Origin of the sequence: Paraburkholderia sp. RAU6.4a (assembly GCF_050435625.1) — a bacterium.
Classification (GTDB): Bacteria; Pseudomonadota; Gammaproteobacteria; order Burkholderiales; family Burkholderiaceae; genus Paraburkholderia; species Paraburkholderia tuberum.
The window spans coordinates 1-57,671 of sequence record NZ_JBNDKQ010000002.1 but is presented as its reverse complement, the minus strand read 5'-3'; the positions used below and the strand labels follow the sequence as shown (position 1 = coordinate 57,671).

Genomic DNA, 57,671 nt, shown 5'->3' with positions numbered 1-57,671 from the left:
CTTGTAAACGTGGGGAAAACCCGATTTTGACTTCCGACCCTAAGAAAAATGAGTCCCTATTGCACATTACTTTGCATCGCTAAGTAACCAAGTCATGCCAAATGGATCACGCGACTGTCATCTAGTGGATACCCTTAAGCAACATTTTGGTGCTTTTTCCACACAACTTATGCAACAAAGAATATCATTTTGAATTCGTACACCCCATATCTCGGCGTGTCACGGTGGGTCGGCAGCCCGCCCTACGACCAATATCAATTTTTGGAGGCTTCCAGTGCGTAAACTTATTACCTGCGGCGCAATTACCGCAGCAGCATTCGCGCCGATGATGGCTCAAGCGCAGCAGAGCAGTGTCACACTGTATGGCGTGGCCGATGTGTTCATGGGTTATTTTGCCAACTCCAATGGGCAGCACGTCATCAGCATGAACAGCGGTGGTGCAGGTGGTTCGCGCTGGGGCTTGAGGGGCCAGGAAGATCTCGGTAACGGTCTATCGGCAATCTTCACCCTCGAAAGTGGCTTCAATATCAACAACGGCACCTCAGGCCAAAGCGGCCGTCTGTTTGGTCGTCGTGCGTTTGTCGGCCTGCATAGCGCACAGTACGGCGAGTTGATCGCCGGTCGCCTCCAGACGATGGGTTACGATTGGGGTGGCACGTTCGACCCGATACTGCTCGCACCGGGATCCCCGCTGGGTTCGATCGGCGGTGAGAATCCGCGTCCGTGGCTGTTCAACATGCTGCAAGACCCGGCACGGTCGGACAATTCGATTCAGTACACGAGCCCGACATTTCGCGGCTTGACCGGCACGCTAACCTATTCTTGGGGTGATCCCTCCGATCCGCTGACGGCTCAAGCCTACCAGCGGCACTTCGAACTCGCGACGCTGCGGTATGAAAACGGCCCCCTGATCACGGAATACGGTTTCGGCCATAGCCTTCAGAACCAAGCTGCCGTGGCTCGCAATACGTACGAAAATGTCCTTGGCATCCGCTACAACCTGAATTTCATGGAATTGTATGCCTCGGGCCAAATCCGTACCAACGATCCAGGCTTCGTTGACAAGGGGTGGCAGGTTGGCTTCACGGTCCCGACCAGCCCTTTCGGCACGGTCCGCGTCTCGTATGGCGAGCTGAGCGACCAGAATCTCACTGCGAGCGGCACACAAATCACGACGCCGGTTAAAGTCGGAGACTGGTTCATCCGTTCCGCTGCTATCGGCTACACCTACTCGGTTTCGAAATCCACTATGCTCTATGGCTTCGTCAAGAAGCTCTGGAATAGCGGTATCGCAAGTCAGTCGATTTACCCCCCGGGGGGCTTGGCTACTACCGGTCAGCACTCGAATGTGACGGCTATCGGTCTGGGCATGTCGACGCGCTTCTGAGCGTAGTTGCTGTTGCAATTGAAAACCCGCCGAACGAACTGACCCCGCGAAGTCGGACAGTTAAAATCTGGCGGGCCATCAAGGCCTGAGTCCTTTTCTGAATAGGACTTAGGCCATTAATTTTTCCTGACGCGTTCGTGGTTGTTGTAGTGGATGTATCTATCCAGCGCGCGTGCAATTGACCGGCGCACGCAAAACGTTCGAGCCCGGCGGATTCAGACTGAGCGCGCCGAAGAGGCTTTCCATGGCCGCCTTGGAGTTCGCAGACAACTGCGCCCGTGAGTGACGTTGAAAGCCGACGTTTTCAGGTAACTCATCCGTACCATCCCCTTCATTTGCAAGAATTCGAACTGGTCCTTCACGCCCGGAACTGGCATGAGGACAGGGTTTGGTTTCACGACGCGAATGGCCGACTGCGGGCGCTGCCCGCCAGCTGGACGAGCGTCGTCGGCGAGGACCCATTCAACGTGGTCGCTGCCGGACGCGCCTTGTTTCGTGTGGAAGAACTGCTTGAACTGGGGCGTTTGATCGCGACGCTGGAGCCATGACAACGCAAGCACTGTAAAGCCAAATACGCCGCATGTGTAAATGCAATTACGCCTGACGTCGCCTTGTATTACGATCCGCTGTGCCAGAGATAATGCTTTGGTTTACGGATGAAATCGATGATATTTCATAAATCGGCCTTGTATATCCTGACGTTTTGTACATAATTGTATTTACACTGACTTGCCCGCCTTCCTTGGAGTTCGTGCATGGCGACAGACCGACGCAAAGAGGACAAGCACCGCGCGCTGCGGGAACAGGCGAGCCTCAATCCGCGCTCCGATGCCGTGACTCATCCGCTGTTTCGCGACGGCGACTTCTTCGACCCGCACGATCTGCTGCAGGTCAAGTACGAGATGCTGCGCGCGGTGCACATCGACAAGTGGTCCATCAGCGAAGCCGCCAAGGCGTTCGGCTTCTCGCGGCCATCGGTCTATCAGGCCCAGGCGGCCTTCGAGGACGCGGGTCTGGCCGGTTTGATCCCCCACAAGACGGGCCCGCACAGCGGCCACAAACTGACACCGGCGGTGATGGAGTTTTTGAACCGGGCGCGGGTTGCCGAGCCGGCTGTGCGAGCGGAGCGACTGGCCAGCCTGGTGCACCAGAACTTCGGCGTACAGGTTCATCCGCGCAGTATCGAACGGCAGTTCCTGCGCCAAAAAAAACCGTAACGAAACCGTCTGTGTCATTGCCGGAGCGTGCGCTGTGCAATGACGGACTGGTCTCGCGTTATGAAGATCTGAGACAACAGGCACTTGGACTGCCGTGCGAGATTCCTCGCGGTCAGGGCCTCGTGCTGTTGATGCGCAGCGGCATGAGAGCGTGGATGCAGGCATGGGCGCAGTGCGCGACCACGGTTGTACGGCGGCAGCCGCCGCCGCCGGGTGAGGCAGAGATCGTCCCCTTCAAGCTGCATCAGGAGGCGACGATGATTCTGGCTTCAATGCTTCTATATGGGCGTCAGGAGGCAACAGCATGAAGAGCGATCCTCACCAGAAGGTCCAGGCGAGTCATCTGAAGCGCAACGCCTATCTGTATATCCGGCAATCCACATTGCGCCAGGTGTTCGAGAACACCGAGAGCACCAAGCGCCAATAGGCTCTGCGCCAACGGGCCGTCGCCCTGGGGTGGTCCGAGGACCGCATTATTGTGATCGATAGCGACCTCGGCCAGTCGGGCGCTTCGTCGGCGGACCGGGAAGGCTTCCAGCGCCTGGTCGCCGAAGTCGGCGTGGGGCATGCCGGCATCGTGCTTGGACTGGAAGTATCGCGCCTGGCGCGCAACTCCACCGACTGGCACCGGTTACTCGAGATCTGCGCAATCACCGACACTTTGATCCTTGATGAGGATGGCGTATACGATCCTGCCCATTTCAACGACCGGCTGTTACTGGGGCTGAAGGGCACCATGAGCGAGGCCGAATTGCATGTGCTGCGCGCACGACTGAAAGGAGGAATCCTAAGCAAGGCGAGGCGCGGTGAGTTGCAGATGCGCCTGCCCGTCGGCTTCGTGTATAACGCCACGGGCACGGTCGTTCTCGATCCGGACCAGCAGGTCCAGCACTGTCTGAGGTGGCTGTTCGACACCTTCCGCGGTACGGGATCGGCGATGGCCACCGCACGCGCTGCGCATCACCTCGAGCTGGCGTTTCCGCGACGGTGCTGCAAAGGTCCACACAAAGGCGAACTGCTGTGGGGCAGTCTCGGTCACAGCCAGGTGGTGCGCATTCTGCACAACCCGAGGTATGCCGGCGCGTTCGTCTACGGTCGCACGCATACGCGCAGGACAGTCGATGGACGCACGCGTGTGATTCGCGCCCCGCGAGACCAGTGGGATACGCTGATTCCGGGTGCCCATGCCGGTTATCTGTCCTGGGAAGAGTACGAGCAGAACCAGAAGCGTTTGCATGAGAGCGCACAGGTGATCGGAGCCGACCGGCGCCGTGGCGCGCCGCGTGAGGGTCCAGCACTTCTTCAGGGACTCGTGGTCTGTGGTCGATGCGGGAACCGCATGACGGTCCGTTATCACAGCCGCCAGGGCGGCTTGTGTCCCGAGTACATCTGCCAGCGCGAAGGCATCGAACAGGCCGAACCGGTCTGCCAGCGCATCCACGGCGCGGCCATCGATGAGGCCATTGGCGAACTGCTCGTCGAAGCGCTCAATCCGCTTGCCATTGAGGTGAGCCTGGCGGTTCAGCACGAACTCCAGTCCCGCATCGAAGAAGCCGACCGTCTGCGTCACAAGCAGGTGGAGCGTGCCCAGTATGAAGCCGATCTGGCGCAGCGTCGCTACATGCGCGTCGACCCCGAGAACCGGCTGGTTGCTGACTCACTCGAAGCGGACTGGAACCATAAGCTTCGAGCGCTGACTGAGGCTAACGAGGACTATCGGCGTCGCCGCGAACAGGACGCGCGCATTCTGACGGACGAGCAGCGCGCCGTCATCGTCTCGCTGGCGTCCAACTTCCCCCGGCTATGGCGCGATCCCGCCACGCCCGACCGGGAACGCAAACGCATGATGAGGCTGCTTCTGGAAGACGTCACCCTGAACCGCGACCAGCAGGTTACCGCACACATCCGCTTCAAGGGCGGCGCTCACCGGACCCTCAGGCTGCCGTTGCCGCTGAAATCGTGGCAACGATGGATCACCCCCGCCGCGGTGATCGAGGAGATTGACGCATTGCTCAATCACCATACTGTCCTGCAGATCGCGAATATACTGAACGAACGTGGTGCGCCGTCGGGCACGGGTAGGCCCTTCAATGCAAAAATGGTCGCGCGCCTGCAGCGTAACTACTGTCTGAAGCCACGCTATGACCGGTTGCGCGAAGCGGGTCTCCTGACGCTGCAGGAGATGGCCGACGCGCTGCACGTCACGCCGACGAGCGTAAAGATATGGAACCGTCGCGGACTCATCCGCGGTCACGCCTACAGCGACAAGAACGAGTGCCTGTACGACCCACCGGGCAATAACGCGCCCAGAAAGGCGATGGGCGTCAAGCTGTCCTGCCGGCGTCGCCACCCCGACGTCGTTTCTGATCGCCGCGAGGAGGTGTAGTGTGAAGCGCAAGCCTTATCGAGGCAATCGCCCTTGCGGGACATGCTTTGCACGTGGCTGCGGCGGTCCTGCAGTTGACGATAGGCTGACGTGCAGCGGTGTCAGCACTGGTCTGAACGCTGCAGTGGCCACTCCTTGCGTGGAAGTGCGGTCTGTGCGTTCTTCAACCTCCGCTGGCCAGTTCGTAGCTGAGTCGCTGATCCATCCGGAAGCAACGATTTCTCCGTTGTATGAATCCATCACCGGCGACACATAGAAGCTTCGGCCCGTCGACGTTAAAGCCGGCTACATCGGAACCCACTTCTGGACGGGCCACCGGCGCGGTACTTGATCAACTGTCCAGCCTGCCGGATCGCCTCCATGACATGCACATCGCCGTAACGCGCCCGTGATGATCATAGTCGCTCCGGAGCTCGACTGTGAGGTCCGCGTACCGGACGCTCGTCCCCAGAGTAGCGTCCCTGAAAAGGCTCGATGCGCTGCTGCAGGCAAAGCACCGACGGCCTAAACCGGGCATCGTGGCCAATGACCTTAGTGCACTGGCCGGCCAGGCGATGTTCCCGGTAGCTCGCCCCCGGGTCGGATCGCCCTGCCACCCATGCCATAACGCGCGGCCGACGTTCGTGTGCTCGCGCCCGGCTCCAGATACCACTGAACTATCTGCCGCCGAAACTGCTCGTTGTACTTTGCATCCAAAGGCCGGATCAATATCCAACTACAGGGGCGCGGTTCACGCGAGCGGTCTTTCCAGTCGAGGATCGCCGCGGTCAATGGCGCGCGCCACCCGCAGGAGTGGCAGTCTCTGCACGCCGTTGTGCGACGATCGCGCCTGCGCGTAACGCGCTTTCAGGGTAGTGAGACCAATCGTCGGACTGATCGTAGCCCGCCCGCTGCCATTCGATCACCTCGGCGCGCACCTGGGCGCGCGTCAGCGGCGCTGTGGAATCGTACGGTTGGGCGAGCGCCGCAACGGACGCAAAGCAGCACGCTGCGGCAAGGGCGCCGAGCGCAATACGCGGAAGAGAGGTCATGGCAAGGCCTTTTTTATCGGGGATATCCCTGAGAGTATAGGCGCTGTCTTGACAAAAAAAAGGCAGATCGAAACAACATTCATTCTGCCTGATGTGTACCGGCGAGACCCTCGAAATGTGGCTCCAGCAAGCGGCGCGCCGACTTGGTGCCCTACTTCCTGCGCCGCCGAGGCAAGCTTCGACAGACCGCCGGCTTCGCCGCAGTCCTTCGTCCAGGCGCGAATTTGGACCTTGCGGCCATGGCCGGCCCGAGGTGTTTGATGGATCGCCTAGCATCGAGCCACGCCGCAATTGTCAAAGGAATACGCGGCGCAATCTTCTGGCTGCCGTCCATCACAATGGGACGTGAAGGGCGGGAAGCCCGCGTCGCGTCTTCAATGCGGCGGAGTGGATGTCGGGCACCGTCGTCGCTTCTTCACGACATGCGACGCTATGGAAAACGTCGGGACGCTTGAAATCTGCTTCGCCAGTTTCGCATTCCGGCAATACTGCTTCTCGATGACCGTCAGCGAGATGATCCGCACCGTTCATCCCCCTGCAATTCGGAAAGGCGAACGAGGTCAAACTGAATCCGTGAAAACAGATCTTCTGCTTTCGCGTTTGTAATGTCTCTTGCAAATTGCTTCCAGAGTCGCCGCTCGATCTCACGCCGACGCGACGGTGCACCTGACGAGCGCATCGCCCCTCGCCGCGTCAGCTTATGCATCCATCCCGCTGGTCGCCCCATAAACACCAACATGATCAAAGATTGCGACGACCGGATGAATCCGCCTTTCCTTTCCTGCTCTACCGCTCTCAGGGCGCGTTCAGCGGCATGGTTGTCGATCTCGACTATCCCCTCGTCGACGTACATTGTAAGCGCGGGCCACTGGTTGAGCGCGTAGTTGATGGCTTTGGCGGAATCGCCTTTCTGCGAAATATGACTCAATGTCGAGCGCAGCCAGGTCTCGAGGGCGTCGAGTAGCGGACCCCGCCTGCTCCTGACAGACACGTCTTCGCACGTCCGTGGCTTGCCGCGGATCGCGGGCTCAATTGCATACAGTTCGCCTCCGGTGTAGCGCCCAGCCCTTCGGTATTCCGCCTCCTTGCACCATCCGGTTCTCCGGGCTCAGTTCAGTGCCTGGGCTTTTTCTCTTAACGGTTAGGCCCGACGGTATCGTCCGCAAAGTCTAGTCGACAAGCAGATCGGGCCGAATGTGAAGCATGCGAAGCGCACATCGCGATCGTGGCCATCATAATGGCTAGCCTAAACTCCGCCCGAAATTGTCGCTGACTGCGGGTGCGCATCCGGCGCTCATCGTTTTAACCGAGATCACTTACCGCAGCTCGGCACCTTCATCGTTCGGAAGACGGAGGAACGCAGGCATTGACAGACAACTCAACGCCCCGACGATAAAGAACATCATCGGAAAATCGCTCATCGTCAAATGCTCCGGACTATGCCCGTGAGCCCGCGCACTAAACGTCAAGCAGGAAGCGCATAGTGCGACACCAATACTCATCGACGTCTGCTGCATCATAGTTGAAAGTGCTGTTGCCTTGCTCATGATGGCCTTCGGGACGCCGGAATATCCGACCGTATTCATCGTGACCATTCCAAGCGAATTGAAGATGCCAGCCGCGAAGAGCACGGCGCACATGAAATAAATCGACATTCCGGGCGAGAACAAACCATAAGCAGCAAATGCGGCACCTGACAGTACCGTCGCTGCAATCATAAGAGGTTTGAATCCGAATCTATTAATCGCCCGTCGCATAATTGGCCGAATCCCAAAGGCTCCAACCGAAAGCCAGGCACTCGTCAATCCGGCCTGAATAGGCGTGAATTCCAAACCGACCTGCAAAAGCAGCGGAACGACAATCGGAGACGATCCGACCGCTATTCTTAATGGCATACCGCCGATATTTGTGATGCTGAATGCTTTATATCGGAATAGGCTGGGCGGAATGATCACGTCAGCACGATCTCGACTATAGATCCAATAGGCGATTGATGCCACGATACCAATGCTTGTAACAAAAATTGTAGCGCTCAGAGAAACAAAATTGTGCCCGATAGTTTCCAGGCCGCAGACCACTCCAGAAAGTCCGATCGCCATCAAAACAAAGCCGGTGACATCAAACGGTTCCCTTTTTTCTGATCGCGAATCCGGCACAAACTTTAGTGACAACAAGATCCCCAGCACGCCGAAAGGGATGTTGAGCAGGAATATCCAGCGCCATGACGCCAGCGTGACGATGAAGCCTCCGAGGAGCGGTCCCAAGACACGACCGATGGTCCCAGGCACAGTAAACCAGACCATCGCCATTACCAAATGTGCAGGCGGAATGCTGCGCAAGAGAATCAACCGGCCGACTGGCACCATCATTGCGCCGCCAAGGCCCTGCAATACCCGGAACAGAACTATTTGAGTGATAGAAGTTGCGGCTCCGCACAGTGCCGACGCCACCGAGAATATCGCAACTGCCGAACAGAAAACACGGCGGGTACCGAAGCGATCCGTGAGCCAACCGCTCGCGGGCAGAAACAGCGCTAAACTTAAAAGATACGCGGTGATGGCGAAGTTGAGGTGAAGTATCTCGACGTTCAACGACGTAGCAATCGATTGAAGTGCCGTGCCCAATATCGACGTATCGATTGCCTGCAAAAACATCGGCACAGCGACGATCATAGGAATCAGTCGCGTCTGCCGAGAGGGCGACGCCGTTTTGGCGTCCTGCTTTGCCCCGAGGATTATATTTTCGTCACTCACCGAATTATCTAACGCTTTGCTATCTGACGCCGATAGGTATCGAGAATTATGGGATCGTAGTTCCGGAAGAATTGCTCTCTGACGGGCTCCGTCATAGATTCCATCCTTGCAATTTCCTTTGGCGAGAGGCTCTGAACGATCATTCCATGATGTGCAAGTGTGGCTCTATCTGCCTCGGCCTGTTCTCGAACCAGGTCGCGTTCATAGCGCCCTGCTTCCACCGCTGCGTGTTGCAGAACATTCCGGTCCCCAACCGACAACCTTTGCCATATTGCGGAGTTAGCAACGACTGCAATCGCGCTATAGGAATGATTCGTCACCGTCACGCTCGACTGAACATCATACAGATGGCCAACCAGGATTTGGGAGTAAAAGTTGTCTTCGGCCTCCACTCGTCCCGACTTCAGAGCCGGATATAGATCGGGATACGGAAGACCAACGACCTTGGCACCTAAGGCCTTAAACGTCTCCACAAACGCCGGTTCCGGAATCACACGAACCGGACGGTCAGTCAGATCATTAGCGTGTTTGAACGGCTGCCCCGACGTCGTGATCTGCCGGAATCCGTTTTCCCACCAAGCGAGACCCGTCAGTCCATGGCCTTGGAGACGCGACAGCAATTCCCGGCCAAAGGGACCGTCCAGCAGTTCATGCGCCTGGCGATCGCTGTTGACCACGAACGGAAGGTCCATGATTTCGAATTCGCGTTCGAGATGACGCAGCGCCGGCGTAACCAGCAGCATCATATCGGGAGCACCAGGCCCCCCCTTTTGCAATGCCTTGATCTGGTCTTCGGGCGATCCAGGAACCGTCGCTCGACTTACTGTCACTGCCAGGCGTCCGTTGGACTCCTCGTTGACGAGTTCCGCGAACCGGATCATGCCGCGCACTGTCGGTTGATCCGAATTCAGGGGCGACCGATATTCCATGATCGTAAGCGTTTGCAGCGGCTGTGCATGTACCCATATCGGCTGTGCAATCAAAAGCGTTCCGAGCAGCGCCCCGGTAATGTGATTGCAAATATGCTTTAGCGACCATATCGACTTGGAACGTGTAAATCGCTTCGTCATGTTTCCAGCGTCCTTCGAGACGGTGAAGTGAAGGTACGGGTGCGCTGTGGACGGCGCGTCAATCTTTATATCGCCTTGATACCGCGGCCCGGATCATCATCGCCAAAACAATGATCCCGGCGCCCAGGGGCGGACCATAATCATAAAGACGTAGATGACGCACGAAGAAAATTGTCGAAGTGGAAATTACAATCAACGTGACCGCCACTACAACCATAAAAACAACAACGAAATCCCTCTTCACGACTCACCCCTCGGCTCAAGTCCTTCGCGTTTCATCCCGTCCCAAAACCAAAACGGCTGCGCCTTTATACGGCAAAAATTTGCATAGTATCCACCGTATGCCAGCAAGAGTGCGCCGTTCAGGAACAACTCCTGAAGGCCAGTGAACAATTCACGCGGATCAGGCGAGACGAAGAGATTCAGAAAGACGATCGTCGTACTGATACCCGCCATGACGATCAGCGCAAGCGGCACCCCTATATCGAGTAGCAGCGACGTACCGAGTATGACCTCAACATACTTGATCATTTGATAGAACCCGACGTCCGCCATCGCACCGATATACGCACCAACTTTGCCTGCGTGGCTGAAATCCGGCACGTATCTAAAAATTACGTAATAAAGTCCTGACTCAAGATAGTGGAACGCGAAATACAACCTCCCCCACATGACTAGGTACTTCCACGGTGATTCGTGTGCCATCTTCATCGTACTTTCCTTTGATACAGATAAAAAGACTACGTCACCTATGCGAGGCAGCGAACCCTCACTTGGGGTAATCAGTTGCAATTTCGTATATCCGATTTACAGACTTACGCGACGTCCGGCCAGCAAATGCTCGACAACGCCTTCCAGTCGACGATACGGCCGATCACCGGCTTGAACATCACCATCAGGAGCAGTACCTGGTGTGCCACACCATCATGTACTGGCACCTTTGCGGAAGCCTCGTCCATGAACTCCGGTAAAGATTTCATGCCGGAGCTTGCCTGTGTCCGCGTACCAGTGCCAATGCGGGCCGAAGTGGAACTCGTGAGCGATCTGCACGATGAACAAGACCCCCAGAAGTGCGACGCCCCACATCCATGCAAACTGTCGAACCAGGCGCTTACTCGGGTCGCAGTGTGCTGCTCGAGCAGAGTTCCCGGTGGCGAACCAAACATACTCCCCGCGGGCTCAACGACGAAAGAACCGCCCCGCAGATTTTGTATTCAATTTAGCCTATCCAAAGTATAGTATATCGTCGCGTCGCGCGGACGCAGGGAAAACCCGCATTCTGATTCCGACAGCTCATTCCGGGAGGCAGGCGCAGGTCTAGCGAAAAAATTCGCTCAAATTCCAATACTCATCGGGAATGTTAACCAGGTTAAACCTTGAGGGCCGGGCCGTGCGTGTATGGTATATCTTCTCGCCTACGATATTGCCGGCATAAAGAGCTAGCTATCGCGTGTGTCTGCAGTGATCAGAAGCAGGCTACTTGCGGATTCGATGTGTTTTTAGATTTGGTAGCGAACATATTCGATTCCGCAAGCCGCGAAGTGTCGTTCGGCAGTCCTGCCCTTCGGACAAGCGTCAAAATTAAAACGATCAGGAGACTATCTCTCGTGAAAAGGACCAGGTACAGCGCGCTATGCGCAGTCGCTTTACTCGCGGGCACCAACTGGGTTTATGCCCAATCCAGCGCAACCTTGTACGGCATCGTCGATGACAGCCTGAGCTACAACTCCAACTCCAATGGGCACTCGCTCTGGTCACTAGCCAGCCAAAAGCGTTGGCCGAACATGTGGGGGATGACCGGAACAGAAGATCTGGGCGGCGGTCTGTCGGCAGTCTTCCGATATGAAACCGGTATCCAGTTGAATACTGGCGGTTCGTACACGCGTCAAACCTGGGTTGGCCTGTCGGACAAGAAGTACGGTGTGCTCACGTTGGGCAAGCAGTATGACGCCGCTTACGGTATCGTGCCGTTCACCACGGCGATCGACAACTCGACGACGGCGGCGCACGCCGGCAATTACGACCGCGGTACCGGTCTGACGCTGAACAATACGATCAAGTACCAAAGTGAGCCGATTGCCAACACGCGCGCGATGCTGTTCTACAGTTTCGGCTCGCCCGACTCCGGGACGACGAACACGGGCCGGGGTGTCGGCGGCAACCTCGTCTACTCCAACGGTCCGTATAACCTGTACCTCAGTTATCAGAGCATCAACGGCACGACGATTAACCCGGCGACTGACATTGGGGTTCATCGCATGTTCGGCCAGAATTTTTCGGCGCGAAGTTTCCTCCTCGATCACAGCAATGTATTGGGTGTCGGCGCGATGTATCGGACCCAAGACCTCAAGGTTACGGCGACGTTCACGCAGACGAAAATGGCGTTCCACAACATCACGGAAACGATGTCGAGTTACGAAGTCGGCGGTCGCTATAACGTCATGCCCGACGTCATCGTCCAAGGCGCCTATTCCTACTCGACCATGGACCAATACAAGTGGGACGTCTTTGCTGTGTCATCGGCGTATCTTCTGTCAAAACGCTCGCAACTCTTCACCACGCTTGTGTACCAACAAACGGGCGGCGATGGTCAGGTCGCTGTCCTAAATGGAGAATCGCCGTCCACGACGAACAAGCAGCTCGTGTTGCGTGTCGGTATCTTGCATAAGTTCTGATTTGCTGAAGCCCCGGGGCGGCCGTGGAGGCCCCGTCGTAATACGTTCTAAATAGAGTGAGAAAGCGTCATGGCGCCAAACGAAAATGCAGAGGCTTTCAAGCCACCGATCGACAATCCCACACTCGAAATCGTGAAGATGGCGCGAGGCGTTGGGATCGAAAATCTGCCACAGCAAACACAACGTCGCGTCAGATCGATTCTGCTGGATACGATCGGCTGTGCGGTTGCCGGCTCAACAACAGAAGTTGGACGGATCGTCGCCGACTATTGTGCTGGAGAGCACGGACCTCTGGAAGCCACTATGTTGGGCCATAAGCCCGTCAGCCTACTGAGCGCCGTTTTCGCAAACACGATCTTCGGAAACGCCCTTGATTACGATGCATTCGGTCCTGAAGGACATATGGCAGTCGTCGTTGTACCTGCCGCCCTTGCAGTAGCGGAAGCCATCGACTCTTCCAGCGACGACTTGATCACCGCTATTGCGCTTGGAATGGAAATGGGGGGCCGTCTCGGTGCCGCCCTTCGCAGGCCGACTAAATCGAAGGCTCCGCTGACGGGACATACCTTTGCAACGATTGGTGCTATGGTCGCCGCCGGTCGCCTTTTGAACCTTTCTGAAAACGAATTTCTGAACGCGTTCGGTATCGCAGCCTACTCCGCACAGATACCGACCCTCCGGCGGTTCTTCAGCAAGTCCCAGGATGCGATGACCAAATATGATCATATCGGTTTGGCGGCGCGCAATGGAGTCGAGGCTGCACTGCTGGCCCGCCGCGGCTTTACCGGCGATCAATCTGTCCTTGAGGGCGACTATCCGTTTTGGCGATTATCCGGCGCCGAGGGCTGTGACTGGGACCATCTTCTCACGGGGCTCGGTGAAGTCTGGAAACTCGATACTGTCGAATTCAAGCCCTACCCTGTCGGCACCGGGTCTGTACCGATCATCGAGCTGTTGCTCGGTCTCATTTCCAATAATGATCTGACCATAGGCGATCTCGATCATGTCGAGGTCCTGACAAGAACACACTATCTTCATCACGAGAAAGATGTCAGCACCCCCATCGAAGCGTGGACCGACTTGCGATACGGCCTGGCACTCGCGATTCTTCGCGTTCGTCCCTATCGCGATTGGTATGAGGCTGAAAACATCTCAAACCCCGTCGTCCAGTCGATGATGAAAAGGATTAGCATCTTGCCGCTAAATACGGGCCTCGGACGATGGTCTACAGAGATTACTCTGCAGACCCAGGACGGGCGTTCATTTACCGGTAGCCAGCACGGAGCTTCTCCCGTAACAAGGGCGCAGATCGTCGAGAAGTTTCGAGACAATCTCGACGGATTCGGATTTGACACGGCCAAGGCTGTACGCTTCTGTCAAGACGCAGATCGATTCTCAGTACGTTCTCTCGCGTCCCTCTTCTCTGTCGTGTGAGCAACAAATGGTAGAAAATCTCGACGTTGCAAGTCTTCTCGGAACGAAGATCGCGATCTCCATTGGGGCCGCTGAAATTCCGATTACGCCTTTTCGCGCGCTATCCGGTTTCCGCAATCATGTAACCGTGTTCTATGCATTGATCCGCGATGGAAATGACCGGTGCGGATTCGGCCATGTGCAGCACATGACGCGCGAGGCTTCGTTGGATGCGGCGCATGCCGCTCAAGAGCTATTGAGAGCACAGAGCATTAAACTCTCCACCCTGATCGCTATCGAAAGAAGCGAAGAACGGCATTTCGGTCGGGATTCGGATAACGCGACTCGCGCGGCAGCATGCGCTATTAGTCTTGCAGCGTGGGACCTCTTAGGTAAGATCCTCGATGTTCCGGTTGCGCATCTTTGGGGCGGTTTCGCTCGTCCGGTGCCCTGTTATAGCAGTTACCACCTCGCATTTGCAGCCGACGACGATCTTGAAGCGGCGGCCACTCACTGCTTTGAAGAAAACTTCACTCGCGCGAAAATGATCGTCGGAGCCCAGCCCTTCGAGGTAGATATCAAGCGCGTCGAGCGCATGCTCATGATGTTCGGTGCGGACAACCTGGCGATCGACGCGCTTCGTCGCTGGACGCCGCAACAGGCGAACGATTTCGTCAAGCGACTTTCGGCCCCGCTGTTTTGGGTAGAAGATCCTGTTGCCTATCCAGAACTTAACCGTGTATCGGTCGCCTCGCCCGTTGCCGTTGGTGAGATTAGCACGAGCGTCTCCGAGCTGCTGCTCCTCGCCGAGTCAGGCGCTACCCATATGCTGCTCGATATGGGACTCTTGGGCGGTCCATTGCGTCAACTCGAAGCCGCCCGCATTCTAAACCGCATCGGAACTCGCGTCGGCTCCCATGCCTATCCGTACTACTCCGCGCATATCGCCTGCGGCGTGGACGATCATCTGCCCGTAGAAGTATTGGACTGGGGCGACTGCCTGTTCCACAAGGTGCCGCGTCCCGACGGAGTTGGCAGCCTGGCCGTTAGCGGACCTGGCTTCGGCCTGGACGTGGATCGTTCCTTCTTGGAAAACCGCTGCCACTGGTCCGTTGAGTTTTAATCCATTTAGCATTTTGGACTATTTGCTAACAGAGGATACCCGTGATTGAAAATATATTAGGGCGAGTAGACGTCGATAAGATGATCGAAGGCGCGAAGTTTCAAGGCCTTTTGATCGCGGTGTCGATCTGTCTGTTCTTTACGCTATTGATTGACGGCATGGACTTCACGACACTCGGCTACCTGATGCCGGTCGTGGCCAAGCATTTCGGCGCGAGTCGTAGTCTCGTGACGCTGGCGCTGTCTGTCAGTCCGATCGGTGGCGCTTGCGGTGGATTTATCGGTGGCTCGCTTGGTGACCGGTGGGGCCGTCGCCGTGCATTGATCGCAAGTGTGATTCTTTTTGGTAGTGCAACGGTTGCGATTTCGGCGGCACCCAGCATGCAGGCTATCATCGCATTTCGCCTGATTGCTTCCGTCGGACTTGGTGCCGCAACTCCGAATATCGCATCACTCCTGTCCGAACTGTTGCCACAGCGCATTCGCAGTCAGGTCATGGCCACGGCATTTATCGGATTCCCGCTCGGTGCATCGCTGAATGGTCTGCTGATTCCATTGGTCTTGCCGCATTTCGGTTGGCGCGGTGTCGTCATGTTTGGCGGTGTAGTGCCGCTACTTCTCGTTTTCGTACTTTTCGGACTCGTGCCGGAATCTCCCGGCTTTCTTACGCTGAGAAAATCAAGAAATAAGGAACTCGCGACCACGCTACAAAAGTTGCGCCCGGACCTTACGGTATCAAGCGAAAGCCAATTCTTCGTTGAACGTCCCAAGTTCGGTCGCGTTGGTGTTCGCATGCTATTTTCGCCGCAATATCTCCGGGATACGCTTTGTCTTTGGGTCAGCGGGGCGTCCAATCAGTTTGCGGCCGTCTCTTTCTCCAGTTGGGCTTCCTCGGCACTGACGGGCATGGGCTTCAGTTTCTATGTCGCAGTTCACGGCCTGATGGTTTCGAATTTTGCCGGCGCAATCGGCGCATTGATCGGCGGCTGGCTGCTTGGCCGGTTAGGTTCCAGAAAATCGCTGCAGTATACTGCTCTGCTCGGCGTATTCGTTGCCCTCGGATTGTTCGCGCTCACAATCAACCACGTGAACGGCCCCTCAACACCGCTTGAGGACCTGGCGTTGATTGTCGGCATGGGCTTGACCGGCATTTCGATCGCAGGCATTCAACTCGGCGAATATCCTCTTTCTACCAATATCTACCCCCTCGAATTTCGTGCGTCCGGAGTGGGGTGGGTGGTCGCCGTCTCGCGCGCGGGCGCCATTTGCTCCGTTTCGATTACTGGGTGGGTGATCAAGAGTTTTGGTGCGCCGTATCTTTTCTTGGGCGTTGCAATCTCCATTGCTGTCACGTTTATCGCGCTTGGTTTGCTCAAGACTCATATTCCGAAACGATCTGTAGAACAGCAGGTTACGGAATCCCAAGCATCACCCGTCTAGAGTTCGCTGAATGACTCACGGGATGACTGATCGTCATCCCGCTTTTATATTTGGAGAATCATATGAATACTGTTATTGATGACCCCTGCGACTGGCGCGGCGCCGCTATGGGGTCCGCAACAGACTGGATTCACTCGTTGACGCCGGATGAAATTGACGAGATCGAACGGGCAGCAGCGCATGCCTATTCCCTCGGAAAGACAATCGATACGTTGACCATGGAAGATTTTCCGCTTCCGGACGTCGGCGTCCGCTTGTCTCACCTAAAGGAGTCACTGGAGAATCAATACGGGCTGTATGTCCTTCGCGGATTTCCAACAGAAGGCAAATCAGTCGACGATCTCCGTTATATCTTTTGGGGAATCGGATTGCATCTCGGGACCGCCGTTTGCCAAAGCTATAAAGGAGATTTTCTCGGCGATGTCCGTGATTTTGGTACAAGCGATGGTCGACTTTACAATACCAACGCCGCCGGTGGATTCCATGTCGATACCTGCGACGTAGTCGGTCTGTTTGTCGTGCGTCCGGCGAAGTCTGGCGGACTGTCACGAATTGCCAGTACCGTCGCAATACATAACGAAATCGCGCGGACCCGACCAGATCTGTTGGAGGTGCTCTACCAGCCGTTCTGCTGGAAAACTACAATCCCAGCTCCGTTTAGTGCAGGTCATCCGCCCTACTTCCAGCAGCCGTTGTTTTCGCGAGTAGCCAACAAGCTCTCGTGCTTGTGGCTTCCCGTGAAGATCAATCTCGCCCAAGGGATGGAAGGCGTTCCCCATCTGACGGATAAGCAACGCGAGGCCATCGACCTGGTCACCCAACTTGCCGAAAGCGAAGAGTTTGCAGTGTCCATGATGTTCGAGGCCGGTGACATGCAGTTCGTCAATAACCATGTCTGTGTCCATGGACGTACGGCGTTTGAGGATTACACCGACGAAGCGAGGAAGCGCCATCTGTTCCGCCTCTGGCTCTCGGTGCCGAATTCTCGTGAACTTGATGTGAGCCTGAAGCCGACATATGGGGAGGTCGGCGCTGGCCAAGTCCGTGGTGGCATTGGCCGTGAATGTGGGCTGCGCAAGTATCGTACATACGAGGCGCTGGTAGATTAATTTCGTAGGAAATGCGAGGTGGTACCGCTCGCCGCGCTCCTCGCGTTTCTATTCCTCTATAGTTCTACACGAATTTGACGCACGTATCTTCTCAAGGTCCATATGGCGATGGACACTTTGGCGCTGTTGCCCCCCGTGCATGTGACGGCAGCCAACGAGCCGCAGACGTGCCAGTTGGCCAACTGGCGCGTCGAGTTCAGAAAGCCGCCGGTCAGACTGTCCGGTGGCGCTCGCCGGTGACAGCTCACCGGCGAAGAGCCTGCCAGGCCGAGTCGGGCAAGGCATCCAGCGTTAGTCGTCAGGCTACCGGTCGCGAAAAAACCTTCGCTCTGTTGCGGAGCCGCTAAATGGTCGAATGCATCTTCTGCTGGCTCAGCAGCTTCGTATTCTGCGAGCTTCAGCGCATCCACTTTCGAACTCTCAACAGCACCTTTTAGCGATACATTTCAATCGGGATAGGGGCAGGCCTCGCGGCCCGGCCCCTCCCACACCACCGTGCGTACGGGTCCGTACACGGCGGTTCGGATCGGTTAATCGACTATGGCCTTAGTGATGGAAGCCCCAGCGAGCGAAGGTAACGGTTTGACAGGGCGATGCCCAGCGCGGGACTGCAACTCAGCCGCCACGCATCGTGTGGCGAACCGACCGTCTGGGCAGCAAGGTTTCGGCTGACGCCGCGTACTGTCAGCTCCCGGAATCTTGTGCGGCCCCGTTTCCACTGCTTCCAGAAGAAGCAGCGGATGCGGCGGCGTATCCATTCATCCAGGCGTTGCAGAACGCTGGGCGTTTCGCAGAAACCGAAGTAGCCCCGCCACCCTGCCAGATAACGTTTCAGCGCGCCGATCATCTGGTCGACGCTGACCCCGCGCGTGCGTTGAGTCAATTCCCGGATGCGCTCCTTGAGGCGGGACAGCGCCTTGGGCGCAATACGCCGTTTGACCTTGTCCCGATCCGAGAAGGTGAACCCCAGAAACTTCCGCGTGTGTGGCCGTGCGACCGCGCTCTTGGTCTCGTTGACCGTCAGCTTCAGCCTGCCGGCGAGGAAGGCCTTCAGCCCCGCCATCACACGCTGGCCCGCGCGTTCGCTGCGTACGTAGACGTTACAGTCGTCAGCGTACCTCGCGAAACGCAGCCCGCGTCGCTCAAGCTCCCGGTCAAGATCGTCGAGCATCAGATTGGATAATAGCGGGGACAGGGGACCACCCTGGGGTGTGCCCTCGTCCGTCGCACCAACCAGCCCGTGCTCCATCACACCCGCCGTCAGGAAGGAGCGGACCAGCTTCAGCATTCGCTTGTCGCTGACTCGCTTTGCCACCCGACTCATCAGGATGTCGTGGCTCACGCGATCGAAGAATTTCTCCAGATCCAGATCTACAACCCATCGGTACCCCGACTGGATGTAGCTTTGCGCCTGCGCCACGGCCTGATGTGCCGAGCGGCCCGGACGGAAGCCGTAGCTGGACTCCGAGAACGTCGGGTCCCACTGCCTTTGCAACACCTGCAAGACCGCCTGCTGGACGAATCGATCAAGCGCAGAGGGGATGCCGAGCTTGCGCACGCCACCACCATCCGGCTTGGGTATCTCGACCCGTCTCACAGGTTGAGGCTTGTATGTGCCGTTCAGCAGCGTGGCCCGTATCGACGGCCAATGCTCCCGCAGGTACGCCGGTAATGCCTGAACGGTCATCCCGTCCACGCCCGGTGCGCCCTTGTTCGCTTTCACACGCTTCAACGCCTGCTTCAGGTTCCCCCTTTCGCAGACTTCTTCCATCAGTCGGTCATATGCCGACGGGCTTTCAGACTCGGGGTTCGCCGCCATAGGTTCAGCCCCTCCACCAGCAGCCATCGGGGCTTCACCCCTGCTTCCGCTGTCGAGGACGCGATGCGTTTTCTGCTGCTCTCCCATGTCGAGTTCTCCGGCTTACTCGCCGCTCCTTTCCGTTCGGGCCTTCAGGCGTCGCCGCCCTAATATGCCCTCTGCTGACTCCTGCACGGTGGTCAACGGCCCTTGCGAGCCGCTCAGTCCTGATTCCAGGACGCCATGCAGGCCTCCCGAGGTAAGCGCAACCGCCTTCACCACACACCTGCCAGATCTACCACCCCAGCCCTTGATGGCTATGGACTTCGCAATCAATTGCTTGCTCGTCCGGCTAGGTAGGCCTCGCATCTGGTTTCTGTTCGTCAGGTCATGGCTTTGCTACACGCTTCCTTCAGACCCCGCCTCACGACGACGCCCTTGCGTTTCGCTAGATCCTATGCACGAAGGAGCCACTAAACACGCCGATCATAAAATCAGCCCGTGTGGATCTTACTCAAAGGAGAGAATCATGCGCACAGATCATGCAGACACGACCCATCCCGAAGCGCTTGTGCTGGCAGTCTCGCTGGAACTGGCTGCGACAAAGTGGAAGGTCGCGCTGCACGACGGCCGCCGCGACAACCCGGCAGTGCACACAGTGGCGGAGCCACAAGCCGCATCCCGCCTGCAGGCTGTGCTGGCCCTGATTGCCCAACACAGGGAGAAGTGGGCACTGCCGGCGGATGTGCGGGTCGTCGTCAGCTACGAAGCCGGCCAGGACGCATTCTGGATCTATCGCGCGCTGCAGGCTCGCGGGATCGAATGTCATGTCGTCGATCCCGCGAGCATTCCCGTTGAGCGTCACAAGCGCCGCGCGAAGACCGACCGGCTCGATGCCATCAAACTGGTCATCAACCTGCGTGCGTGGCTGCGCGGCGAACGCGACCGCATGCGGGTAATCCGCGTGCCGTCACTGCAGGACGAAGCCTCCCGCCATCTGATGCGTGATCGCGGACAACTACAAAAGGAAGTGCTGCAGCATCGCGACCGTATGCGCAAGCTGCTAGCCACGTTCGGTTGCTGGGATGAGGTCGGCAGCAGGAAGTTCGCCGACCGCCTCATCCGCGGCGAGGTACGGTGTCACGATGGCGCGCCGCTGCCACCCGAGTTCCACGAACGGCTCGTACGCGAGTGTGAACGGCTCGCACTGGCTGAGGAGCAACTGGCGGCACTCGAGAAGACGCGCCAGACCAGTCTGCCCGAGCCTGCGCGCACCCGGATCAGTCATCTCACGCGCCTGAACGGCATCGGGCAGGTTGGGGCCTCAAGACTGGCGCTGGAACTGTTCTGGCGGGAGTTCAGCAACCGCCGTCAGGTCGGCGCGTGCGTGGGCCTCGTCCCGCAACCCTACGACAGCGGCGAGAGCCAGGTGGACCAGGGCATCAGCAGACAGGGCAACCGGCGGGTCCGGGCCCTGCTTGTCGAGATGGCCTGGTCCTGGATTCGCTACCAGCCCACGAGCGCGCTGACGCAGTGGTTCAACCACCGCACCGAGGGCACAGGCCCGAACCGCCGGGCCCGACGGATTACGATCGTCGCGGTGGCACGGCGCCTGGCGATTGCGCTGTGGCGCTATCTGAAGGATGGCGTGATTCCCGCCGGAGCACAGCTGAAATCCGCCTAACCCCTCAGACTCCCGGGAGGTTTGTTCAACGATGTGAGATGAAGCAAATATGGTTTGAAGCGAGCATGCCCGTGTGAAGGACTGGTTGCGCAGCCAGCAACCGATTTTCTAGATGGGGCATGCTCCCGGCGATCTTACCGGCGTAACGCGCATACAGGATGAGGCTGGTTTCATGCCAGCGGATAGAAGTTGGTGAGACGTCAGGTCTCACGGGCGCAAGGATCGACTTCAACCATCGGTGGGTTCAGCGCAACGGCGCCCACTCGCGGTACGAACTGTGAGGAGAGTTCGCTTATCGATGATCAGTCAGTCTGTAAAACGGCTTGACAAGGGACTACTCATAGAAGTCCTTCACCACCATCAGGTTGGACAGGGGACTCACACCCCCAAGCTGTTGCGCATGCTCGGCGCACAATAGAAAAGCCCGGAGAGTCGTCTCCGGGCTCTTTTATAGATCCACAACCGAGGCTCAGGCTTCACCTTTGATCTTGTCGCGGATGAGCACGCCGATAAAAAGCAGCCAGGAGATGCCGAGACCGAAGTAATCGAAGTTACGCAGCGGACGGTAGTCCGCCCAACCCCAACCCGTTGATCCGTCGATGGCCAGCAGCGTCAGCGCGATACAGATGGCGATTGCGATCCAGGTATTTTTTTTCATGCGAGTGCTCCTTAAGCCGATACTTTTTCTTCGACAGACACACCGACCAAAGTTGGGTCGGTTTGCAATAGACCACCTTTACCCTTCAGGTTGAAACCATTCCAACCGTCCCACAGCCACATAGGGTTCAGGGTCGGGCGGAAGCATGCAGCCATATAACCGCTATACGCAAGCAGCAGCAAACCGTTCATCAGCAGTTCTTGCGGGCCCGAAAACAATTGACGCGGCGTTGCGGAAATGAACGTATTCAGCCAGAAAATCGTAACCGTCGTCGGCATTTCGAGAATCAGCGTCAGTAAGACAAAACGGTTCGTCAGAAGCAGGAAGCCGTAAATCGCCTCCATATACTTGACCCAATGATACATACCGATTGCATCGGCACCGGCCAAATACTGACCAGCAAGACCAGGAACCATCGGTACGTACCCGTCGATCACGAATCGAATGCCTGAGAAGAAAAGGTGTGCGCCGAAATACAGCCGAAGCCACGTAATGACGTACTTCCACGGGGAAGAATTAGCGCTTTGCATAAGGAAATATTTCCAAAAAGTTAGTGCAGTACAGCGACGAAATATGCCTGCGGCAGGCATACCCCAAAGGCGGTGGTCCAGACCACTGCCTGAGCGCCCGTTAAATGATGCCTTTGCGTCGATCCCGAATTAAAACGGTGATGACGCAGATCCATGGAATTGCCAGGCCAAACATATCGCGTGCGCGCAATTCTCGATATTCTGTATAGCCCAGTCCTGTGGATCCGAAGAATACCCAGCACGTCATGATGACGCAGCATGCAAGGCCAATATAAAGATTCCGGTTACTTTTCATCTTCGATCTCCCTTATGCGAAATCGCTTGATTTCTTAATAGTGGACGTCGATTCGGCGCCTTTACTCAGCCTCAAATGCTCTTTCCAGACGTCGACCTTGAAGCCCTCCCATAGCGCGAGCGGCTTGTTTGGCTTAAACACACTTGCCATATAGCCGCCATACGCCACCAGAATGAGGCCATTCATTAGTAGTTGATTCGGACCCGAGAACAATTGACGTGGAGTCGCAACGATAAAGGTATTAATCCAGAAAATCGAGATAGATGTCGGGAACTCGAGAATTGCGCCGAGCAACACGTATCGGTTCGTCAGCAACAGGACGCCGGCCAGCATTTCCACTGCTTTAACGGCATAAAACATGTGAATGGCATCGAGCGCCTGCACGTATTGGCCTCCGATGCCTGGAATAAACGGAACCCAGCCTGTCGAAAGATAGCGGAAACCCGACCACAAAAGATCGGCGCCGAAATAAACCCGGAGCCAAAGTACAGCATATTTCCACGGTGGCGAATTAAGTCCGTGCATCGAATATCTCCTATATTGGATTATGGTTATGCAACGCGCCGGAATCGAGCCCGCCGCCTTGTGTTCCGCTACTACGCTTCGACAACCCGATGCTGCTGTCCCGGCGTATGAATCTTGGCCAGTAATTCTTGATTCAATGCAAATCCGAATCCGACGCCTTCACTCGGATACGCAAAGCCGCCGCTAAAGCGCTGGCCGCCGATAGCCAAGTCCTGATCGACGGGGATATCACCACTGTTCCATGCTGCGTGGATCGCGAGAGGGCCCATGCTTTCGCTCATGAACTGGCATGCCCACTCGTTTGCGACCATGAGATGCGTGCTCGGCCCGGATTCGACACCCGATCCGATCAGCGTGCTGCAAAAGACAGGAATGTCGTACATGCGACATGCGGCCAGGAATCGCTGTGCCTTGACCAGCCCGCCGACCTTCTGAATCTTGAGAACGACGCCATCGGCCGAACGGCGTTCGGCGATTTCGCGGAGATCGCCCAACTCTTGCGCTCCCTCGTCTGCGTATATCGGTGTGGTGATACGCTCGCGCAGTTTCGACAGGCTGTCGCGGTATTGATGCGCCAGTGGCTGCTCCATGAATGAGAGGTTGTATTGATCGAGGCGCTTCATCGTCGCCAACGCCTGCTCGTAGTTCCATGAGCCATTCGCGTCCAGGATGATCTTGGCATCCGGACCGAGCGCGGCTCGCACTTCGCGGACCGTAGCCACGTCGTTATTGAACGTATGACGGCCGACTTTGAGCTTGAACGCCGAGAAGCCATTTTCGCGGACCTGGATCGCGAGCTCGGCCACCTTTTCGGGCTCACCCGCCGACAATACCCAACCGAGCGGAATCTTCTCGCGAGTGCGGCCACCCAACAGGCTGTAGACTGGCACGCCCAAAGATTTGCCCTTCAGATCATGCAGAGCACAGTCGACCAACGCCTTCGCCTGATTGTTGTCGCGTGCGAGTTGATCCATCATGCCGACGATCTTTTCGATATTGCTCGCTTCTTCACCAAGCAAAATTCGTGGCGCGAAAATATCGGAAATCATCGCCGTCATCGACGCTTGGCTTTCACCGCGATACCACGATGAAGTGTCCCCCGACTCCGCATAGCCGACGAGACCGTTGTCGGCTGTAATAGCCAAGAAAAGCGTATTCAGGCATGTGATTGTGACATTCGGAAGCTTAATCGGCTTCTTCAGCGGCATCGAAATCGGAATGCACTCAACGCGGGTTATCTTCACTTGATTTAAACCTATAGATATTCGTGGGAAGGGACGTCAGAAATGACGCCCCGACGCGACGACGAGTTATTGCACAACTGGCCGACGCAATGCACCGCTGACACGGATCAGCAGAATCACTGCCAATGCCACGGAGACCACGTAGCAGATGACGAACGAGGCGCCAAGTGCATTCGCACCGTCGAAGAATTTAGCAACGAGCGCCACCACGGTAGGGCCGAGTGCCAACCCGACGAGATTCGTGATCAAGTAATAGAGGGCGGTGATCTTGCCCATCATGTTACCCGGCGTGAACTCGGCATTCGTTGCACCGCCTGCCACCGCGAACATCGCAAACATGAACATTTGGACGAAGTAGAGGACGATACCCGCGCTCATCGTATGGACGAGCGGGAAGCATGCCGTAACGACTGCGGCGATTGCCGTTGTGACTGCCGCTACCCGAACAGGCGCATCGACCATGCCGCGCTTGCGCAACCGGTCCGCGATTCCGCCGCAAATCAGGAGACCGAGTGGGGAAGCGAGCAGTGCAACGCCGCCTATCGCCTTACCGATTTCCGGACGGGCAACATGTAGCGTGCGAGCGATGATTTCCGGAAGCCATGCCATCTGGGAACCAATGGCAATACCGTATAGGCAAATCGCAGCCCAGAGTTGAACATACACGCCACGATTCTTCCAGACGAAGCACATGGTCTGCTTGTACGTCACATCGGAAATATCGGTCTGGAAACGACGGGGCGGCTCACGCAGCAGCCAAAGCAGAATCGCGAACGGAACCCCAATGATGCCCGGCACCAGCAGTACAAAGTGCCAGGGCTTCATGCCGCCGACGACAGGTAGTGTATCGAATGCGCCTGCAGAAGCTGCCTTCAACAGGACGGCACCGAGAGCCATGGACAAACCAGTACCCAACATCGGACCGATATTGTAGATACCGAAAGCAATACTGCGACGATGCGGCGGAAATGCGTCACGAATCATCGACTGCGATCCGGGTGCCAGCGCCGATTCACCAACACCGAGACCAACACGTGTGAAGAACAACTGGAGATAGGTCGTACTCAGACCACAAAGCATCTGAACCACCGACCATGCCATGATCGCGCCGCCGAGGAGCGTCTTCCGTTGGTATTTGTCGACCAGAATGCCCATCGGAATACTGAGCATGCTATACAGCAACATAAAGGAAAGGCCAAGCAACAAACTGACCTGAAGATCGGAAATTCCGAGGTCTTCCTTAATCGGTCCGACAACGAGAGCAAGCGCGCCCCGATCGATAAACGAGATGACGTAGGTGGACGTCAAAACGATAAGCATCCACCATGCACCTTTGGTCGTCTTTGAATCTTCCACGTTGTCGGCGGGGGCCAACTTCGTTTGTACATCTGCGATCTCACTCACTACGGTGTCTCCTTGCTAATTATCCGTACAACTATTTAGCGCCCTTCTCCCGCCCACTATCGGCGAGTGCGGTCTTTGCCGCCGTCACGCCAGATACGATGAACTCGGCGATATCGCCCATCGAGTTGTAATACGGTCCCCATAGCGATCCGCATTCTCCGATTGCATAAAGACCGGAAATCGGCTTGTTCTGATGATCGAGAACACGCTGACCTGCGTCGTGTTTCGGACCGCCGTGCGTGTTCAAATAGGTCGGGAGCATTGGCCCGATCGCGTAGTACGGGCCTTCATCGTTGAGCGGCACGAGGAACGTTTCGCGCCCGCAATCGCGATCAAGGTTGTTGCGGCACTGATCGTTGTAACGCTCAACCGTCTCGCGAAGTGCGGCCGGATCGAGGCGGCCGGCCTTGCACACACCCTGGATCTCCGGCCACTGGCACTTCAACGCCAGTTCTTCAAGCGTATCGGCCTTGATGACGAGGCCTTCTTCGATTTCCTTGAGGTTGTCTTGCGACCACGGCGGCACACGCGAATTCAGCGTCGTCATTGCCGCACCGCCCGCACGCACCTTTTCATCGAAAATGTGGAATGCCGGCACGTTCGTGAATTCCGGGGTGCCCGGCGTCGTTGCCAACCAGGTATCGCGATTGGCCAATCCATGTTGGACAACCGACGTGTCCACCGTTTCGTTATGGAAGCGCTTCGCCTGGCGGTTGACCCACAACAGACTGCCGCCGTCCTTGAAGGCGCCGCTTTTATAGCCGAAGCCCGCGACCTTGTTCAGGTCGTAAGTCACATAGACGTAGCCTTCCTTCGTCTTGATGCCCATGTTCAGGGGGCCCGCTACGGCGTTCATGTGCCAGAGTTGCGCGCCAACCTCCTGCGCCATTCGAATGCCGTCGCCGGTCAGATTCGGGCTACCAAGGAAGTAGATCGGGCAAGCAGTCAGGAATTGTTTGCACATGGCGTCGTTCGCCTCGAAGCCGCCACTGGCCAACACGACTGCCTTGCGAGCACGCACCGCGATCGTCTTGCCGTCATGTTCGGCTTCAACACCGACAATCCGTTTCGTGGCCGGGTGCTGAACCAACCTGGTGACGCGAGTGTTGCACTGGACGCGGCCACCCGCCTTCTCCGCTTGTGCGGAGATCGCATTCCAGAGGCCAGCTCCGCCCGGTGCGGCGACGACGCTCATACCTTTGATGCTTTCCCCGCCGGGAGCCCCCGGGAATTCGGGAAAAAATCCCGGTGCCGAGAACGGCTGCGGGTTGTCCTTGAGCGGCAATTCGAGTTTGTGCTGCCAGGCGGGTATGTTCTTGAGGCTCGACACGAAATGGCGAAGAACGCTTTCATCAGTTTGGCCTCCACACAGCCAATTCAGATATTTGAACGACTCTTCTTCGTCGACAGAGGTCATGATCAGACCGCCCGCGACGCAGACCGAGTTGCCGCCGCCCTGCGCACCCTTTTCGAGAATGAGCACGTCGGCGCCCTGCTCAGCAGCTTCAAGCGCAAACACCGCGCCGGCGCCGCCGTAGCCGACAACAACCATATCGGCCTGGTCATCCCATCGGGGCTCGGTCCAATTCAATTCCATTTTCGTTATTCCTCGTGTCTCAGAAAACATACCAGCGCGGTTCGATCTACCTAGGCTGCGGGGGCAGCAGCGGCTCGCTCAGCCTCTTCCGCCGAGCGAAGACCGTTGTAGATTTCGTTGTAACGCAGCACCGGTTGATCCATCACCAACATGATCATCTTGCGCCCCGGCGTTTTCGAGATCGTTGCCTGCTGCGTCTCGATGATTGCCTTGTCTTCAGCGAATGCGGCTTCGGCGATCGCGAAAGCGTGATCTGCCAGATCGGCATGCTCGTGATCAGGACCGAAGTTGTAGAAGAACATCGATTCCGTATCGTTGATCGGCGTGATCATCTGGCATGTGCAACGGCGGAAGATCGGCTCTTCTGTGGGCCTGCCATCGACGAGACGATCCTGAACGCCCGGGGCGTACGAATGGATCTTGAGGATGAAGACGCCCGGCACGAGGAACGTGCTGACGACGTTGTCGTCGGAAGGGATTTCACCGAAGTATGGATTCGACTGACGTCCCAGGTGCCAGCGGTCAGCAACGACGCCACGCTCGACCGTATCGATGCCGCGCTTTGCTTCACCATCTTTCTGAATCTTGAGCGACACTTTGTTGTTGGCACCGAACGTCGCTTCGTGAACATACGGTGCGTGCGAAAGGTCGAGCAAGTTGTCAGCGACAATTTCCGCGTTCCCCTTCCATACCTTCTTCGAGCATTTCATCGCGAAGACAGCGCTGTCCGGACCTTCGATCGGCGGAATCAGCGCGGGATCAGCCTTTGCAGCGTCACCCATCCAAACCCATGCAGCACCATGTTTTTCTTCGATCGGGTAGCTACGAACGCAGACCTTCGACGAGATACGATCGGTGCCCGGGATTTCGGTGCAGCGTCCGTCGGCGGAGAATTTCAGACCATGGTACATACAGCGCAGTTCATCACCCTCCTTACGGCCGACCGACAGCGGAACCAGGCGGTGCGGACACAGATCTTCAAGTGCTACGAGCGTGCCGTCTTCCTTGCGGTAGAGCGCCAGTGCCTCGTTCATCACCGTGAACGGGACGATATCAGTAGCCGAAAACTCGCTCGACCATCCAACCATATACCAGCAGTTCCGGAGGAATTTCATTGTCAGTCTCCTGAGAAAGGAATCGAGAACGGATAAATCGGAACAAGGTGCGACACAATAGACCTGCCAGTTTGCGCATGCGACCTCTGTGACTCAACCGGACTGGCATCCTAAATAGTATTCAATTCAGTATTCATGGCATCTTATCGCGTTGCTTCGCGCGACATGACTCGGGATAACCCTGAAATGCACGTAAACGGCGTTCCAGTCAGAACGCCGTTTATGTTTGCAACTTCATTAGCTGAAGTAGACGCGCTCAGCCGTCGTATGCAGCACCTTGCGCTGATCTTCGGCCGACAGGGTGGAGACGGAGTCCTTCGCCAGCTGGACCATGTCCTTGTAGTCGCCCTTCGATTGAGCGATGTCGGAACCCCACATCACACGATCGGCACCGAACGAGCGCACCACACGCTCGACAACCGGCGCGGACGGCAGCTCGAGCGCTTTCAACTTGCCGAGGTTGATCATGGAATAAAGCAAGAAGACGTTCGGACTGTCGACGAATTTCAGCAGTGCTTCATCCACGCCGTAATCCGGTCCCGGGCCCTCGCCGACAATATTTGAAAAGTGGTCAAGAATAACCGGCGTATCAGGGAACTCCGTCACCACGTCTTGAAGCGCTTCGAGTGCTGCCAAACGATTCCAGCGGTAGAAGTGCAGACGCACGCTGCCGCCGAGATCCGTCACTGCTGCCCATGCACGACGCGCTTGCGTCGAAGCGAACCAACTGCTGTCTGCACCTTTCTTCGGTTCCGTCAGACGGATGCCGACCGAGCCGCGCTCGCCGACCCAGTATTTCACCGTTTCTTCGACGTTCGGTGCCAGTGCGTCGAGCATGCACAGCGAACGCAGACGGTCCGGATATTTCTGTGCGGAATCCACGACGTAGTCGTTGTGGAAGCCGTAGAGGTGCGCGCGTTGGACCGCGAGCGCCTTATCGATACCGAATGTGCCGAGCAAGTCGATCAAGCGCTCAGCCGTTACCGGATTGTCGAATGCGTTTTCTTCCAGAACGCCGCTCAGCGGCGACGGCGGATATTTCTCGCGGTCGGTCGAAATAAGGTGTGCGTGGCTGTCAATCATGACGTTACCTCTATTAAATTCAATTTAACCAATGATCTGCGGCATTATTTCCACGGGTCCACGCACACGTGGATCGCACCTTGAATGCCCCGACCTGCGGTGGCCAGAATTGCGTCGTGCACCTGCGACAGGCCGAACGTGTGCGAGCACACTTCATCGATCGGATAGCGGCCTGAGCCTACATAGCGCAGTGCCAATTCGACCGCTGCGTAGCTACGGCCACGCGGTGCACGAACCGTCAGATAGCGCTTCTTGATCTCGCCGATCGGTACGTGCTGCTCCAGGCCGTTCAGGCTCAGATAGGCGCCTTTTGCCGCCAGTGCGATCGACTGCTTGACGATCTCGCCCTTGGGGTCGCCGGTCGTATCAACCACGACGTCCACGCCCCGACCCTTGGTGATACGCATCACTTCGGCTTCGAGCTCTTGCGTTTCGACGTTGACTGCATAGTCGGCGCCCAGGCGCAGCGACAGATCGAGACGACTTTGATCGCGCGTCATGCCGGCCAGAATCACCGTATATGAGCCTGCGGCCTTTGCCGCCAGCACGCAGCCCAAGCCCTGCTGGCCCGGTCCCCAGACGAGTACGACCTTACCGGGACCTGCGCCGCCGTCGAGACACGCCCACTGCACGCCGTTACCGAACGGCACTGCCAGTGTTGCGTGCGTTGCCGGCATGTTTTGCGGAATTTTATGCAACACCGTGTTGAGCGGCAGATGCATATACTGTGCGTAGCCACCCCACAAATGCGGTGCCTTGTTGGCGGTGGACATGCCGAACCGATCGGTATTCAGGCGATCCTTCACATTGAAGAAATCGACGTCCATACACAGACGGAAATCTCCCTTCATGCACCATTCGCAGTGCCAGCACGGGAGATATTCGTGCAGAGCAACGCGATCGCCGGGCTTCACGCCCCAACGCTTGGCCGCGACTTCACCGACTTCTTCGATGGTCCCGACGTTTTCGTGGCCCATGATGACCGGAACGTGGCCGGCCTTGCGGTAGAGCTCGGGATCGCTGCCACCTACGCCACTCGCTTCGATGTGCAGAATTCCGGTTTCAGGCTTGACAGTCGGATAATCGAATTCACGAATTTCCGTGGTTTCGACATCCGTCTTAACTGCTGCCAGTACCTTCTTCGTCATGTGTTTGTCTCCTGCTCGTTTTCGATCTCAGAGTTTCCAAAATACGCGAAGTGCGTTACCACCGAAGATCGCGTTGAGATCCTCATCAGGTATTCCATTGAGTGCAATACGGGTGAGATCCAATGCATTCCCGTAGCCTTCGCGAGAACTCACGACTGGGAAATCGGAACCCCACATCAGGCGATTCGCGCCGAATGCGGCTACCGCCTCGTGGACAAGCGGCGACGCCGCGTCCCCGAAGGGACGGCCCAGATGCCAGGTTTTCGGGTCGCGAGGCATCAATTCGCCTAGCCCCGGAACCTTGAGCATGACATTCGGAAAGGCGGCGAACTTGAACACCTGGCGACGAATAGCTAACTGCTCATCTGTCGTGACGGGCGTGCTGGTGCCACCCAGATGTTCGAGGACGATGGTCGTCCCTGCCAACCTCGCAACCAGTTCGATAAACCCCTGCGCGTTGAATGCTTCCGCCGACCCCACGCAACTGACGGGCAATCCAGTTTCCTGGACTGCACGCCATGCTTCCGGAAGACGACCATCCGGAAGACACGAGGAGGGGCGAAGCCGAATACCCGAGACGCCATCGGTTGCGAGGTTTTTGATCGTCATTGCAACGTCCGGGGCTTCGACATCAACCCAAGCCACGCTCGACAGACGGCCCGGATATCGCTTGACGCAGTCTTGCTGATATCGGTTATCCGTCTGTCCGATCATCTGAGTGAGAATGGCCATATCAACGCCATACTCATTCATTTGGTCGATCAACGTCTCGACAGGCTCATACCAATGAGGCGAAACATGCGCGTGACTATCGACGATCATGTGGACCTCAGGCCTTCAGAGCGACTTCCGGATTGAGGGGTACTTCTTCTTTCCACGTACGGTCGTTCGGGAAAATCACCGTCGAAGCGTGAATCTCATTCCACGGAATCGTGGTCGTCAGCACGCTCGGCAATTCGCCGCTTTCCGAGTAAGCACGAGCCGCACGGATCATCTGACGACGCCATGCAACGACCGCGACATCCGATGTGCCGAGGTGTTCCTTCGTGCGGTCGAGGATACGGCCCTGAGTTTCACTGACTGCGTGGTCCTGCGTCAGGATGCCCTTGATGCCCGACATCGACGTCGTCTTCATGGCCTCGCGATCCTGCTTGTACCAGTTGTCGATGTTGAGCTCCTTGCGGAAGTTTTCATCGAGCCAGTGACCGCCTTCCTGAATACGATATTCGATATCGACAGGCTGCGTTTCGTCGAAGAACCACTGGATATGCCACGTCGATTCGTCATCGCGCGGAACAAATGCATTTGCCATGCGACGGTTCTTGCGCACGCCGAATCCATCGGGCGGAATCAGCGTGAAAAACGGCAGGATCACTTGCGTGACGCGGGCGTGCAACTTGCCTTCTTCACGGAAATTGCGCACGCCTGCATAGCGCAGGCCGTAGTGCGTGTACTCGACTTCGATCTTCGGACGCAGATCGCGTTCGTGTTCGTACTTGGCCGGCGCTGCCCACGGTTGTTCACGGTGCAGGACGCCTGCGTGTGCGGAGTCGATCGTGCCCTCGACGGCTTGGGCGTAGTTGCAGTCTTCGAGTACCTTGAACGCAACAACCTTTTCCGCCGGGTACGATAGGAAATCGAAGTCGGGGAATTGGGGAACCTTCGCGGGATCGCCCATATACGTCCAGATCACGCCAGCGACTTCTCGAGTCGGATACGCCACTGCCTTGATACGCGAGCACAGCTTCGAATCTTCCGGCTCCGTCGGAGTGTCCATGCACTGACCATCGACGGCGAACTTCCAACCGTGATACAGACAACGCAGGCCGCCGTCCGAGTTGTCGCCCAGCGCGAGCGACGCACGACGGTGCGGGCACTGTTCTTCGAGCAGGCCAACCTTGCCGTCGCTATCGCGGAACGCCACAAGGTCTTCGCCCAACAGACGCACACGCACGGGCTTGCCGCCCGGCTCGCTGATTTCGGACGCCAGCATCATCGGAATCCAGAATTGGCGGATCATGTCGCCGTTCGGCGTGCCTTTACCAACCTGGGTCAGAACGTCGTTATCTTCGCGGGAAAGCATGGTTTGCTCCTAGATTTTGTTTATCTGTGAATATGCGCGGGAGATAAATGCGCTCCCACTAGCGTTAAACGAGTTCGACGGCCTTCAGCAATCGATCACGCGCGTCTACGGTGTTGCTGTCGTTGCCAATGAAATCGTGCGCTTCGACAATCAGGTTGCGCAGAGCAGCAAGGTTCTGCACTTCCCGCACATTCGAGCCCTGCCGTGCAGCAGCGACGATATCGTTATCGAGCAGCCGCCAGACTTCATCGAGCTCGGATTCGCGGTAAATCATGTGCTCGAACGTACTCGACTTCTCCACGCGCCCGATCAGTTCACGCAGCGTTTGCGGTGAGTAATCTTCGATCGAGTGAATATCATCCACGTTCATGGCTCATCCTTATTTCTTGGGACCTGGACCGAACTGCGAAGGTGGGAGGCCGAGCGCATGGCGACCAAATGCCGTCAGCGCCGAATCCCACGTGAAAGCAAAGTGCTGGGCGGCGGAATTGACGTCGCGCCAGATACGTTGGAGCTCCGAAGCGTTGTAAATGCTGGTGCCGCCGGCAGCTTCGAAGACACTGTTGGCGGCGCGACGAGCGGTTTGAGCGGAATACGCCCAGTCGCGCGGTATACGTGACCATTCGAGCGCCGTCAGTGACTCTGCACTTTCTGCCGTATCGACGCGGCGCGTGTCTTCGAGAATCAATGCGTAGGCCGCGTCGAGATCTGCCGTCGCGTGTGCCAGGCGTTCGATCGTAGCCGACTGTTCCGCCATTTGAGCGGCCGGCATTGCCTGAAGACGCGGCGCCAAACCCTCAGCGAACGAACGGAGTGCTGCGCGTGCCATGCCCAGCGGCGCGCCGATGAGCGAGAACGGCGTGACGTTCTGGAAAGGCATCCGGTAGATCGGGGCACGCATTGCGTCAGCGCCTTCGACGTTGCCCGTCATCATGTCTTTGACCGACACCGAACGATGTTTCGGGATGAACGCTTCCGCGACCTTGATCGTGCGGCTACCGGTGCCACGCAGGCCAGCCGTGTGCCAGTCATCGACAATTTCGATATCCGAACGCGGGATCACGAAAAAGCGCGGTTCAGGCGGCCCATCGGACCGCTGCACGGCGTTTCCGATGATGACCCATTGCACGTGGTCGATACCCGAACAGAAGCGACCGTCGCCGTTCACGAGTTTGTAGCCGCCGTCGACTTCGGTAATCGTGCCGCCCAAGCGGAACACGGTTGCCGTCAATACGTGGCCTTTGCCAAGCACGTCTTGCTGTGCTTGCAACGGGAACAGATTCAACATCCAGCTATGACCCGCCAGAACGCCGAAAACCCAACCCGTCGAGCCACAGGCCGATGCGATTTCTGCCGTAACTTCGACGAGCGTAGTGAAACCTAGTTCGGAACCGCCAAACGTCTTCGGTGTGATGATGTTGAAAAGACCCGTTTCGCGCAGTACATCGATCGTTTCTTTGGGCACCACGCGGTCGCTTTCGGTCTGTTTGACGCGTGAACGAATCGCGTCATGCAAACCACGGGCAATATCGAGGGCTTCCTCGCGGCTGTTAATACGGCTCAAGACATTCTCCTGGGAGGACTTGGTGCGCCGGAACGTGGCCGGCGTGCAGAATGGTTTTTGCTTAGATATCGCTCAGTGTTCGTTGCGACCGTAACGATCTTCGACGGTCATACGTTCCTTGGCGTCGAGGAACCAGCGATAGTGACCACCCTTCGAGATCGGTGGAACGTCTTCGGAGACGACGTACCAGCTTTCGCCATCGTTTTCCGTCGCATAGATTTCGCCCGTTGCCGTACCGGCGATGAGCATGATCTTGTCATCCCAACGGTACATACCCATACCCTCGATGTTGCCGATAATTTCCTCGGGCAGACCGTTACGCATATGTTTCCAGGTAACACCACCATCGGTGCTCTTGAGAACAGTTGCGTTCGCCGACTTACGGGCGCCCCAATCGCGCGGTGCGTTACCCGGTCCACCGAGATACAAAACGTTCTCGTTGCGCGGGTCGATAAACATGGCGTCGGGATAACCGATAAGGTCTTGACGCGTCATCAGGTGAACCCAGGTCTCGCCAGCGTCTGCGCTGTAGTGCAGGCCTTCGCCGCCGCACATGAAGATCTGTTTCGGATTCGACGGGCGGATCACCACGCGGTGGTTGTCGTGGTAGAACTTGTCGTTTTCCGATTCGTACGACCGCGGCTCGTTCCACGTCTTGCCGTCGTCGGTAGTCTTGAGAAGCGCGCCCTGTTCAATACAGACATAAAGCGTTTCGGGTTCGGCCGGGTGAAACGAAATATTCTTGACGTGTGCGATATGCGGGGGCGGCGGGAACGTCCACCTGTCCTGGTCCGGCACCGTCATCATTTCGGGAATTTCGACCCACGAAGCACCCAGATCGTCGCTGCGATAAAGCGCGGACGGCTCAGTGCCCAGGAACAGGACGGTCTTCCCGTCGCGCTCCTGCTGCGCCATCGTATAAATATGCGTGCTCTTCAGGCCATTGTTGGCTGATTCCCACGTCAGGCCCAAGTCCTTCGAGACCACGAGACTGCCTTGGCCGTGTGCGCCCGCGAACAACAGGCCCGCACCCGGAACATAGAGCAACGCGCTCACGTGGCGATCTTCCAGCGTCGTGCGCGTGAGATCCCACGGGGCACTGGCGTCTTCACGCTCGAATACGAGCATGCCGCGAATCGTAGCAACCAGTAGCGTCGTTGCCGCGCCATCACCGTGCGTAACGGTTCCACCGTTGGTGGTCAAAACTGCAATCATTTCTCCTCCCTAGGGAATACCCCATGTGATGTCGCCTGTCTTTGACTTTTTCCCGCTCAGACGAAATAATATGCAAAAAAGAATTACGCGTCAAACGGTTGGCAAGAAACTTTCAATGATTGGTGACTGAGGAAGCGTGATGTGTGATGCCTGCCCCCCATTCGCAGGGTTCCGCGCGTTCTATGATTTTGGAGGTGAGATGACTGAACTTAATGAAGTGATGACTCTGCGCTTGACGGCGAGTCAATATTTAGCGCGCAACACGCTGGCTCTGACCTTTGAAGACCCCGAGGGCGAGCGTCTGCCCGCCGCTGACGCGGGTTCGCACGTCGCACTGATCCTGCCGAACGGATTGACGCGTCAGTACTCCCTCCTTGAGTCCAGCAATAGCCTGACGCAGCGTTCGTACGTGATTGGCGTCAAACTCGACCCGCAGTCGCGTGGTGGCTCCCGCTACATCCACGAAACGATGCGTGTCGGCGACCTCGTGCAGGTCGAAACCCCGCGCAACAACTTCCCCCTCGACGAAGACGCTAAGCACACGATTCTGGTTGCCGGTGGTATCGGGATCACGCCTATTCTGTGTATGGCGCGTCGCCTGAAGGAAATCGGAAAGTCGCCGCGTATCTATTATTCGTGCCGAGACCGGGTTGACGTCGCCTACGCTGAAGAATTGAAGACGTTCGAAGGTTCGCTCGTTCACGTCGACGCAGAAGTCGGCACGTTTCTGAATATCGAAGACGTGGTGAAGCGGGAGCCGGCGTCGGCCCATTTCTATTGCTGCGGCCCCGGCCCGATGCTCGAAGCATTCGAAAAGGCTTGCTCGACTTTGCCCCCTGAACAAGTCCACGTCGAGTACTTCAGTGCCAAACACGAAGCCGCACTCGATGGCAACTACGTCGTTGAACTGCGTAAGAGCGGCAAGACGCTCACCGTCCCTCAAGGCAAGACGATTCTCAACGTCGTGCGCGAAGCCGGTGTACCGATCTCATACTCGTGCGAAGAAGGCGTATGCGGTGCATGTGAAGTCCGCGTGCTGGAAGGTGAGCCGGATCACCGCGACGCCATTCTGTCGGAGCCCGAAAAGGCTTCGAACAAGACGATGATTATCTGCTGTTCTGGCTGCAAGGGCGATCGTCTCGTCCTCGATCTGTAACAAACACCCGTGTGCCTACGGGCACCCACCATCACGTTAATCAAGGAGACAAGTAAGTGATTATCGATTGCCACGGTCACGTCAGCGCACCCGCAGAATTGTGGGTCTACAAGGCACACATTCTGTCGCATCGGGGCGAACACGGTCGCAAGATGCCGGAGGTGACCGACGAGGAAATCCTGCACTACGCCAACAAGAAGGAAATGGCGCCGGTTGGCCACCTCGACATGCTCGACCGCGTCGGCACGAACGTCCAGCTGATGTCGCCGCGTCCGTTCCAGATGATGCACAGCCAGAAGCCGGGCAAGCTCGTGCACTGGTTCACGGAAGAAACCAACAACATCATCTCGCGCACTGTCAAGCTGCTGCCGAAGCGTTTCATCGGAGTCGGCGGCCTGCCGCAAGTGTCGGGCGACCCGATCGAGGTCGTGCTGCCGGAACTGGAGCGCTGCGTCAAGGAACTGGGCTTCAAGGGCGTACTGCTGAATCCCGACCCATTCGAAAACAGCGGCGTCGAAGCCCCCGGTCTCGGTGATCGTTACTGGTACCCGCTGTACGAGAAACTGTGCGAACTCGACGTACCGGCGCACATCCACGCTACTGGCTCGCAGTCGGCTCGTTCGCCGTACACCGTTCACTTCATTAACGAAGAAACGATCGCGGTGTTCAACCTCGTCAATTCGAACGTCTTCAAGGACTTTCCGAATCTGAAGATCATGGTGTCGCACGGCGGCGGTTCGATCCCCTACCAGATCGGCCGTTTCCAGTCGGGCGCCTCGCGTGCCGGCCGCAACTTCCTCGAGGGCATGCGAAATCTGTACTACGACACCGTGCTCTACTCCGAAGAATCGCTGCGTCTACTGATCAAGACGGTTGGCGCTGACCGCTGCATGTTCGGCGCTGAGTGCCCGGGCGTGGGTTCGGCTATCAACCCGGACACCGGCCGCACTTTCGACGACATCAAGCCGTATATCGAAAGCTTCGACTGGCTGTCGAAAGCAGAGAAGGATGCAATCTTCTTCGGAAACGCTCGCGACTTCTTTAAGCTCAACCTCGCGGATTACGAATAATCCCGACGCCCACAGGACTCGAAATCATGGCAAAAATCGTATTGGGAATGGGAACTTCGCATGGCCCCATGCTCATCACGCCACCGGAGACCTGGGGCGCTCGCGTACCTGATGATCGACTGAGCAAGCATGATTTCGAAGGCCGCGAATGGGCCTTCGATGAACTCGTTGAATATCGCCGTAGCGAGAACCTCGCGGATCAGATCACGCCGGAGAAGTGGAAGGAGCGCCATGCCCAGTGCCGGGCGGCTATCGAGGAAATGGCGCGGGTGCTGGCTGAGGCCAAAGCTGACGTCGTTGTCATTGTCGGCAACGATCAGATGGAAATTTTCACCACTGATTGCATTCCCGCATTCGGCGTCATGCACGGCCCGACGATCGTGAACAACATGATCAGTCACGATAAATTGATGCAAATGCCTCCGGGCGTGCGCCATTCGATGCCGGGTTACAAGCCGGAAACTGCCACGCATGAAGGCGTTCCAGAGCTTGCAAAGCACATTATCAAGAACGCGATCGCCGACAACTTTGACGTGGCCGCTCTTGGCCGCTTGTCAGAAACGGAAACGCCGCATGCATACGGCTTCGTGTTCCGCCAGCTGATGAAAGACCAGGTCGTTCCGACCGTGCCGGTGTTTGTCAATACGTTCTATCCGCCGAATCAACCGACAGTCGCACGCTGCCACGCTTTCGGTGCATCGATTGCTCGCGCCATCGAATCGTGGGATTCGGACGCACGTGTAGCTGTCATCGCTTCCGGTGGTCTGACGCACTTCGTCATTGACGAGCGCGTCGACAATCTGATTCTCGACGCGATGAAGAACCACGACCTCACGCCGGTATTCGCGTTGGGCGAAGAAATCTTCCAGGCGGGTACATCGGAAATCAAGAACTGGATTCCCGTCGCCGGCATGATGGATGAACTCGCCTTCGACATGACGGTGGTCGACTATGTGCCCTGCTATCGCAGCGAAGCCGGTACCGGCAACGCCATGGGCTTTGTGTACTGGAAGCCGCAGTCCGAATAAGGAAACATCAAATATATGGCAACCAAAGACGAATTGATCCACCGCCTTCGTCGGCTGGACTGCTGCGCAGTCTCGGACGCACTCGATAAACTCGGCTTGTCCGGCGTCGTGAGCGGCGTCGCCCAAGCCTCAGGCACGAAGCGCATCGCAGGTCGCGTTATCACGATGAAACTCGGTGTTGGTGATCCGCCTCCCGGCCCGCCGCGTCATCTGGGCACCACCGCGATCGAACTCGGCAACTCCGACGATGTGATCGTTGTCGAGCAGCGCACCGGTATTGAAGCCGGTTCGTGGGGCGGCATCCTGTCGCTGGGTGCCAAGGTTCGCGGTATCGCGGGCGTGATCGCTGACGGTCCGGTTCGCGATATCGACGAATCCCGCGAGATGGGCCTGCCGGTGTTCACAAACAAGTTCACGGCGCTCACCGCTCGTGGCCGTATCGTCGAAAAGGGCGTGAACGTCCCCATTGAAGTCTTCGGGGCCGCAGTGGAAGCCGGCGACTACGTGATCGCCGACAGCAGCGCCGTGATTTTCATCAGCAAGGCAAACATCGCCAGGGTGGTCGAGACTGCTGAATCGATCGTCGCACGCGAAGCCTTGATGGCGAAGGCACTACTGGCGGACACGCCGATCCATGAAGTCATGGGTGGCAACTACGAATTTATGCTTAAGGATTAACCATGTCCGACATCGAACAAGACAAGAATGTTGCCCGCGCAGCGAAACTCGAAACGGCGACCCTGAGCGACGCACTGGACCGATTGGGCCTGAACGGTCAGTGCTACAAGATCAAGCCGCGTGATTCGTCGTTCCGAATGGCCGGTCGGGCATTCACGATTCTCTACGGCCCCGCCGCTTCGCCCGCAGGCACCGTGGGTGACTTCATCGACGACGTTCCGCCGGGTTCGGTCATCGTCCTCGACAACGGTGGTCGCGAAGACGCAACGGTATGGGGCGACATCCTGACCGAGATCGCTCATCGCCGTGGTATCGCTGGTACCGTAATCGACGGCATAAATCGTGACGTACACCTGTGCCTGTCGCTCGGTTACCCGGTTTTCTCCAAGGATAACTGGATGCGCACGGGCAAGGATCGCGTGCAGGTCGAAGCCACCAACGTTCCGGTGAATATCGGTAACGTGCGCGTTGCTCCGGGCGATCTGCTGCGCGGTGACGCGGACGGCGTGATCTCGATTCCGAAGGAACACGAAGAACGCGTGCTTGCTGCTGCTGAAGAAATCGATGCCGCGGAAAATGCAATCCGACGGTCTGTGGCAACGGGTATGCGGCTAGACGAGGCTCGCAAACAGTTCAAGTACCATCAACTGCAAACGCGTCGGACTGGAGAAGAGGCATGACGGGCCCGGTTTTCAATCGTCATGAGACCACGCGTCTCGCTATCGAGCGACCGGACGTCAATTTGCTTGACGCCGCCGCGAAATTGCCGGCAGCAACGCTTCACGAGGCTGCCGGAAAGATCGGCGTCCTGCCTTATGAAATTAAGCCTGTCGCGCCCGGCTTCAAGATTTGCGGCCCAGCTGTGACCGTCCATTCGCCCGGTGGCGATAACCTTTGGCTTCACCGTGCGATTTACGGAGCACAACCAGGTGATGTCCTGGTCGTCTCCGTAAGCGAAGCATATGAACACGGGTACTGGGGCGAGATCATGTCAACGGCCGCAAAGGTTCGGAGGCTTGCCGGTCTCGTCATTAACGGCTGTGTTCGTGATCAGCGACTGCTGTCCGAGATCGGGTTTCCCGTTTTCGCTCGCGGTCTTTGTATCCGTGGCACAGGAAAAGATTTCGGCGCCAGAGGTTGGATCAACGCCCCGATTCGATTCGACGATGTCACTATAAATGCAGGTGACCTGATCGTTGGTGATGAAGACGGCGTCGTGTGCATCCCGCGTGAGCGAATCGCCGAGGTGATCATTGCATCCGAAGCACGCGAAGCAGCAGAAGCACAGCAGATGAAGCGAATGGAAGCGGGCGAGAGCACGCTCAGTATCTTCGGTTGGGATCAATAAACCGGCTGAGACTCGCGTCTATAGCATGGGTGGCGCCCCGAAAAAACGCCACCCCTCCATTTTCTCCGTCTGGTTTTTTGATTGGAGGGTGAGGTGAGCATAGAAGAATCCGAATTCAAACGCGCCATGCGCTGTTTGACCGGGCACGTATGTTTGATCACTACCGGTTCGGACACGGACGGACCGCTTGCCGGCATGACCGCAACCGCTGTGACGTCTGTTAGTGCAGCGCCTCCTATTCTGCTGGTCTGTATCAATCGTGCAAACTCGTCTCTGGCGCACGTGCAGGCCACTGGCAACTTCGTCGTCAACGTTCTGGCGCGCAGTGAGCGGGAATTGGCGCAGCGGTTCTCGCGACCCATTTCGCCGCAAGAAAAGTTTCAGGCAGGGACGTGGAATCGTATTAAGACGGGGGCTCCGGCTTTGGCCAATACTATGGTCAATTTCGATTGCAGCGTTGAACGCATCATTGAGATTGGTACCCACGCCGTGATTTTTGGGCATGTCGAAGGCACTGCCATTAATGGCGACGCAACGACGCCGCTGCTGTATTCCCAAGGCTCTTACGGCGAATTTCAGACGAATAGAGCCGTCGATTTCCATGATTTACTGTGGATCTCCAACTGGGGGTCCGACTAATCCAAAAATTTCAGATGGAGGTACGGCCCGCATTATTCAGCACGCAAGATATGATGCGATTTTGTTAATCACAAAATGCATTATTGTTAGCCGCCTTTCAGGCATCCTTTAGAATACTTGGAGACAATTGATCTTGAAACTGAACCGGAAACTCTTCCTCTCGGCAGTCCTCGCAGCGGGCGCACTGATCTCGGGCGTCGCCCTCGCGAGTACACCTGCCAAACCGGCACCTGCACCTATTGCTGCACCTGCGGCTAAGCCGGCAGCGGCAGCCCCGGTTGGTGCGCCCACGGGTGTTGTTCTGGTCGCTGAAATCGGCAAAGGCGTGTCCGGAACCGACATCAAGGACTACGCGGATCTGATTAGTCGCCTGAAAGATAATCCGGATTGCTACACCTTCGGTACGACGGCTGACGGTACGCGCGACCTGACCGCGATGACCACATTGCAAAAGCGTAACGGTGTTCGCATGGTCAAGTTATCGTACAAGGATACCGCAGAGGAAATCGACGGTTTGATGAAAGCGAAGGTGCAGGTGATCCCGGTTCCGTACGATGTCGCAGCCCCGTACATCAAGAAAGGTCAGATGCGTCCCCTGGTGGTCTTTGGTTCGGCGCGTATCCCCGAGATCAAGGATGTTCCCACTGCGAGCGAAGTGATGCCCGGCTTCGTGTACTGATCTGAAACCACGGTGCAACATAGAAAACCCCTATCGTTGCACTGAACCCCAAGAATTGGAGATAAATCCGACCCTTGGGGTTTTTCATGGCGAAGCTGGATAAGACGCTTAAACCCAAGGTCGTAATGAGCTGGCTTTTGCGTGACCAGGTTGCAATGAAAGCGTGATCTTGGCGGCGTTTGGCATTCGGATCACGCATGCGCCACCGGTGCCGTGGAAGAATGTTTCGCACTTCGCCAGCAGGAGATTTCGACACACTTGAACATGTCGCGCAGTACCAGCCTACCGATACATTTGTAGCCTACGCAGCACCGGATCGGTGGCGCAGGACGAACGGGGAAGTTTCTGTTTGGGGCCTCGACTGCTACATCTGGCACTGGCCGAAATGTCTCTGAACAGACGTACTTTCATCTATGCGGACATAAAGTCCTTCACGCTTCTCCACATTGACAGTGCAGCGTGGCGAATTTGCGGGTGGTGGTAACCAAGTTTTTTGCGCAAGCCAATTCCAGGGTATAAATGACTGCGCGTCTGGCTCAGCCAGCGGACGCAGTTGAGCCAGCAAAGCTGCGTTCGCGTGGACCTCGCCGCCGCATTTTCGTTTGTAGCCGTCGTGACCCGCACGTGGCGCTCTCGCGTAGGTCGACCGTCCACAAAGACCGCGCTCGATTTACCACTGCGCTCCTGCGCGACCCGGACGATCGAACACAGGTCATTGTCTATCGCATCGAGACAGCCTCCTCAACCCAGCGCTGCGTCTGCTGTTCGACGACTCCCACGCTCGAAAGTCATTGGGCAAGCAACAAGCGTCACGATGCACCAGCCCACAACCCAGCAAGGAGTGTTGAACATCTCGCGCGGGGCATAGCGACGCTGTGGCGCGTTCTCGTTCATCAACGTCAGCTATACGGCGCGCAGAAGTACCATTCCTCACCCGATTATCTCCGTTGGCCAGGCTCTGCGCTTTTCCTGGCCGGGAGTTTATAAGACCTTCTAACGGTCGATCACCGAATCGCCTGACAACGTTGTCAGGCGAAGATTCTCAGATATAATACTAAAATGAATGCGATTCCGACACCAGGCCGAACTCCTATTGCTACCGTCCCGGAAGTGGATGGCATTGACTTTCCAGCTCAGGTGGCGTCAGAGACGCGAAAACTGATCAATAGGGGAACGCTCGCGCCCGGCTTTCAACTACGACAGTCGGACCTCGCGGAACGTTTCGGCATCAGCCGTGTGCCGGTGCGTGAGGCATTGAAACTACTGGCGGCGGAAGGCATCATCGAACACGATCCGAATCGTGGATTTTTCGTCGCTCAGTTGTCGAGCGGTGAGGCCCGACAGTTGTATTGGATGCGCCAACTCCTCGAAGCAGAGTTGCTCATGACGGTTGAATGGCCCACATCCGCGCAGATCAGGGAATTCAAGGGCTTACTGTCCCGACTTGAAGAATTGATTCAAGCCGGTAATCGTGAGGGGTGGATCGAATTACACCGCACACTTCACGATAAGATTTTCAACCTCTCGCCTAATAAAGTGATTAAACGGGAAGTCCTACGATTGTTGCGACTCACCGATCGTTATCGGGCGCTGGCTGCCGATATTTCAGCGCATCCGCAAAATCGTAACGCTAATATCGAAGCAAAACTCGTGAACGCTTTGGAAAGCAAAGACCGGGAATTGCTGCTCTCAACTTATGAGAAAGGGCGAACGGTGGTTCTTGACGGGTTGATGATAGTGCTTGCGGCCCGGGAATAAACGAAAAAAACGGCACCGTGAGTGATCTGCTGTCGGAATCCTGAACAGAAAAGGGCTTTTCTTCATTTTGCCAACGAGAGATACTCGGAAGTTCGAATCTTGATATATAAGACCAAAATGTATTTCGTTTTGGTGGGGAGTAGATGGTCACCGCACTTCGCGAAACGGACACCGTTGATTTTCCGGCTCACGTGGCCGCAGAGACGCGCAAGCTGATTAATCGAGGGGTGTTAGCACCGGGCCTCCAACTGCGGCAGTCGGAACTTGCTGATCGATTCGGGATCAGCCGCGTTCCGATCCGGGAAGCACTGAAGCTCTTGGCGGCAGAAGGCATCATTGAGCACGATCCGAATCGTGGATTCTTTGTCGCACAGTTGTCAAGTGATGAGGCCCGACAACTATATCGGATGCGTCAACTGCTTGAGGCAGAACTGCTGAGCACGATCGAGTGGCCTACGCCCGAGCAGCTGACGCTGCTCAAGCGAATGCTTACAGATCTCACGGAGTTGCTGGCGGCGGGTAATCGCGATGGCTGGATCGAAAAGCACCGTGCTTTCCACGACACGATTTTCGAACTGTCTCCACACAAGGTGATCAAGCTAGAAATCCTGCGTTTGATGCGTTTGTCGGATCGCTATCGTGCGCTGGCCGCGGATGTCTCGGCAAGTCCGGAACATCGCCGGGCAGATATCGAAGCGCGATTGGTGCAGGCACTGGAAAGTCGGGACAGAGTTCATCTGCTTGCAGCCTATGATCAAGGGCGTTCAGTGGTTTTGGAAGGACTGGTGAGGGTGCTGGCCGCTAGAGGGGCCTAAAAACGAAAGGAGGGCCGCAATCTGTGCCCCCTTACGCTCATTTGATTGGAACGTCGTGTACAGGAGGTGTTCGGCCCCACGGCACCTTGCCGCTGGACACGATGTTGGCATTCATGGTGGCTTCATGGCGTTGTCAGCATTATCCGTGCGGTGATACGCGCTCACCGCCCAGTCCCGCGATTTTCAGTAGTGCGGCAAGCGGATACCGAGTCCGCAGCCCTTCACGATTTGCGTTTTTTTCTTTTGTGCTGTTTGGTTTTTTCCCCTGGACAGCGCATCGAGCTTTTTCAGATACGCCGCCTCCATCCGCAGATACACGAGTTCCCTGAGTTGTTCTTCGCGTGATCGCGTATCGGCAGCTTTCTCTTCAACAGGCAGGTCACGCCGGGTCTTGGGCATTTTTTGGACGCCATCGTCGGCGGGGCATCAGAGCATCTGCAGCGCCCTCATCATATAGGCGCACCCATTGCGAGACCCTGGCAGGATCGTGGATGTCCTACAGAGCCGTGACTTCGCGCAGGGAAAGCCCCTCACGCGACGTGAGCCTGAGCACCTTCGGCCCGCGAAGTGAACGTCGTATCGACTGCGCTTAGGGCATAGCGTTGCGTCGCCGTGCAAACGATAGGCATCAACCCAGCGACGCAACATCGAGTAGCCGATCTCGTGGCGGGCTGCCAATACTGGCCGCCCAACTCCCCCCGCGCAAATGCGTGTTGCTTAACTTCAGTTTGAACCGCTTATCGTACTTCGCCATGAAAGACACCCCAAAGGTTGGATCCGTGTCGAACTTTTGGGATGCAGTTAATTAACATCGAAGGCTTTTTCTCGGTTCTGTTGCAATAAGTTGTCCGCAGTACCGCAGTCTTCGTCGATATCAAGGAAACCATCCCTCATCGATGGCTTTTTTTGTGCCTGGAGACTCTGATTTAGATGGCGCGTGCGATCTTGAAGTTAGTAACCAGTGTCTGTAGGCGCTCTGCTTCTGCATGAACGCCACGGGCTGCAGCAGCGGCCTCTTCGACCAAGGCTGCGTTGTGCTGGGTCACTGTATCGATTTCGCCGATCGCCTTATTTATCTCCATGATGCCGCGGTGGCCGTCATCGGATGCGTGGGTGATCTCCTCCATCAGAGTCGAGACCCGGGTGAACTCACTCACCACGTCGTTGATTTTGGACCCGGCATCGTTCACCAGTTGAGATCCTTGGACAACGCGGGTGACCGAATTGCTGACCAATTCCTTGATCTCTTTGGCCGCCGTTGCCGAGCGTTGAGCCAGCGTGCGGACTTCCTGGGCCACGACGGCGAAGCCACGGCCTTCGTTGCCAGCACGTGCGGCTTCGACCGCCGCGTTAAGGGCTAGGATATTGGTCTGAAAAGCGATGCCCTCGATAGTCGCAATGATGTCGGCGACTTTCCTCGATTGATCGGCAATGCCGCTCATGGTGGTCACAACGTGTTTCATGACCTCTCCACCGCTGTTTGCCAGATCGGACGTAGTCTGTGCGAGTTTGAGGCCTTGTTTGGCATTCGCCGCGTTGTTCTGCACCGTCGCCGTCAACTGCTGGATCGAAGCTACCGTCTGCTCGAGAGACGCCGCCTGTTCCTCGGTGCGCTGGCTCAGATTCTCGTTCCCCGCGGCGATTTCGGATGCGCCGGTCAATACCGCCTCACTGCCGGACCGGACCTGCTTTACGATATCCACGAGACTCTCATTCATGCTGCGAAGCGCGCGCATCAATTGGCCAAGTTCAGTATCGGAATGTACCCTGACTTCTGACGTCAAATCCCCTGACGCAACTGCCTCAGCAATCTTTACGGCGTCATTCAACGGGAAGACGATCGACGTCGCAACCGTGTTGAGACATATACCGTAGCAACGATAGCGATACATATTACGGTGAACGTCAGCATCAAGGCCACATCATAGTCATGAATGGCCTTTTCCGCAGCCTGATCTGCCTGCTTCTGAATGAAGTCCATATGGGCAGTGAGCGTCTCCTCCGTGGATTTGAAAACAGCAAAGATCTTGGTGTTGGCGAGCACACGCTCGGTAGCAAGATCCGGATTATCAGACATTGCAAGCGTGTAGAGTTCTTTGTTGATCATCGCGTACGCAGCGATTGCTTTCTTATCGTTCTCGAAATACTGGCGATCCTCGCCCGGGCGCGCGTGTTTCTCATAGCGATCGACACTCTTTCTCAGCTGATTCAAGGCTTCGGCTCGAATCGCAGCATTGGTATCTTTGGCATTCTTGGTATCAGACAAGACAAGACCCAGCGTGGAACGACGATCTGTACTGAGCGCCAGACGAAGATCCGCAATCGTTTTGACTGACTCCATCCAATTCTGTTTGATGTCCATTAGATGTGATTGAATCTGATGCGCCTGGAAGAGCGCAAATCCCGCGGCACTGCATAGCAGCACGATAACGATTGCGAAACTTACAAACAGCCGGTTGCGTATTTTGAGATTGCGAAGAAGCAGGAGCATGTTTTATTGCCTACATAACTTGTATACTTTGTATTTCGGCATGAGCCCTATGAGTATGGATAGGTGACAACGTTAATTGTGTAATCTGGCCTGATGCGTTATAGCCGCGCCCCGCAAGATCGATAACCGCCCTGTACGCGTGCGCACTGGAAACTCTGAACTCGAGCAGGACCAGCGTGCCGCGCATGCGGCATCCGGACAGTCGCGTCGACTGGGCGAAAGCCGTGCATGGCGCGCAATGCTGGCGTTTGTTCAGACCGTTGCTCGCGGCCGCGGCGGCGAGAAGACGTCGTGGGTAAAGGGCAACGCAAAGACGCGCTGGATTAGATCATCCGCTGGCCACGTTTTAGGGCGGAGAGGGGAGGTTGCCGTTCACGCCGGTGCGCCAACGACGCTGGAGGGTCTTGGACTGCCCGTCACGGCAAATCTCGAGACATCGATTGAGCCGTGGGCTGGGGAATTAGCAAGCAGGCGCTTAAGCAACGCAATAAAAATATCGGTTTCATCCTCGGTTAAGAGGCCAATCAATTTATTGTCAGCTGCGCCGAGAATGGCTGTAATGTTCGCAGCCATCGCAACTCCGCTTCCCGTAAGCTGAACACACCAGCAGCGACAGTCGTTTGGATGCCGAGACCTCATTACAACTCCAGCACCCATGAGACGCGGAATGATTCTGGATAGCGCCCCCATATCGAAATGCAGCCGGTGCGCGAGTTGAACCTGCGTCATGAATTGGTGCCCAGCCAGGCATGCGACGACCTTCGCCTGTGCAAACGAAATCCCAAGCGATGACTTCAAATGTTGATCAGCAGACTCGGAGATCGCTTTGTCAATCTCAACAATACGGGTGAGCCAACTTAAAGCCGGGACTTCCGCCTCATAACCTAGGTGTAGTCCCTCCTCGCTCTTCATTTCTTGCTGCTTTTCCTGCAAAGGTGGTCGGAACCAGTGGTTGGGCGTGCTCTATACGTCCTAAAACCACCTCGTACTATGGTTGATCATTCGCTCCTGCGCTGCTACTGCTTGCCCGGCGCACCGAATTGCTCTCATCCGCGGGTCGAACGTTTCCGAAGACGTTGGACTTTATTATAGCATTCAAATGTGAATATTATCATTACTTCGGACGAGGGGAAATTGGGGCACTTTCTGAGCTTGACGGGGCGGACTTTCCTACCCAAATCGCAGCGGAAAGGCAAAACTGATCAATCGAGGCACGCTGGCACTGAGTTCGAATTGCGCCGCGCTAACCTTGGCGACCGCTTGGAACGGACGGATGGCAGTATTTGCGGCCCCCGGTGCATAACCCAAGAAGGCCACGACAGCGATGACGAAAACATGATCATCGCTGCCGTTCCTCAATGAAGCATCAGAATCGATGCATCATGCCAAGCTGGAAAACAGTCTGGATATTGCCGCTTGCCACGATGTTCCCGATTTCTGCAGCGTATGCGCCGTTGGTGCGTTGATATACGCCGGCGGCATAGACCGCGGTGCGTCTCGACAACGTGTACGTCAACTGCAACGCGGCCTGGTTGATCACCACGTTCTTCAGCAACGCGTTACCATTTTCGTAGGTATAAGCGCCGCCGAGGTTCCAAGCCGGTGAGAAGTCATATCCGACGCCACCAGCCAGGGCGTAAATCTTGGCCCCCGTATGAGTGTTGCGCGCGTCGCTATACATCCCTGAGACAGTGAAATGGCCGAACTTCGTCCTTGCTCCGGCGAGCAGGTTGGCGATGCCACTATGTCCATTGTTGACCGGCGCATAGTTCTGCTCAGTGTAAACAACAGCAGCACGCGTTTCACCATTCCGGAAGCTGATCGCCGCGCTTTTTCCGGCCCCGTTGTTGAAGTCGCCCGCTGTGCCGCCGAAGCTATACATGACGCCAGCCGACAGCCCGGCATATTCCTCCGACACAACCTTGATGGCATTCGCCATCCGCTTGCCGCCGACACGATCCCAGTTGATGGCCGCTAATCCAGAAATTTGGCCGTTCGTCGTGATAGGCGCGAACGGGCCGCCCGAGACGGCGCCAGCAATCTGCGCCGGCCCTGAAACGCCGAGCAGGTCGGCACCGAAGCTACCGGTCCGGAAGTTGAGCATACCGCCAGCGATGCCCGTTGCCGGATCGATACCACCGATCAGGTAGTAGTCGAAGGCGAAGTCGTTTTGGCGCCCGAGGCGGAAGCTGCCAATCCCTGCTTGACTGAGTCCGACCCACGACGAGTTCTCGAACATCGCGCCGCGGGACTGCGGATCAAGTCCCCCTGTGCTCAGGCTGATCATCGAGTCGAGGCTGAAGTTTGCGCGCAGGCCCCCTCCCATGTCCTCGCTCCCGCGGAAGAAAAACTTGGTGGGAAAGATGGCGGAATCCTGCATTTGATACAAACGGGCCCCACCTGAATCACGATAGGTGGCGACACCTTCGTCAAGAAATCCCCCAAGCATGACGCTACTTTGCGCACGGGCGGCCGTAACGCTCATGCAAACTGATGCACATGCAAGCGGCACCGCGGCCCACCGGTGTTTCCTCCACGTCCCCTGGTGTTTCATACATTCTCCTGATTGTTATATGTGGTCTCTGAAACCGACTGCTATTGAATTAGAAACGCGAGTACGTCAATTTGTTACGTTGGTCCGTTGCCCTCCTGGAAATGTGCAGCATCCAATGCGACGTCGGGACCCGGCGGGACGCCCGAAGCAATTCTTGAATGGCGAGCGCCTGGGGCGGTGCCAGTTGCCCGTAGGCACCGACCAAATAGAGAAAGGGGCCGGCGTCGGCCCAGTTGTCGACCACCCCTAGTAGCCATGAGCTTGACCACACCGTCTTCCGACTTCCCACGGCCATCAATCACCTTCTAATCCGTCACTCCGTGAGAGTCCGCGGATCAGCCTTCAGCATCATGTTCGGCTTCGGATTCGCATGATCTCGATAACGCTTTTCTAATGCATCCTGATACCACCTAATGCGCACCAATAATGCCGATCGCAACCGCCGCCCCGACGGAAACGTAAGCAGCAACCGACGTCTTGATTGCCAATCCGGCGGTCGATACCGCGCTAATCGCACCGACATGGGAGAGAGTCACCATTTATCCCACACCGGATCCCCGGAACGTGTTGGATAGATATGGGTCGACAGAGGATATTCGCCAAGCTGTATGCCTGCGATCGAAATGCCCTTCAGTATCATCCTCGCGATCAAAGCCACGTTTTCGGCCGTCGTAATTGCCCCGCCACCATGACCCGGTGACAAAAGAAGAAGAAGCGCGCTCGCAGCCGTGACCCCGCGGACCGCGAAGAGCCGCGTGTCACGAAGATACGTGGCGGAAAGCAGGGCGCGCATGCCAAAGTCTTCCACTGGAAGCGCGCACCTAAAAGCAGGCACAATAGAATTTGTTGTCCTCAGTCAAAATAGTATTTATAGCAGCCTACAATGTCAATGAGCCATATTCTGGTGAAAACCCTTGGCTTCCCCAACTGGCGCAATTTGCCATTCAATGGTGGCGGTTCGCGACTATTGAGTTGCGCGTTATAACCTTGCGCACGTATCACGACCTTGTGCTGTGATGCCGCGCGATGTCGCAGCAGCTAAGGCCTTTTTCACCAAGACAATCAAGCATCAGGGCGACCACGGGAGACGGCCACGCCATATGGGTATGCAGCGTCGCACCGGGCTGGGCGTGAGATGAAGTCCTATGGCCTGCTTCCAAGGATACGAAGTTGCGCTCCTCGAAGTACCTCAATAACCTGATCGAGCAAGACCATCGTCACATCAAGTCCAGGACGAATGTGATGCGCGGGCTCAAGAGGTTCAGAAATGCCCAGACTACGATTTCAGGCATCGAGTTGATGCATCGCATTGGCAAGGTGCAGTGTGACCTGTCCGCTCTTGCGCTTGAGGACATCACTGCCCCCTCCGTCTGGAATGCCGTCATTTTCAATTGATAAGGCATCCATATCTCAAGGCATAACGGACCCACTATCCACTACCTATTTGCACCAGATCCTCCTCGATTACCAGAGCACATTCGATGCGTTTGTCTGGCAGTTTGACTGCCTCAAGCTGCAACGGATCATTCCGATATGAGGCGGGTGGTCACTCTCGGTACACATTCCGCAAGCTCCCCAGTAAAGCCAGCGACCTGCGTAGTGGTCGGCTTCCGCCCGAAGGCGCTTGCCGATTAAAGTCCCGGCTTCTGATGTGTCACGCGACTCCGGTCACGGCGTGCCGGAGATAGCGGTTCGACCAAAGGGCGCAAGCCCCGTCGGCTGGACGGCGTAAGCCCCGATTTTCTCATCCCTTGCCGAGCGGCGGCCGACTTGGGAACCCCGCCAGGTTGCTCAACTGGACTAGCTCATTGGCCGCCTCGCCCAGCAGTACCGAATACTCGTGTATTTTTCCCACGGTCAGCCGTCCTCTCGGACCGGCCGGGCTAATGACGCCAACGCAGCGCGAGCCGCACGGGCGTGGTAACCGCCGACATGCGCGGCGCGAACACCTCGTCGATCATCGCATAGCCACGGACCCGTGCAGCGTGCAGAAAACCGTGCAGCGCCCTGAGCGTCGTCGGCGCATTGGGTCCGAATTCATTCGGCTGTCCGAAGCCCTGTTTCAAGACCAGCGCGGCCGCCTGTTCATCGGTCATCGTCATGAGCCATGCGTGTCCGGTCGACGTGCATGAAAGTCGTGCTGCCTGGCCCACGTCGGGATCGTAGCAAAAGGCCGTCCGCTGCCCGTCCGCCTTCCCCACCCAGATGATCGCTATCATCGCGTCCGCGCATTTGACGATGTTGGCGATGACGTCGATCGTCCAGATAGACTCGCCGCCAAAGCTCGCGATTGTCTCGTCCTGCATGGCCATCGCGAGCGCGAGCAGCGGAAGCATAGGCCAGAGGTGCCGATGCATGCCATGCGAGCGCGTGTCAGTCGGCCGGGCCGAGGTAACCCTGGAACCCCGAGCGCAGTTCTGCTCTCTTTGCGAGCTTCACCGCCCGCTTGACCAGCGACGCGTATACGGCGTCGCTCTTGGGTACAGGCAGAGGCAATTGCGCTTGCGCTTCGACTATGGAGTACTGCCGCCGCTCGCCGAAAAAGTCGGCGATACCATCGAAGCGTGCATCCGACAGCACCGGATCGTGCTGCGCGCCGTTTCATGTACCGGAGAAGCATTCATTCGCAAACGCGGGAGATGCGCGACGCGCATCCACGGTGTACGCCGAACAGCTTATTGACCGCAGCGCGCTCGGCCAGTTGACGCCGCTCGAGCAATGACCCTAAGCGATCTTCCTTACACGATCAAAGTCGGAGAACCGCGCCCGGGCATGGTTACGAATCGTCGGTAACTGCATGCCATCACGCATCGGCCTCCTACCTCAAGCCCGTTCCGAACCGATTGAGCAGTACCAACGCACAGCACACCCGCTCAAATTACTCATAAGTCAGGAATTTTGCGGACAAATGGACTATTCTTGAGCGATAGCTAATGAGAGCATTCGCCCATGAAACGAGATGGCCGCATCCTGGCTCACAACACGCTCGAAGAGATGCGTATTCTTGCAGTTCAGCGTATGGCTGAAGGCGAGCATCCAAATGATGTTGCTGCGTCATTTGGGATGCATCGCTCGTGGGCGTACAAGATCAGGGCGCAGGCGCGGGGGCGTGGTCATGGTGTGCGAGCGCTGCGATCGACCAAAGGCACGGGTCGCCCACGTACGCTCACTGCGACGCAGGAGCAACGGGTAATGCGCTGGGTTAATGGCAAGAATCCAATGCAGTACGGGTTTGATTTTGGTCTGTGGACGCGCAACCTGGTTCGTGAACTGGTACGACAGAGATTCGACGTCACGCTCAGTCTGGCTTCGATCGGCGCGATGCTCGCGCGTCTGAACCTGACGCCGCAAAAGCCGTTGCAGCGTGCTTATCAGCGTGACCCGGAAGCTATCGAGCGTTGGCAGCGAGACACCTATCCGAGCATTGCCAGGCAGGCTCGTGAGCAGAAGGCAGACATCTTCTTCTGGGACGAATCGGGCTTCCGTGCTGACTCGGTGCATGGCAGGACGTGGGCGCCGCGCGGTGAGACGCCGGTGGTCGAGCGGCCCGGCGAACGGCAAAGCATGAGCGCCGCGTCCGCTGTTAATTCGAAGGGTGCGTTTTGGTTTGCAACCTATGAAGGGGCACTTAGCGGTGAGCTGTTCGTGGAACTGCTCAGGAAGTTGATGTTCAACCGGAAAAGAGCGGTTCATCTGATCGTTGACGGATTGCCAGCACATAAGAAAGCCATCGTTAAGGACTATGTCGCCAGTACGCAGGGCAAGTTGACTTTGCATTTCCTGCCCGGTTACGCACCGGACCTGAATCCAGATGAACTGGTGTGGAGTCACGTCAAGCGCACCGGCGTCGCGCGGCGCCCACTTCGAAAAGGTGAAAAGTTGGGCTCAAAAATTCACGAGCAGCTTTCACAAATTCGCCGCGATCCGTGCCTTGTTCGCTCATTTTTTAGGCATCAATCTGTCCGCTATATTATTGACCTGTGAGTAAACTTAGTTACCGCGTAAATAATCTGGAAAGTCTGCGGAGCTTCAATCACTACGTGGTCTACCAATGCCATAGCTGCGCATTCTGTTGCGTTCGGAACGTAATCCTTATTTAGAACCTTTTGACAAGCAACACGTAGCTTCGCGCATGTAGGCGATGCGGTCGGAAGTGTTCGATTCATCTTCGACACTGATTGCCCGTGGTAAGAGGCGGCACCCCAAAAAGGAAAGTAACCATCTCGAATGGCAACGTGACGGGGCGGATTCAACCGGTGGATGCAACACACTGAAGACTGCGCAAGCAGTGGGAGTGTTGCAGATGAAACAGCGACGCCGGATTTACTACAGCGAGAAGCAGAAAGCGCTGATGTGGGAACGTTGGCGGAAGGGAGAGTCTCTCCAGAAGATCGCCCAGCTTTTTGACCGGAACCACTCGTCTGTACAGGGGATTCTGGCTGAGACAGGTGGAATCCAGCCACCACAAAGGCATCGATCGGGATTGGCATTGACGCTGGAGGAGCGCGAAGAGATCTCACGGGCACTTGCGGCCGACGATTCGATCCAGTCAATCGCCATGCGACTTTCGCGAGCTCCCTCCACCATCTGTCGTGAGATCAAACGTAACAGCGGCCCGGACGGCTATCGGGCAAGCCACGCCGATCAGCTCGCGTGGGATCGCGCGCAGCGACCCAAAGCCTGTAAACTGGTTGAGCACCGGATGTTGGCGCACATCGTGGCAGCCAAGCTACAACTGCAGTGGTCACCGCAGCAGATCGCCGGATGGCTCAGACGCGCGTACCCAGACAACGAGGACTACCACGTGTCCCACGAGACAATCTATCGTTCTCTCTTCATACAGGCCCGTGGAGCCCTGAAGAAGGAGTTGCTGGAGCACCTGCGGCGCACCCGGGCCATGCGCCGTTCGCGCCATCACACGCTAAAGACGGAGGATCACGGCAGGATTCGTGACACCGTATCGATCAGCGAACGCCCGGCTAGCGTTGAAGACCGCGCGGTACCGGGCCACTGGGAAGGTGATCTGCTGTGCGGTAGCGGCAGCAGCCAGATTGCGACGCTCGTCGAGCGCCAGACACGCTATGTCATGCTGGTGAAGATAGCCAGCAAGGACAGCGAAACGGTCATCAATGCGCTCATCAAACATGCCAGCAAGTTACCGCAGGAACTCTACAAGTCGCTCACCTGGGATCGGGGGACGGAGATGGCCGGGCACAAGCGCTTCACCGTCGCCACCGACATTGCCGTCTACTTCTGCGACCCGCAACATCCCTGGCAGCGTGGGTCGAATGAGAACACGAATGGACTATTGAGGCAGTACTTCCCGAAAGGTACCGATCTGTCAGTGTATTCGCAGGCCAAACTCAACGCTGTGGCAAGACGACTGAACGAGCGTCCAAGAAAGACACTGGACTACGAGACGCCCGCCGAACGATTCCAGCAAACTATTGCATCCACCGGTTGAATCCGCCGGCACCTGCAATACGGTGGCGTTCAAGCGCTTGCGCGACGAAACCGTTTCGTTTCATGTCCTCAACGAACTCACGCAACATCTTCGCAGCCATTTCGCGCCGACTCCTGGCGACACCCATCGCCTGCCGGATGACCATGAAGGGCACTGTCAGGTTGGTGGGGAGGCGGCGGTAGAATGAAGTGATGAAAGAAACGAAATCGCCTTATCACGGCCACCGCTTCCCTGCGGTCATCATCAGTTGCGCGGTTCGCTGGTATTTCCGGTTCAGCCTGAGCTTGCGCGACATCGAGGAGTTGATGCTCGAGCGTGGTGTCGTGGTCACGTACGAAACGATCCGTTGCTGGTGCGACAAGTTCGGTGCTCGATTCGCCCAGTGCGCGAAAGCGGCGCGGCGCAAGCCGGGCAGCACCTGGCATCTGGACGAGCTGTTCGTGACGCTGCGCGGCGAGCCGTATCTGTTGTGGCGTGCAGTGGACGAGCATGGCGCCGATCTCGATGTGCTGGTGCAAAAGCGGCGAAGGCCGCGGCAAAGCGCTTCTTCAAGCGCCTGCTGCGTTCAAACCCGGCGCGGCGCCGGATCGTTACCGACCAGCTTCGCAGCTATCCGGCGGCGAAGGCTGAGATTCCCGAGCTCGCTCATGTGAAGCACGTTTTCGTCGAAGCAGCTGCATGCGTGAACAACCGCGCCGAGAACAGCCACCAGCCGACCCGCAGGCGCGAACGCCAGATGTGCGGCTTTCGCGATCCCGTCGCACGCAGACATTTCTCTCATGCTTCGGCCCGATCGGGCAGCACTTCGCGTTGCCCGGACATCGGATGACCGCGGCCTGTCATCGTGCCGTACTCAGAGAACGCTTCGCCGCATGGCATGCTTGGACTGTCTCTGCCGCAGTCGAGAAAATTATTTGATAAGGATAACTACTCTTGAGCGACACAGGTCAGTCTGTGCCCGCCAAGCTGACAAGAGCCCTACTTCGCGGCCGCTGTATTACGGTCCTCGACGACCGGCCCTGCCTCGATTATGCGTACAGCAGGAATTTTGATAATTTCCTGCTTGTACGCGGGGTTGTATGCCTCGAACACGAAATTACTGACAGGCCCGATTTAGGCTACCCAAACAGACGCTCCAAAGCCATCTCTGGCAACGCCGCAGCAGGAGGAAAGACCTTCCAGCATCCGTCGTCGTGCCGAAAGAAAAACAGTGCGAGTCTTTCGCTGCCGTGTACGGTCTCGACGCACACGAAACGCCCTTTGCCCGAGCGCGGACGGCCCAGTGCCGTCACCCTTGCGCTCTCTGGAGGTTGCAACCCGAGCCACTTTTCAACTACGAAACGTAAAGATTGCTCTCCGGTCTTCATCACTTTATCCTCTCTGTCCCGCGAAAAGGCGCCTGTCGATGCACTGTGCCGATGTTGGGTGCCCGTGCGATGCGTATGCCAGTGCTCCAGCGCAAACCATCGACAAGCGTGCTATTTCCACATTCTCTGAACCAAGAATTGACGGACGGAAAGGCGGATGATCGCCCGTCGAGGTGATCGTGTCGAGCGACCAACCAAAAGACCCGGATCCACGTCGTCGGCAAACCGTATCGTGTCGGTGCCGCATCATCTTGAGCCGCCTGCTACTGCATCAGCCCCGGGTCATACCTCTATGCGCTTACCGATCGCTGGTCACGTATGAGGTTTACAACAAACACCAGCTAAGCCACACCCAACCCGAAGTAGTCGAAATTGCGCAGCGGACGGTAATCGGCATACCCCAAACCCGTCGAGCCAATATACGCCGCCACGGTGAGCAAAAAACAGATTCCTGCTGCTATCCAGGTATCCTTCTTCATATCAGCCTCAACGGTTATGCGTCGCCTTGATGTGGTGATGACAGCGCACGTTTCGCTGTTGAACTGTTGGGTTCGCTCCGGAAAGACCTTTTCCAGCCGTCCCAAAGCCACATCGGTTCGAGTTTGAGTCGAAACACCGCCGCCATGTATCCGCTGTAGGCCAGCAGGAGCACGCCGTTCATAAACAATTCCTGCGGCCCGGTAAAGAGCTGGCGCGGCGTGGCGACAATGTACGTGTTGAGCCAGAAGATCGTTACGGTGGTTGGCATCTCGCGGATTAGCGCGAGCAGTACGCCCCGGTTCGTCAAGAGCATCAGCCCGTAAAAGAACTCCATTTACTTGACCGCTGAATACATATGAATTGTTGTGGCCGCCGCAACGTAAGCTCCGCCGATACCGGGGATTTCCGGCACCTAACCGCTCAGGATGTATCGATCCCCGAGTAGAAAAGATGAACTCCGGAAGCAGAGCCGCAACCACATGACGACGTACTTCCAGGGTGATGCGTTGGCGCAATTCATTCAAGTCTCCTAATCTAAATGCTCGCGATCGATTTGCGCGGCCATCCGGCCACAGCATTTGCATTTACCGTGACAGCC

General features: G+C 56.9%; 57 protein-coding genes and 2 pseudogenes. 27 read left to right on the top strand and 32 right to left on the bottom strand.

All coding sequences use genetic code 11. The annotated features are described in order from the left end of the window. Window positions 1–274: 274 nt before the first annotated feature. From OKW40_RS04965 to OKW40_RS04940, 6 genes are all read left to right on the top strand, one after another. The gene (locus OKW40_RS04965) at window positions 275–1,387 is read left to right on the top strand and encodes a porin (RefSeq protein WP_429488538.1); all 1,113 of its coding nucleotides are present in this window, start codon (window positions 275–277) and stop codon (window positions 1,385–1,387) included. A 278-nt stretch (window positions 1,388–1,665) separates the two neighbouring features. Further along, the gene (locus OKW40_RS04960; RefSeq protein WP_090812730.1) at window positions 1,666–1,935 is read left to right on the top strand and encodes a DUF5372 family protein; all 270 of its coding nucleotides are present in this window, start codon (window positions 1,666–1,668) and stop codon (window positions 1,933–1,935) included. Between the two features lie 207 nt (window positions 1,936–2,142). Continuing rightward, complete coding sequence (locus OKW40_RS04955) at window positions 2,143–2,604, top strand: helix-turn-helix domain-containing protein (protein WP_090812729.1); 462 nt, start codon at window positions 2,143–2,145, stop codon at window positions 2,602–2,604. An 11-nt stretch (window positions 2,605–2,615) separates the two neighbouring features. Continuing rightward, window positions 2,616–2,912: a hypothetical protein gene (locus OKW40_RS04950; protein ID WP_176079011.1), complete on the top strand. Its 297-nt coding sequence runs from the start codon at window positions 2,616–2,618 to the stop codon at window positions 2,910–2,912. Beyond that, entirely contained in the window at window positions 2,909–3,031 is a 123-nt protein-coding gene (locus tag OKW40_RS04945; RefSeq protein ID WP_429488535.1) for a hypothetical protein, read from the top strand. The genes OKW40_RS04950 and OKW40_RS04945 overlap by 4 nt, the downstream gene beginning before the upstream one ends. A gap of 3 nt (window positions 3,032–3,034) precedes the next feature. Continuing rightward, window positions 3,035–4,990 (top strand): recombinase family protein, encoded by a 1,956-nt coding sequence (locus tag OKW40_RS04940; RefSeq protein ID WP_429491922.1) that lies wholly within the window; start codon window positions 3,035–3,037, stop codon window positions 4,988–4,990. A gap of 767 nt (window positions 4,991–5,757) precedes the next feature. Here the strand turns inward: OKW40_RS04940 and OKW40_RS04935 are convergent. From OKW40_RS04935 to OKW40_RS04910, 6 genes are all read right to left on the bottom strand, one after another. Then, a complete protein-coding gene (locus OKW40_RS04935) occupies window positions 5,758–6,021 on the bottom strand; it encodes a DUF4148 domain-containing protein (protein WP_184062786.1) in 264 nt (87 codons plus the stop codon). A gap of 505 nt (window positions 6,022–6,526) precedes the next feature. After that, the gene (locus tag OKW40_RS04930) at window positions 6,527–7,063 is read right to left on the bottom strand and encodes an IS66 family transposase (protein WP_429491920.1); all 537 of its coding nucleotides are present in this window, start codon (window positions 7,061–7,063) and stop codon (window positions 6,527–6,529) included. Between the two features lie 274 nt (window positions 7,064–7,337). After that, the gene (locus OKW40_RS04925) at window positions 7,338–8,693 is read right to left on the bottom strand and encodes a DHA2 family efflux MFS transporter permease subunit (protein ID WP_429488534.1); all 1,356 of its coding nucleotides are present in this window, start codon (window positions 8,691–8,693) and stop codon (window positions 7,338–7,340) included. Window positions 8,694–8,782: 89 nt separating this feature from the next. Then, on the bottom strand, window positions 8,783–9,844 hold the full coding sequence (gene dctP, locus OKW40_RS04920; RefSeq protein WP_184062790.1) for a TRAP transporter substrate-binding protein DctP: 1,062 nt from the start codon (window positions 9,842–9,844) through the stop codon (window positions 8,783–8,785). 240 nt (window positions 9,845–10,084) lie between these two features. Then, on the bottom strand, window positions 10,085–10,555 hold the full coding sequence (locus OKW40_RS04915) for a hypothetical protein (protein ID WP_027197791.1): 471 nt from the start codon (window positions 10,553–10,555) through the stop codon (window positions 10,085–10,087). A gap of 104 nt (window positions 10,556–10,659) precedes the next feature. Next, window positions 10,660–10,824 carry a hypothetical protein gene (locus OKW40_RS04910; RefSeq protein WP_429406282.1) on the bottom strand — a complete coding sequence of 55 codons (165 nt, stop codon included), beginning with the start codon at window positions 10,822–10,824 and terminating at the stop codon, window positions 10,660–10,662. Window positions 10,825–11,238: 414 nt separating this feature from the next. Here OKW40_RS04910 and OKW40_RS04905 point away from each other — a divergent pair, with 414 nt between their 5' ends. From OKW40_RS04905 to OKW40_RS04885, 5 genes are all read left to right on the top strand, one after another. Continuing rightward, on the top strand, window positions 11,239–12,519 hold the full coding sequence (locus OKW40_RS04905) for a porin (RefSeq protein WP_429488532.1): 1,281 nt from the start codon (window positions 11,239–11,241) through the stop codon (window positions 12,517–12,519). A gap of 69 nt (window positions 12,520–12,588) precedes the next feature. Beyond that, entirely contained in the window at window positions 12,589–13,953 is a 1,365-nt protein-coding gene (locus OKW40_RS04900) for an MmgE/PrpD family protein (protein WP_429488530.1), read from the top strand. A 7-nt stretch (window positions 13,954–13,960) separates the two neighbouring features. Continuing rightward, window positions 13,961–15,055: an enolase C-terminal domain-like protein gene (locus OKW40_RS04895; protein ID WP_429488529.1), complete on the top strand. Its 1,095-nt coding sequence runs from the start codon at window positions 13,961–13,963 to the stop codon at window positions 15,053–15,055. Between the two features lie 41 nt (window positions 15,056–15,096). Next, complete coding sequence (locus tag OKW40_RS04890) at window positions 15,097–16,494, top strand: MFS transporter (protein WP_184062800.1); 1,398 nt, start codon at window positions 15,097–15,099, stop codon at window positions 16,492–16,494. Window positions 16,495–16,556: 62 nt separating this feature from the next. After that, on the top strand, window positions 16,557–17,603 hold the full coding sequence (locus OKW40_RS04885) for a TauD/TfdA family dioxygenase (protein ID WP_429406290.1): 1,047 nt from the start codon (window positions 16,557–16,559) through the stop codon (window positions 17,601–17,603). 538 nt (window positions 17,604–18,141) lie between these two features. Here OKW40_RS04885 and ltrA read toward each other — a convergent pair. After that, complete coding sequence (ltrA, locus tag OKW40_RS04880) at window positions 18,142–19,509, bottom strand: group II intron reverse transcriptase/maturase (protein WP_184062322.1); 1,368 nt, start codon at window positions 19,507–19,509, stop codon at window positions 18,142–18,144. A gap of 421 nt (window positions 19,510–19,930) precedes the next feature. Here ltrA and OKW40_RS04875 point away from each other — a divergent pair, with 421 nt between their 5' ends. Then, window positions 19,931–21,085: an IS110 family transposase gene (locus tag OKW40_RS04875; RefSeq protein WP_429488527.1), complete on the top strand. Its 1,155-nt coding sequence runs from the start codon at window positions 19,931–19,933 to the stop codon at window positions 21,083–21,085. A gap of 469 nt (window positions 21,086–21,554) precedes the next feature. On the opposite strand, the gene OKW40_RS04870 is transcribed toward OKW40_RS04875, so the two are convergent. From OKW40_RS04870 to OKW40_RS04805, 14 genes are all read right to left on the bottom strand, one after another. Further along, window positions 21,555–21,743 (bottom strand): hypothetical protein, encoded by a 189-nt coding sequence (locus OKW40_RS04870; protein ID WP_184062805.1) that lies wholly within the window; start codon window positions 21,741–21,743, stop codon window positions 21,555–21,557. 11 nt (window positions 21,744–21,754) lie between these two features. Then, on the bottom strand, window positions 21,755–22,273 hold the full coding sequence (locus tag OKW40_RS04865; RefSeq protein ID WP_260321309.1) for a hypothetical protein: 519 nt from the start codon (window positions 22,271–22,273) through the stop codon (window positions 21,755–21,757). A gap of 307 nt (window positions 22,274–22,580) precedes the next feature. Beyond that, complete coding sequence (locus OKW40_RS04860; RefSeq protein ID WP_429488525.1) at window positions 22,581–23,093, bottom strand: hypothetical protein; 513 nt, start codon at window positions 23,091–23,093, stop codon at window positions 22,581–22,583. 71 nt (window positions 23,094–23,164) lie between these two features. After that, complete coding sequence (locus OKW40_RS04855; RefSeq protein ID WP_429488523.1) at window positions 23,165–24,337, bottom strand: mandelate racemase/muconate lactonizing enzyme family protein; 1,173 nt, start codon at window positions 24,335–24,337, stop codon at window positions 23,165–23,167. 66 nt (window positions 24,338–24,403) lie between these two features. Continuing rightward, the gene (locus OKW40_RS04850; RefSeq protein WP_184062809.1) at window positions 24,404–25,741 is read right to left on the bottom strand and encodes an MFS transporter; all 1,338 of its coding nucleotides are present in this window, start codon (window positions 25,739–25,741) and stop codon (window positions 24,404–24,406) included. A 31-nt stretch (window positions 25,742–25,772) separates the two neighbouring features. After that, a complete protein-coding gene (locus OKW40_RS04845) occupies window positions 25,773–27,338 on the bottom strand; it encodes an FAD-dependent oxidoreductase (protein ID WP_429488521.1) in 1,566 nt (521 codons plus the stop codon). A 50-nt stretch (window positions 27,339–27,388) separates the two neighbouring features. Beyond that, window positions 27,389–28,453 (bottom strand): aromatic ring-hydroxylating dioxygenase subunit alpha, encoded by a 1,065-nt coding sequence (locus tag OKW40_RS04840; protein ID WP_260321311.1) that lies wholly within the window; start codon window positions 28,451–28,453, stop codon window positions 27,389–27,391. A gap of 237 nt (window positions 28,454–28,690) precedes the next feature. Beyond that, complete coding sequence (locus OKW40_RS04835) at window positions 28,691–29,536, bottom strand: amidohydrolase family protein (RefSeq protein WP_184062811.1); 846 nt, start codon at window positions 29,534–29,536, stop codon at window positions 28,691–28,693. Window positions 29,537–29,580: 44 nt separating this feature from the next. Continuing rightward, complete coding sequence (locus OKW40_RS04830) at window positions 29,581–30,684, bottom strand: zinc-dependent alcohol dehydrogenase (protein WP_184062813.1); 1,104 nt, start codon at window positions 30,682–30,684, stop codon at window positions 29,581–29,583. 27 nt (window positions 30,685–30,711) lie between these two features. Then, the gene (locus tag OKW40_RS04825) at window positions 30,712–31,506 is read right to left on the bottom strand and encodes an amidohydrolase family protein (RefSeq protein ID WP_429488519.1); all 795 of its coding nucleotides are present in this window, start codon (window positions 31,504–31,506) and stop codon (window positions 30,712–30,714) included. 7 nt (window positions 31,507–31,513) lie between these two features. Continuing rightward, entirely contained in the window at window positions 31,514–32,767 is a 1,254-nt protein-coding gene (locus OKW40_RS04820) for a Rieske 2Fe-2S domain-containing protein (protein ID WP_429355392.1), read from the bottom strand. Window positions 32,768–32,831: 64 nt separating this feature from the next. Continuing rightward, window positions 32,832–33,137: a hypothetical protein gene (locus tag OKW40_RS04815; RefSeq protein ID WP_184062819.1), complete on the bottom strand. Its 306-nt coding sequence runs from the start codon at window positions 33,135–33,137 to the stop codon at window positions 32,832–32,834. Window positions 33,138–33,146: 9 nt separating this feature from the next. Beyond that, window positions 33,147–34,331, bottom strand: coding sequence for an acyl-CoA dehydrogenase family protein (locus OKW40_RS04810; protein WP_429355391.1), 1,185 nt, complete (start codon window positions 34,329–34,331; stop codon window positions 33,147–33,149). 72 nt (window positions 34,332–34,403) lie between these two features. Then, entirely contained in the window at window positions 34,404–35,546 is a 1,143-nt protein-coding gene (locus OKW40_RS04805) for a glycosyl hydrolase (RefSeq protein ID WP_429488517.1), read from the bottom strand. A 199-nt stretch (window positions 35,547–35,745) separates the two neighbouring features. On the opposite strand from OKW40_RS04805, the gene OKW40_RS04800 reads away from it, so the two are divergent. The 10 genes from OKW40_RS04800 (at window position 35,746) to OKW40_RS04755 (ending at window position 44,717) form a co-directional block, all read left to right on the top strand. Beyond that, window positions 35,746–36,702, top strand: a complete 957-nt coding sequence (locus OKW40_RS04800) for a PDR/VanB family oxidoreductase (protein ID WP_429488515.1) — start codon at window positions 35,746–35,748, stop codon at window positions 36,700–36,702. Between the two features lie 56 nt (window positions 36,703–36,758). Further along, on the top strand, window positions 36,759–37,772 hold the full coding sequence (locus tag OKW40_RS04795; RefSeq protein ID WP_027197812.1) for an amidohydrolase family protein: 1,014 nt from the start codon (window positions 36,759–36,761) through the stop codon (window positions 37,770–37,772). 26 nt (window positions 37,773–37,798) lie between these two features. After that, entirely contained in the window at window positions 37,799–38,800 is a 1,002-nt protein-coding gene (locus OKW40_RS04790; protein ID WP_184062833.1) for a protocatechuate 3,4-dioxygenase, read from the top strand. A 15-nt stretch (window positions 38,801–38,815) separates the two neighbouring features. Then, the gene (locus OKW40_RS04785) at window positions 38,816–39,478 is read left to right on the top strand and encodes an RraA family protein (protein ID WP_184062835.1); all 663 of its coding nucleotides are present in this window, start codon (window positions 38,816–38,818) and stop codon (window positions 39,476–39,478) included. 2 nt (window positions 39,479–39,480) lie between these two features. Then, window positions 39,481–40,158, top strand: coding sequence for an RraA family protein (locus OKW40_RS04780; protein WP_429359672.1), 678 nt, complete (start codon window positions 39,481–39,483; stop codon window positions 40,156–40,158). Then, window positions 40,155–40,826 (top strand): 4-carboxy-4-hydroxy-2-oxoadipate aldolase/oxaloacetate decarboxylase, encoded by a 672-nt coding sequence (locus tag OKW40_RS04775; RefSeq protein WP_429488514.1) that lies wholly within the window; start codon window positions 40,155–40,157, stop codon window positions 40,824–40,826. The genes OKW40_RS04780 and OKW40_RS04775 overlap by 4 nt, the downstream gene beginning before the upstream one ends. Window positions 40,827–40,919: 93 nt before the next feature. Beyond that, window positions 40,920–41,465 carry a flavin reductase family protein gene (locus tag OKW40_RS04770; RefSeq protein WP_429488512.1) on the top strand — a complete coding sequence of 182 codons (546 nt, stop codon included), beginning with the start codon at window positions 40,920–40,922 and terminating at the stop codon, window positions 41,463–41,465. A gap of 133 nt (window positions 41,466–41,598) precedes the next feature. Next, entirely contained in the window at window positions 41,599–42,144 is a 546-nt protein-coding gene (locus OKW40_RS04765; protein ID WP_184062842.1) for a tripartite tricarboxylate transporter substrate-binding protein, read from the top strand. 1,059 nt (window positions 42,145–43,203) lie between these two features. After that, the gene (locus tag OKW40_RS04760) at window positions 43,204–43,902 is read left to right on the top strand and encodes a GntR family transcriptional regulator (RefSeq protein WP_184062844.1); all 699 of its coding nucleotides are present in this window, start codon (window positions 43,204–43,206) and stop codon (window positions 43,900–43,902) included. A gap of 143 nt (window positions 43,903–44,045) precedes the next feature. Continuing rightward, the gene (locus OKW40_RS04755) at window positions 44,046–44,717 is read left to right on the top strand and encodes a GntR family transcriptional regulator (RefSeq protein ID WP_429355389.1); all 672 of its coding nucleotides are present in this window, start codon (window positions 44,046–44,048) and stop codon (window positions 44,715–44,717) included. A 183-nt stretch (window positions 44,718–44,900) separates the two neighbouring features. Here the strand turns inward: OKW40_RS04755 and OKW40_RS04750 are convergent, their stop codons facing one another. The 6 genes from OKW40_RS04750 to OKW40_RS04725 all read right to left on the bottom strand — a co-directional run bounded on the left by OKW40_RS04750 (window position 44,901) and on the right by OKW40_RS04725 (window position 50,555). After that, entirely contained in the window at window positions 44,901–45,116 is a 216-nt protein-coding gene (locus tag OKW40_RS04750) for a hypothetical protein (protein WP_429488510.1), read from the bottom strand. A 527-nt stretch (window positions 45,117–45,643) separates the two neighbouring features. Further along, window positions 45,644–46,420: a methyl-accepting chemotaxis protein gene (locus tag OKW40_RS04745; RefSeq protein ID WP_429491918.1), complete on the bottom strand. Its 777-nt coding sequence runs from the start codon at window positions 46,418–46,420 to the stop codon at window positions 45,644–45,646. Between the two features lie 122 nt (window positions 46,421–46,542). Next, window positions 46,543–47,208, bottom strand: a complete 666-nt coding sequence (locus tag OKW40_RS04740) for an MCP four helix bundle domain-containing protein (RefSeq protein WP_429488509.1) — start codon at window positions 47,206–47,208, stop codon at window positions 46,543–46,545. A 372-nt stretch (window positions 47,209–47,580) separates the two neighbouring features. Beyond that, the gene (locus tag OKW40_RS04735) at window positions 47,581–48,120 is read right to left on the bottom strand and encodes a MarR family winged helix-turn-helix transcriptional regulator (RefSeq protein ID WP_429488507.1); all 540 of its coding nucleotides are present in this window, start codon (window positions 48,118–48,120) and stop codon (window positions 47,581–47,583) included. Window positions 48,121–48,574: 454 nt separating this feature from the next. Next, on the bottom strand, window positions 48,575–49,762 hold the full coding sequence (locus OKW40_RS04730) for a porin (protein WP_184062856.1): 1,188 nt from the start codon (window positions 49,760–49,762) through the stop codon (window positions 48,575–48,577). Window positions 49,763–50,294: 532 nt separating this feature from the next. Next, on the bottom strand, window positions 50,295–50,555 hold the full coding sequence (locus OKW40_RS04725; protein WP_429355385.1) for a hypothetical protein: 261 nt from the start codon (window positions 50,553–50,555) through the stop codon (window positions 50,295–50,297). 380 nt (window positions 50,556–50,935) lie between these two features. On the opposite strand from OKW40_RS04725, the pseudogene OKW40_RS04720 reads away from it, so the two are divergent. Next, a pseudogene (locus OKW40_RS04720) lies at window positions 50,936–51,157 on the top strand (DDE-type integrase/transposase/recombinase); the annotation flags it as partial. A 488-nt stretch (window positions 51,158–51,645) separates the two neighbouring features. On the opposite strand, the gene OKW40_RS04715 reads toward OKW40_RS04720, so the two are convergent. Beyond that, window positions 51,646–52,074, bottom strand: coding sequence for an IclR family transcriptional regulator domain-containing protein (locus OKW40_RS04715; protein WP_429488504.1), 429 nt, complete (start codon window positions 52,072–52,074; stop codon window positions 51,646–51,648). 61 nt (window positions 52,075–52,135) lie between these two features. After that, entirely contained in the window at window positions 52,136–52,342 is a 207-nt protein-coding gene (locus OKW40_RS04710) for a hypothetical protein (protein ID WP_429332301.1), read from the bottom strand. 369 nt (window positions 52,343–52,711) lie between these two features. Between OKW40_RS04710 and OKW40_RS04705 the strand changes: the two genes are divergently transcribed. From OKW40_RS04705 to OKW40_RS04690, 4 genes and pseudogenes are all read left to right on the top strand, one after another. Next, on the top strand, window positions 52,712–53,746 hold the full coding sequence (locus tag OKW40_RS04705; RefSeq protein ID WP_429488503.1) for an IS630 family transposase: 1,035 nt from the start codon (window positions 52,712–52,714) through the stop codon (window positions 53,744–53,746). A gap of 319 nt (window positions 53,747–54,065) precedes the next feature. Continuing rightward, the gene (locus OKW40_RS04700) at window positions 54,066–55,226 is read left to right on the top strand and encodes an IS30 family transposase (RefSeq protein ID WP_429488392.1); all 1,161 of its coding nucleotides are present in this window, start codon (window positions 54,066–54,068) and stop codon (window positions 55,224–55,226) included. 37 nt (window positions 55,227–55,263) lie between these two features. After that, window positions 55,264–55,413, top strand: coding sequence for a hypothetical protein (locus OKW40_RS04695; RefSeq protein ID WP_429492057.1), 150 nt, complete (start codon window positions 55,264–55,266; stop codon window positions 55,411–55,413). Window positions 55,414–55,417: 4 nt separating this feature from the next. Further along, window positions 55,418–56,144: pseudogene (locus tag OKW40_RS04690) on the top strand (IS6 family transposase). Between the two features lie 200 nt (window positions 56,145–56,344). Here the strand turns inward: OKW40_RS04690 and OKW40_RS04685 are convergent. The 3 genes from OKW40_RS04685 to OKW40_RS04675 all read right to left on the bottom strand — a co-directional run bounded on the left by OKW40_RS04685 (window position 56,345) and on the right by OKW40_RS04675 (window position 57,407). After that, the gene (locus tag OKW40_RS04685; RefSeq protein WP_184062860.1) at window positions 56,345–56,593 is read right to left on the bottom strand and encodes a hypothetical protein; all 249 of its coding nucleotides are present in this window, start codon (window positions 56,591–56,593) and stop codon (window positions 56,345–56,347) included. 341 nt (window positions 56,594–56,934) lie between these two features. Next, window positions 56,935–57,072: a hypothetical protein gene (locus OKW40_RS04680; RefSeq protein ID WP_184062862.1), complete on the bottom strand. Its 138-nt coding sequence runs from the start codon at window positions 57,070–57,072 to the stop codon at window positions 56,935–56,937. A gap of 14 nt (window positions 57,073–57,086) precedes the next feature. Beyond that, window positions 57,087–57,407 carry a hypothetical protein gene (locus OKW40_RS04675; RefSeq protein WP_260321314.1) on the bottom strand — a complete coding sequence of 107 codons (321 nt, stop codon included), beginning with the start codon at window positions 57,405–57,407 and terminating at the stop codon, window positions 57,087–57,089. Between the last annotated feature and the right edge of the window lie 264 nt (window positions 57,408–57,671).

Excerpts from the sequence above, each read along its gene's own strand:
- OKW40_RS04955 (WP_090812729.1), top strand. The coding sequence starts at position 2,143 with ATGGCGACAGACCGACGCAAAGAGGACAAGCACCGCGCGCTGCGGGAA.
- OKW40_RS04945 (WP_429488535.1), top strand. The coding sequence starts at position 2,909 with ATGAAGAGCGATCCTCACCAGAAGGTCCAGGCGAGTCATCTGAAGCGC.
- OKW40_RS04935 (WP_184062786.1), bottom strand. The coding sequence starts at position 6,021 with ATGACCTCTCTTCCGCGTATTGCGCTCGGCGCCCTTGCCGCAGCGTGC.
- OKW40_RS04925 (WP_429488534.1), bottom strand. The coding sequence starts at position 8,693 with ATGATCGTCGCTGTGCCGATGTTTTTGCAGGCAATCGATACGTCGATA.
- dctP (WP_184062790.1), bottom strand. The coding sequence starts at position 9,844 with ATGACGAAGCGATTTACACGTTCCAAGTCGATATGGTCGCTAAAGCAT.
- OKW40_RS04915 (WP_027197791.1), bottom strand. The coding sequence starts at position 10,555 with ATGAAGATGGCACACGAATCACCGTGGAAGTACCTAGTCATGTGGGGG.
- OKW40_RS04910 (WP_429406282.1), bottom strand. The coding sequence starts at position 10,824 with ATGAAATCTTTACCGGAGTTCATGGACGAGGCTTCCGCAAAGGTGCCA.
- OKW40_RS04900 (WP_429488530.1), top strand. The coding sequence starts at position 12,589 with ATGGCGCCAAACGAAAATGCAGAGGCTTTCAAGCCACCGATCGACAAT.
- OKW40_RS04895 (WP_429488529.1), top strand. The coding sequence starts at position 13,961 with ATGGTAGAAAATCTCGACGTTGCAAGTCTTCTCGGAACGAAGATCGCG.
- OKW40_RS04885 (WP_429406290.1), top strand. The coding sequence starts at position 16,557 with ATGAATACTGTTATTGATGACCCCTGCGACTGGCGCGGCGCCGCTATG.
- ltrA (WP_184062322.1), bottom strand. The coding sequence starts at position 19,509 with ATGGGAGAGCAGCAGAAAACGCATCGCGTCCTCGACAGCGGAAGCAGG.
- OKW40_RS04875 (WP_429488527.1), top strand. The coding sequence starts at position 19,931 with ATGCGCACAGATCATGCAGACACGACCCATCCCGAAGCGCTTGTGCTG.
- OKW40_RS04870 (WP_184062805.1), bottom strand. The coding sequence starts at position 21,743 with ATGAAAAAAAATACCTGGATCGCAATCGCCATCTGTATCGCGCTGACG.
- OKW40_RS04865 (WP_260321309.1), bottom strand. The coding sequence starts at position 22,273 with ATGCAAAGCGCTAATTCTTCCCCGTGGAAGTACGTCATTACGTGGCTT.
- OKW40_RS04860 (WP_429488525.1), bottom strand. The coding sequence starts at position 23,093 with ATGCACGGACTTAATTCGCCACCGTGGAAATATGCTGTACTTTGGCTC.
- OKW40_RS04845 (WP_429488521.1), bottom strand. The coding sequence starts at position 27,338 with ATGGAATTGAATTGGACCGAGCCCCGATGGGATGACCAGGCCGATATG.
- OKW40_RS04840 (WP_260321311.1), bottom strand. The coding sequence starts at position 28,453 with ATGAAATTCCTCCGGAACTGCTGGTATATGGTTGGATGGTCGAGCGAG.
- OKW40_RS04835 (WP_184062811.1), bottom strand. The coding sequence starts at position 29,536 with ATGATTGACAGCCACGCACACCTTATTTCGACCGACCGCGAGAAATAT.
- OKW40_RS04830 (WP_184062813.1), bottom strand. The coding sequence starts at position 30,684 with ATGACGAAGAAGGTACTGGCAGCAGTTAAGACGGATGTCGAAACCACG.
- OKW40_RS04825 (WP_429488519.1), bottom strand. The coding sequence starts at position 31,506 with ATGATCGTCGATAGTCACGCGCATGTTTCGCCTCATTGGTATGAGCCT.
- OKW40_RS04820 (WP_429355392.1), bottom strand. The coding sequence starts at position 32,767 with ATGCTTTCCCGCGAAGATAACGACGTTCTGACCCAGGTTGGTAAAGGC.
- OKW40_RS04815 (WP_184062819.1), bottom strand. The coding sequence starts at position 33,137 with ATGAACGTGGATGATATTCACTCGATCGAAGATTACTCACCGCAAACG.
- OKW40_RS04805 (WP_429488517.1), bottom strand. The coding sequence starts at position 35,546 with ATGATTGCAGTTTTGACCACCAACGGTGGAACCGTTACGCACGGTGAT.
- OKW40_RS04800 (WP_429488515.1), top strand. The coding sequence starts at position 35,746 with ATGACTGAACTTAATGAAGTGATGACTCTGCGCTTGACGGCGAGTCAA.
- OKW40_RS04790 (WP_184062833.1), top strand. The coding sequence starts at position 37,799 with ATGGCAAAAATCGTATTGGGAATGGGAACTTCGCATGGCCCCATGCTC.
- OKW40_RS04785 (WP_184062835.1), top strand. The coding sequence starts at position 38,816 with ATGGCAACCAAAGACGAATTGATCCACCGCCTTCGTCGGCTGGACTGC.
- OKW40_RS04780 (WP_429359672.1), top strand. The coding sequence starts at position 39,481 with ATGTCCGACATCGAACAAGACAAGAATGTTGCCCGCGCAGCGAAACTC.
- OKW40_RS04775 (WP_429488514.1), top strand. The coding sequence starts at position 40,155 with ATGACGGGCCCGGTTTTCAATCGTCATGAGACCACGCGTCTCGCTATC.
- OKW40_RS04760 (WP_184062844.1), top strand. The coding sequence starts at position 43,204 with ATGAATGCGATTCCGACACCAGGCCGAACTCCTATTGCTACCGTCCCG.
- OKW40_RS04755 (WP_429355389.1), top strand. The coding sequence starts at position 44,046 with ATGGTCACCGCACTTCGCGAAACGGACACCGTTGATTTTCCGGCTCAC.
- OKW40_RS04750 (WP_429488510.1), bottom strand. The coding sequence starts at position 45,116 with ATGCCCAAGACCCGGCGTGACCTGCCTGTTGAAGAGAAAGCTGCCGAT.
- OKW40_RS04740 (WP_429488509.1), bottom strand. The coding sequence starts at position 47,208 with ATGCTCCTGCTTCTTCGCAATCTCAAAATACGCAACCGGCTGTTTGTA.
- OKW40_RS04735 (WP_429488507.1), bottom strand. The coding sequence starts at position 48,120 with ATGAAGAGCGAGGAGGGACTACACCTAGGTTATGAGGCGGAAGTCCCG.
- OKW40_RS04730 (WP_184062856.1), bottom strand. The coding sequence starts at position 49,762 with ATGAAACACCAGGGGACGTGGAGGAAACACCGGTGGGCCGCGGTGCCG.
- OKW40_RS04725 (WP_429355385.1), bottom strand. The coding sequence starts at position 50,555 with ATGCGCGCCCTGCTTTCCGCCACGTATCTTCGTGACACGCGGCTCTTC.
- OKW40_RS04715 (WP_429488504.1), bottom strand. The coding sequence starts at position 52,074 with ATGGCCATGCAGGACGAGACAATCGCGAGCTTTGGCGGCGAGTCTATC.
- OKW40_RS04705 (WP_429488503.1), top strand. The coding sequence starts at position 52,712 with ATGAAACGAGATGGCCGCATCCTGGCTCACAACACGCTCGAAGAGATG.
- OKW40_RS04700 (WP_429488392.1), top strand. The coding sequence starts at position 54,066 with ATGAAACAGCGACGCCGGATTTACTACAGCGAGAAGCAGAAAGCGCTG.
- OKW40_RS04685 (WP_184062860.1), bottom strand. The coding sequence starts at position 56,593 with ATGAAGACCGGAGAGCAATCTTTACGTTTCGTAGTTGAAAAGTGGCTC.
- OKW40_RS04680 (WP_184062862.1), bottom strand. The coding sequence starts at position 57,072 with ATGAAGAAGGATACCTGGATAGCAGCAGGAATCTGTTTTTTGCTCACC.
- OKW40_RS04675 (WP_260321314.1), bottom strand. The coding sequence starts at position 57,407 with ATGGAGTTCTTTTACGGGCTGATGCTCTTGACGAACCGGGGCGTACTG.